The organism is Ruegeria sp. CDSC021, assembly GCF_059610845.1.
Map to the genome: position 1 here is coordinate 1 of NZ_JBXWOK010000002.1, position 56,047 is coordinate 56,047.

General features: G+C 57.5%; 53 protein-coding genes and 1 tRNA gene (1 of these 54 cut by a window edge). 14 read left to right on the top strand and 40 right to left on the bottom strand.

The genetic code is table 11. The features are described from left to right. Positions 1–148 precede the first annotated feature (148 nt). From AC2FGB_RS04870 to AC2FGB_RS04890, 5 genes are read right to left on the bottom strand one after another with little or no spacing between them, the layout of a single operon-like run. Positions 149–2,779, bottom strand: coding sequence for a phosphoenolpyruvate carboxylase (locus tag AC2FGB_RS04870; RefSeq protein ID WP_496693510.1), 2,631 nt, complete (start codon positions 2,777–2,779; stop codon positions 149–151). Continuing rightward, complete coding sequence (locus tag AC2FGB_RS04875) at positions 2,779–3,750, bottom strand: 2-hydroxyacid dehydrogenase (protein ID WP_496693511.1); 972 nt, start codon at positions 3,748–3,750, stop codon at positions 2,779–2,781. The genes AC2FGB_RS04870 and AC2FGB_RS04875 overlap by 1 nt, the downstream gene beginning before the upstream one ends. Next, a complete protein-coding gene (gene sucD / locus AC2FGB_RS04880) occupies positions 3,750–4,640 on the bottom strand; it encodes a succinate--CoA ligase subunit alpha (RefSeq protein ID WP_281972634.1) in 891 nt (296 codons plus the stop codon). Before sucD ends, AC2FGB_RS04875 begins: the two co-directional genes overlap by 1 nt. Continuing rightward, positions 4,640–5,836, bottom strand: coding sequence for a malate--CoA ligase subunit beta (locus AC2FGB_RS04885; RefSeq protein WP_496693512.1), 1,197 nt, complete (start codon positions 5,834–5,836; stop codon positions 4,640–4,642). The genes sucD and AC2FGB_RS04885 overlap by 1 nt, the downstream gene beginning before the upstream one ends. A gap of 16 nt (positions 5,837–5,852) precedes the next feature. Then, the gene (locus tag AC2FGB_RS04890; protein ID WP_496693513.1) at positions 5,853–7,094 is read right to left on the bottom strand and encodes a pyridoxal-phosphate-dependent aminotransferase family protein; all 1,242 of its coding nucleotides are present in this window, start codon (positions 7,092–7,094) and stop codon (positions 5,853–5,855) included. Between the two features lie 219 nt (positions 7,095–7,313). Here AC2FGB_RS04890 and AC2FGB_RS04895 point away from each other — a divergent pair, with 219 nt between their 5' ends. Further along, positions 7,314–7,943 carry a response regulator transcription factor gene (locus AC2FGB_RS04895; protein WP_496689141.1) on the top strand — a complete coding sequence of 210 codons (630 nt, stop codon included), beginning with the start codon at positions 7,314–7,316 and terminating at the stop codon, positions 7,941–7,943. Between the two features lie 61 nt (positions 7,944–8,004). Here AC2FGB_RS04895 and AC2FGB_RS04900 read toward each other — a convergent pair whose 3' ends face one another. From AC2FGB_RS04900 to AC2FGB_RS04915, 4 genes are all read right to left on the bottom strand, one after another. Continuing rightward, a complete protein-coding gene (locus AC2FGB_RS04900) occupies positions 8,005–8,250 on the bottom strand; it encodes a hypothetical protein (protein WP_496693514.1) in 246 nt (81 codons plus the stop codon). A gap of 156 nt (positions 8,251–8,406) precedes the next feature. Continuing rightward, the gene (locus AC2FGB_RS04905; protein ID WP_496791768.1) at positions 8,407–8,787 is read right to left on the bottom strand and encodes a hypothetical protein; all 381 of its coding nucleotides are present in this window, start codon (positions 8,785–8,787) and stop codon (positions 8,407–8,409) included. Beyond that, on the bottom strand, positions 8,765–10,885 hold the full coding sequence (locus AC2FGB_RS04910) for a CHASE2 domain-containing protein (protein WP_496689139.1): 2,121 nt from the start codon (positions 10,883–10,885) through the stop codon (positions 8,765–8,767). The genes AC2FGB_RS04905 and AC2FGB_RS04910 overlap by 23 nt, the downstream gene beginning before the upstream one ends. 181 nt (positions 10,886–11,066) lie before the next feature. Further along, positions 11,067–11,753, bottom strand: coding sequence for a FecR family protein (locus AC2FGB_RS04915; protein WP_281972630.1), 687 nt, complete (start codon positions 11,751–11,753; stop codon positions 11,067–11,069). 600 nt (positions 11,754–12,353) lie between these two features. Between AC2FGB_RS04915 and AC2FGB_RS04920 the strand changes: the two genes are divergently transcribed. Continuing rightward, positions 12,354–12,443, top strand: a tRNA-Ser gene (locus tag AC2FGB_RS04920). Positions 12,444–12,830: 387 nt separating this feature from the next. Here the strand turns inward: AC2FGB_RS04920 and AC2FGB_RS04925 are convergent. From AC2FGB_RS04925 to AC2FGB_RS05020, 20 genes are all read right to left on the bottom strand, one after another. Further along, entirely contained in the window at positions 12,831–13,733 is a 903-nt protein-coding gene (locus AC2FGB_RS04925) for an FAD:protein FMN transferase (protein ID WP_271948647.1), read from the bottom strand. After that, positions 13,730–14,245: a nitrous oxide reductase accessory protein NosL gene (locus AC2FGB_RS04930; protein ID WP_142635212.1), complete on the bottom strand. Its 516-nt coding sequence runs from the start codon at positions 14,243–14,245 to the stop codon at positions 13,730–13,732. Before AC2FGB_RS04930 ends, AC2FGB_RS04925 begins: the two co-directional genes overlap by 4 nt. Next, entirely contained in the window at positions 14,242–15,063 is an 822-nt protein-coding gene (locus tag AC2FGB_RS04935; protein ID WP_271948643.1) for an ABC transporter permease, read from the bottom strand. Before AC2FGB_RS04935 ends, AC2FGB_RS04930 begins: the two co-directional genes overlap by 4 nt. Then, positions 15,060–15,953 carry an ABC transporter ATP-binding protein gene (locus tag AC2FGB_RS04940; RefSeq protein WP_496693515.1) on the bottom strand — a complete coding sequence of 298 codons (894 nt, stop codon included), beginning with the start codon at positions 15,951–15,953 and terminating at the stop codon, positions 15,060–15,062. The genes AC2FGB_RS04935 and AC2FGB_RS04940 overlap by 4 nt, the downstream gene beginning before the upstream one ends. Next, the gene (locus AC2FGB_RS04945) at positions 15,943–17,199 is read right to left on the bottom strand and encodes a nitrous oxide reductase family maturation protein NosD (RefSeq protein ID WP_281995284.1); all 1,257 of its coding nucleotides are present in this window, start codon (positions 17,197–17,199) and stop codon (positions 15,943–15,945) included. The genes AC2FGB_RS04940 and AC2FGB_RS04945 overlap by 11 nt, the downstream gene beginning before the upstream one ends. Positions 17,200–17,202: 3 nt before the next feature. Next, positions 17,203–19,110 carry a TAT-dependent nitrous-oxide reductase gene (nosZ, locus tag AC2FGB_RS04950; protein ID WP_496693516.1) on the bottom strand — a complete coding sequence of 636 codons (1,908 nt, stop codon included), beginning with the start codon at positions 19,108–19,110 and terminating at the stop codon, positions 17,203–17,205. Between the two features lie 14 nt (positions 19,111–19,124). Next, positions 19,125–21,248 carry a 4Fe-4S binding protein gene (locus AC2FGB_RS04955; RefSeq protein WP_496693677.1) on the bottom strand — a complete coding sequence of 708 codons (2,124 nt, stop codon included), beginning with the start codon at positions 21,246–21,248 and terminating at the stop codon, positions 19,125–19,127. A gap of 44 nt (positions 21,249–21,292) precedes the next feature. After that, the gene (locus tag AC2FGB_RS04960; RefSeq protein WP_496693517.1) at positions 21,293–21,697 is read right to left on the bottom strand and encodes a hypothetical protein; all 405 of its coding nucleotides are present in this window, start codon (positions 21,695–21,697) and stop codon (positions 21,293–21,295) included. A 149-nt stretch (positions 21,698–21,846) separates the two neighbouring features. Next, positions 21,847–22,110 (bottom strand): hypothetical protein, encoded by a 264-nt coding sequence (locus tag AC2FGB_RS04965; protein ID WP_142635225.1) that lies wholly within the window; start codon positions 22,108–22,110, stop codon positions 21,847–21,849. Next, positions 22,067–23,620, bottom strand: a complete 1,554-nt coding sequence (locus AC2FGB_RS04970; protein ID WP_496693518.1) for a cytochrome D1 domain-containing protein — start codon at positions 23,618–23,620, stop codon at positions 22,067–22,069. Before AC2FGB_RS04970 ends, AC2FGB_RS04965 begins: the two co-directional genes overlap by 44 nt. Then, on the bottom strand, positions 23,595–24,809 hold the full coding sequence (nirJ, locus tag AC2FGB_RS04975) for a heme d1 biosynthesis radical SAM protein NirJ (RefSeq protein ID WP_496693519.1): 1,215 nt from the start codon (positions 24,807–24,809) through the stop codon (positions 23,595–23,597). The genes AC2FGB_RS04970 and nirJ overlap by 26 nt, the downstream gene beginning before the upstream one ends. Next, a complete protein-coding gene (ahbB, locus tag AC2FGB_RS04980) occupies positions 24,797–25,297 on the bottom strand; it encodes a siroheme decarboxylase subunit beta (RefSeq protein WP_496689127.1) in 501 nt (166 codons plus the stop codon). Before ahbB (AC2FGB_RS04980) ends, nirJ begins: the two co-directional genes overlap by 13 nt. Further along, positions 25,294–25,743, bottom strand: coding sequence for an Lrp/AsnC family transcriptional regulator (locus tag AC2FGB_RS04985; protein ID WP_142635234.1), 450 nt, complete (start codon positions 25,741–25,743; stop codon positions 25,294–25,296). Before AC2FGB_RS04985 ends, ahbB (AC2FGB_RS04980) begins: the two co-directional genes overlap by 4 nt. Beyond that, complete coding sequence (ahbB, locus tag AC2FGB_RS04990; RefSeq protein WP_496693520.1) at positions 25,740–26,729, bottom strand: siroheme decarboxylase subunit beta; 990 nt, start codon at positions 26,727–26,729, stop codon at positions 25,740–25,742. The genes AC2FGB_RS04985 and ahbB (AC2FGB_RS04990) overlap by 4 nt, the downstream gene beginning before the upstream one ends. Before the next feature lie 3 nt (positions 26,730–26,732). After that, on the bottom strand, positions 26,733–27,878 hold the full coding sequence (locus tag AC2FGB_RS04995; RefSeq protein ID WP_142635237.1) for a cytochrome D1 domain-containing protein: 1,146 nt from the start codon (positions 27,876–27,878) through the stop codon (positions 26,733–26,735). Then, positions 27,875–28,225: a c-type cytochrome gene (locus AC2FGB_RS05000; protein WP_271948625.1), complete on the bottom strand. Its 351-nt coding sequence runs from the start codon at positions 28,223–28,225 to the stop codon at positions 27,875–27,877. Before AC2FGB_RS05000 ends, AC2FGB_RS04995 begins: the two co-directional genes overlap by 4 nt. Beyond that, on the bottom strand, positions 28,218–28,979 hold the full coding sequence (cobA, locus tag AC2FGB_RS05005; protein WP_271948622.1) for a uroporphyrinogen-III C-methyltransferase: 762 nt from the start codon (positions 28,977–28,979) through the stop codon (positions 28,218–28,220). Before cobA ends, AC2FGB_RS05000 begins: the two co-directional genes overlap by 8 nt. Positions 28,980–29,168: 189 nt before the next feature. Then, positions 29,169–29,576 (bottom strand): cupredoxin domain-containing protein, encoded by a 408-nt coding sequence (locus AC2FGB_RS05010; protein ID WP_496693521.1) that lies wholly within the window; start codon positions 29,574–29,576, stop codon positions 29,169–29,171. 53 nt (positions 29,577–29,629) lie between these two features. Next, on the bottom strand, positions 29,630–31,414 hold the full coding sequence (locus AC2FGB_RS05015; RefSeq protein WP_496693522.1) for a NapC/NirT family cytochrome c: 1,785 nt from the start codon (positions 31,412–31,414) through the stop codon (positions 29,630–29,632). Between the two features lie 123 nt (positions 31,415–31,537). Continuing rightward, positions 31,538–33,214 (bottom strand): cytochrome D1 domain-containing protein, encoded by a 1,677-nt coding sequence (locus AC2FGB_RS05020; RefSeq protein WP_271948614.1) that lies wholly within the window; start codon positions 33,212–33,214, stop codon positions 31,538–31,540. Positions 33,215–33,446: 232 nt separating this feature from the next. Between AC2FGB_RS05020 and AC2FGB_RS05025 the strand changes: the two genes are divergently transcribed. The 7 genes from AC2FGB_RS05025 to AC2FGB_RS05055 all read left to right on the top strand — a co-directional run bounded on the left by AC2FGB_RS05025 (position 33,447) and on the right by AC2FGB_RS05055 (position 40,144). Beyond that, positions 33,447–34,628, top strand: a complete 1,182-nt coding sequence (locus AC2FGB_RS05025) for an NnrS family protein (RefSeq protein WP_496693523.1) — start codon at positions 33,447–33,449, stop codon at positions 34,626–34,628. A gap of 98 nt (positions 34,629–34,726) precedes the next feature. After that, positions 34,727–35,176 (top strand): c-type cytochrome, encoded by a 450-nt coding sequence (locus tag AC2FGB_RS05030; RefSeq protein WP_142635251.1) that lies wholly within the window; start codon positions 34,727–34,729, stop codon positions 35,174–35,176. Between the two features lie 15 nt (positions 35,177–35,191). After that, the gene (locus AC2FGB_RS05035) at positions 35,192–36,559 is read left to right on the top strand and encodes a cbb3-type cytochrome c oxidase subunit I (RefSeq protein ID WP_142635253.1); all 1,368 of its coding nucleotides are present in this window, start codon (positions 35,192–35,194) and stop codon (positions 36,557–36,559) included. After that, positions 36,559–37,374 carry a CbbQ/NirQ/NorQ/GpvN family protein gene (locus tag AC2FGB_RS05040; RefSeq protein ID WP_496693524.1) on the top strand — a complete coding sequence of 272 codons (816 nt, stop codon included), beginning with the start codon at positions 36,559–36,561 and terminating at the stop codon, positions 37,372–37,374. Before AC2FGB_RS05035 ends, AC2FGB_RS05040 begins: the two co-directional genes overlap by 1 nt. A 9-nt stretch (positions 37,375–37,383) precedes the next feature. Then, entirely contained in the window at positions 37,384–39,306 is a 1,923-nt protein-coding gene (locus tag AC2FGB_RS05045; protein ID WP_496693525.1) for a nitric oxide reductase activation protein NorD, read from the top strand. Next, positions 39,303–39,851, top strand: a complete 549-nt coding sequence (locus AC2FGB_RS05050) for a cytochrome c oxidase subunit 3 (protein ID WP_496693526.1) — start codon at positions 39,303–39,305, stop codon at positions 39,849–39,851. Before AC2FGB_RS05045 ends, AC2FGB_RS05050 begins: the two co-directional genes overlap by 4 nt. 5 nt (positions 39,852–39,856) lie before the next feature. Then, positions 39,857–40,144: a cytochrome C oxidase subunit IV family protein gene (locus AC2FGB_RS05055; protein WP_496693527.1), complete on the top strand. Its 288-nt coding sequence runs from the start codon at positions 39,857–39,859 to the stop codon at positions 40,142–40,144. 56 nt (positions 40,145–40,200) lie between these two features. Here AC2FGB_RS05055 and hemA read toward each other — a convergent pair whose 3' ends face one another. After that, the gene (gene hemA / locus AC2FGB_RS05060) at positions 40,201–41,424 is read right to left on the bottom strand and encodes a 5-aminolevulinate synthase (RefSeq protein WP_496693528.1); all 1,224 of its coding nucleotides are present in this window, start codon (positions 41,422–41,424) and stop codon (positions 40,201–40,203) included. 179 nt (positions 41,425–41,603) lie between these two features. On the opposite strand from hemA, the gene AC2FGB_RS05065 reads away from it, so the two are divergent. Next, positions 41,604–42,296 (top strand): Crp/Fnr family transcriptional regulator, encoded by a 693-nt coding sequence (locus AC2FGB_RS05065; RefSeq protein WP_142635263.1) that lies wholly within the window; start codon positions 41,604–41,606, stop codon positions 42,294–42,296. Between the two features lie 591 nt (positions 42,297–42,887). Here AC2FGB_RS05065 and AC2FGB_RS05070 read toward each other — a convergent pair. From AC2FGB_RS05070 to pgsA, 3 genes are read right to left on the bottom strand one after another with little or no spacing between them, the layout of a single operon-like run. Beyond that, a complete protein-coding gene (locus AC2FGB_RS05070; RefSeq protein ID WP_142635265.1) occupies positions 42,888–43,331 on the bottom strand; it encodes a molybdenum cofactor biosynthesis protein MoaE in 444 nt (147 codons plus the stop codon). Between the two features lie 4 nt (positions 43,332–43,335). Beyond that, complete coding sequence (moaD, locus tag AC2FGB_RS05075; protein WP_142635267.1) at positions 43,336–43,581, bottom strand: molybdopterin converting factor subunit 1; 246 nt, start codon at positions 43,579–43,581, stop codon at positions 43,336–43,338. A 3-nt stretch (positions 43,582–43,584) separates the two neighbouring features. Continuing rightward, positions 43,585–44,253, bottom strand: coding sequence for a CDP-diacylglycerol--glycerol-3-phosphate 3-phosphatidyltransferase (gene pgsA, locus AC2FGB_RS05080; protein WP_142635269.1), 669 nt, complete (start codon positions 44,251–44,253; stop codon positions 43,585–43,587). Between the two features lie 175 nt (positions 44,254–44,428). Between pgsA and AC2FGB_RS05085 the strand changes: the two genes are divergently transcribed. After that, complete coding sequence (locus AC2FGB_RS05085; RefSeq protein WP_281995276.1) at positions 44,429–45,313, top strand: DMT family transporter; 885 nt, start codon at positions 44,429–44,431, stop codon at positions 45,311–45,313. On the opposite strand, the gene uvrC is transcribed toward AC2FGB_RS05085, so the two are convergent. The 6 genes from uvrC to AC2FGB_RS05115 all read right to left on the bottom strand — a co-directional run bounded on the left by uvrC (position 45,310) and on the right by AC2FGB_RS05115 (position 52,009). Continuing rightward, positions 45,310–47,193: an excinuclease ABC subunit UvrC gene (uvrC, locus tag AC2FGB_RS05090; protein ID WP_496689107.1), complete on the bottom strand. Its 1,884-nt coding sequence runs from the start codon at positions 47,191–47,193 to the stop codon at positions 45,310–45,312. The genes AC2FGB_RS05085 and uvrC overlap by 4 nt on opposite strands. A 290-nt stretch (positions 47,194–47,483) precedes the next feature. Next, entirely contained in the window at positions 47,484–48,263 is a 780-nt protein-coding gene (locus AC2FGB_RS05095) for an SDR family oxidoreductase (RefSeq protein ID WP_271948592.1), read from the bottom strand. Positions 48,264–48,279: 16 nt separating this feature from the next. Then, complete coding sequence (locus AC2FGB_RS05100; RefSeq protein WP_142635277.1) at positions 48,280–49,242, bottom strand: calcium/sodium antiporter; 963 nt, start codon at positions 49,240–49,242, stop codon at positions 48,280–48,282. Positions 49,243–49,410: 168 nt separating this feature from the next. Continuing rightward, entirely contained in the window at positions 49,411–50,208 is a 798-nt protein-coding gene (locus AC2FGB_RS05105; RefSeq protein WP_496676722.1) for a S49 family peptidase, read from the bottom strand. Positions 50,209–50,321: 113 nt separating this feature from the next. After that, positions 50,322–51,083: an ABC transporter permease gene (locus AC2FGB_RS05110; protein ID WP_271948588.1), complete on the bottom strand. Its 762-nt coding sequence runs from the start codon at positions 51,081–51,083 to the stop codon at positions 50,322–50,324. Next, on the bottom strand, positions 51,080–52,009 hold the full coding sequence (locus AC2FGB_RS05115; protein ID WP_496689100.1) for an ABC transporter ATP-binding protein: 930 nt from the start codon (positions 52,007–52,009) through the stop codon (positions 51,080–51,082). Before AC2FGB_RS05115 ends, AC2FGB_RS05110 begins: the two co-directional genes overlap by 4 nt. A gap of 154 nt (positions 52,010–52,163) precedes the next feature. On the opposite strand from AC2FGB_RS05115, the gene AC2FGB_RS05120 reads away from it, so the two are divergent. Continuing rightward, entirely contained in the window at positions 52,164–53,258 is a 1,095-nt protein-coding gene (locus AC2FGB_RS05120) for a CaiB/BaiF CoA transferase family protein (RefSeq protein ID WP_496693529.1), read from the top strand. Here the strand turns inward: AC2FGB_RS05120 and hemE are convergent. Next, positions 53,255–54,289 carry a uroporphyrinogen decarboxylase gene (gene hemE, locus AC2FGB_RS05125; protein WP_496689096.1) on the bottom strand — a complete coding sequence of 345 codons (1,035 nt, stop codon included), beginning with the start codon at positions 54,287–54,289 and terminating at the stop codon, positions 53,255–53,257. The genes AC2FGB_RS05120 and hemE overlap by 4 nt on opposite strands. A 107-nt stretch (positions 54,290–54,396) precedes the next feature. On the opposite strand from hemE, the gene hemC reads away from it, so the two are divergent. Both hemC and AC2FGB_RS05135 read left to right on the top strand, forming a co-directional pair. Beyond that, positions 54,397–55,356 (top strand): hydroxymethylbilane synthase, encoded by a 960-nt coding sequence (hemC, locus tag AC2FGB_RS05130; RefSeq protein WP_271948580.1) that lies wholly within the window; start codon positions 54,397–54,399, stop codon positions 55,354–55,356. Positions 55,357–55,825: 469 nt separating this feature from the next. Beyond that, positions 55,826–56,047, top strand: partial view of a carboxymuconolactone decarboxylase family protein gene (locus tag AC2FGB_RS05135; RefSeq protein ID WP_496693530.1) — the 5' portion only. It continues 180 nt past the right edge of the window; 222 of the gene's 402 nt are visible here — the first part of the coding sequence; it begins with the start codon at positions 55,826–55,828; its stop codon lies beyond the right edge, outside the window.

Below are 56,047 nucleotides of genomic sequence, written 5' to 3' on the forward strand. Positions count from 1 at the left end.
CGGACGCGATCAATTCGATCTCGTCGCGCTGACGGCCCAGCTCGGACGTGATCGAGCCGAACAGCTCTGGGTCGCGCGCTGAGAGAGACTGGGTGAAAAAACCTTGTGTGCGTTGCGGGGCGTTCACTTTGAAACCTCCAAAAAAGGGTTAGCCGGTCCAGCCAAGGCCAGCGGAAATAGCGTTCATGGATTGCAGCAGGGGAACAGGAACCGATCCTGCCTGAGGTTCGGATCGAGCTTGTCGCAGCAATTCGACCTGCAGCGCGTGAATGCGGGCCAGTTCAGCCCGTTTGCGATCAAACCGCTCGCACAGGCGAGGGAAACGGTGTCCGATAGTTTGTCCTCCCGTCAGAAATTGCACTGCACTGCAGGCGCTATCGTATTCCGCTTTGATTGACTGAAAGACGATTTGTCGGGTGTTCTCATCGTGCACTAGTTCGCCGTATTGTGCGGCGATGCCCATATCCGCTTGATAGAGCGATTTCTCCATCTCATCGACGGCAAGGCGGAACAGCCGGGAGTGCTGAAACATATCCTGCAGCACTTCATCACCGCGCGCGCCACGAAATTTGCGGAAGCTGGCCATTGCGGCCCCGAAACCATACCAGCCCGTGATCAGGTGGCGGTTCTGCGACCAGGCAAAAACCCATGGAATGGCGCGCAGATCATCCAGACTGGCCGCGCCAAAGCGACGTGCCGGACGAGATCCTATTTTCAGGCGGGCTAATTCCTCGACCGGGCTGGCCTGCTGGAAATAGTCCAGAAAGCCTGGCATCTTCAAAAGCGAGACATAGGTTGTCTGTGACAGTTCCGACAGAGCATCCAGCGCGTCGTCGAACTCGGGCCGTGCCAGGGTTTCGCCGGGATTGGCGGTATGACGCAACGTGCTTGAGAGGAGCAGTTCCAGATGGGCCGCGGCTGTTCCGCGGTTGGCGTATCTGGTCGAAACAACTTCGCCCTGTTCAGTTACGCGCAAGCGCCCGGAAATTGTTCCGCTGGGCTGCGCAGCAATCGCCCGCCCAGTGGGAGCGCCGCCCCGACTGACTGAGCCGCCGCGTCCATGGAAAAACGTGACCTTGAAACCTTGCGAAGCCAGTGCCGTCACGATGCGACGTTGGGCGCGCTCCAGCTCCCATGTTGAGCAGAAATACCCGCCATCCTTGCCGCTGTCCGAATACCCCAGCATCACTTCGATTTCATTTCCATCGGTTTTGAGGCTGCGGCGGGCAAGCGGTACTGCCAAAACGTCCAGCAGGATCGCAGGGGCATTGCGAAGATCTGCAATCGTTTCGAATAATGGCACCACCGAGATATCCAGTGTCTCGGACCCGAAACCGGAATAGCGGGCCAGCAGGTACACACCGAGAATATCATCGGCAGACCGGGTCATGGACAGGATAAATGGCCCAATTGCCTTAGGGTCCGGCCCCGAGCGAACACTATGAACAAGCGATAAGAGCGCCAGCATTTCCTGCGCCTGATCGCTCAGCGCCTCGCGGTTTTGATAGGGCAGGTTTTGATCTGCCAGCTCTGATCGCAGACGGGTAGACCAGTCGGGCGTGCCATATTCCGGTGCATGTCCGGATTGTGACCAAAGTTCCGTCAGAACGTCATTCGTGACGGTTGAATTCTGACGAATATCCAGGGTTGTGGTTCGGAACCCGAAAACCATAGCGGCACGGCACAGCGGACGGATATGCCTCTGTGCCAGGACGTCGGCGTTGACCGCGCATAAAGCCGCATCAAGTGCCCCAAGATCGCTTACGAATTGTGAGATGTGATCATAGCCGCCATCGGTCAGCCGATAGCGAATGGCATTGAGAGCCTGCCGGAACGGTTCGTTTCGATTGCGATCGTCGTCCGGAGTCCGGTCGATAATTTCTTGTACACGTGCACGGTTTGACTCAGGAAGCGGCAATATGAGCGCGCTGATGCTCAACCGGCTTGCAGCTTGATCGATGGCCTGACGATAAAGATCCTGAACCGTTTCACGGCCGCGTTGCAGGGCCAGTGCGGTCATCTCGGTTGTGACATTCGGATTGCCATCTCGGTCGCCGCCAATCCAGCTGTGAAAGCGAATGTTGGGTGTTTTGGCTAGAGTCTGACCCAACACATGCAGGCAGGCCTGATCGAACCGATCCATGACCTGCGGGACGGCGTCAAAGATTGCATCCCGGAAGAATTGCAACCCCCACTCGATCTCGTCGCGCAGGCTTGGGCGCGACAGGCGAAGTTCGCCTGTCAGCCACAAAAGATCAATCTCGCCTTCCAGACCATTCAGCAATTCGGTGCGTTCGGTCGGGGTCCATCGTTGCACTTCAAGACTGACAAGATTGCGGTAGATCCGCCGGTGAATTTCCAAAACGGTGACCCGTTTGGCCTCGGTCGGGTGCGCGGTCAGGGTGGGACCGGCGCATAGGTCAGCCGTCAGTTTTTTTGTCTGGCTGTCCGTTAATTGCAGTTCAGACAACACCTCGGCAAACCCGCCTTCGACCGCTTCCGCGCCGCTTAGGGTCTCGGTCAGGCGCCGGTCCCGAACATGGGCGTTTTCATCAATGATGCGTAACAGTTGGAACCAGATCGATAGGGCTTGCAGATACGGCGTTGCCTCGAGCCCTGTAGGGATGGGTTGCAACGGCATGGCCTCGGCCCATGTCGCCACATGCGGCGCCCGCTTCGACAGAATATTCCGCCACAACGCCCGCAGTTCCGAGCGCAATTCCTCGGCATAGCCCGAAGGGTCCGGGATGGACGGAATATTGCGGGCCAGCGATTGCATCAGATCACCTGGTCCCGCGGGGTGCGACCTGCGAAGAAGTCGGCCAGATTGTCGAGTACGCGAAAGCCCATGGCCTCGCGCGATTCTTTTGTGGCGCTACCCAGATGGGGTAGCATCACCAGGTTGTCGCATTGCAACAGATCCGGGCTAATGCGAGGTTCGCCATCGAACACGTCCAAAGCAGCCCCACCGATCGTGTCGAACATCAGCGACTGCACAAGTGCGTGCTCATCCACGACCTCACCGCGCGCAGTGTTGATCAGGAAGGCGTTGGGCTTCATCAGATCCATTCTGCGCCCGTTGATCAGGTGCCGGTTTGCGGCCCCACCCGGGCAGTGCAGCGAGACGAAGTCGCAGTGCGGCAGCAGATCGTCTACGGTATCGACCTGAGTTGCGTTGAACTGTTTCAATACCTCGGACGAGACAGTGCTGCGGTTCTGGACAAGAATTTTCATGCCAAACCCATGGTGCGCGCGACGGGCCATTTCCTGACCGATGCGGCCAAAACCGATGATGCCCAGAGTCTTGCCGCTGACCTTGGTGCCGACCAGATGGGTCGGACGCCAGCCGGTCCAGCCGCCCGCGCGCAGCTCACGTTCGCCTTGGCCGGCGCGGCGGGCTACCATCAGCAGCAATGTCATGGCCAGATCAGCCGTGCATTCGGACAGGACATCAGGCGTATTGGTTACGGTCATACCAAGGCTGCGCGCAGCGGGTTCACAGATATGGCTGTAACCAACTCCATAATTGGCGAGGATTTTGGTTTGCGCCGCAGATACGTCCAGCGCCTCGGCGCTGAGCGTGTCGGTGACCGTAGGCAGAACCGCGTCATAGCGTTTCAACGCATCGCGGATCTCGGCAGGGGACAATGGTTTGTCCCCGATGTTGAGTACGGTGTTGTAGTTTTCGGCCAGTTGCGCCTCGACGGCGGCGGGCCAGCGACGGGTGACAAGGACCGAAGGTTTGACCATCACGCAGCCTCTCCCATGACGCGGGCGATGGTCTCGCCAATTACCGCAGGGTTTTCAGCAACAGTCACACCCGCCGCCGATAGGATTTCGACCTTTTCCGAGGCGCTTTCGCCAAATGCCGAGATGATAGCCCCGGCATGACCCATGGTCCTGCCTTTAGGTGCGGTCAGACCGGCGACATAGGCCACGACGGGTTTGGTGACGTGGTCTCGGATATACTCGGCCGCCTCGGCTTCCTGAGGGCCGCCGATTTCGCCGATCATGGCGATGACCTCGGTGTCCTCATCCTGTTCGAACCGCTCAAGGATATCGCGGAATGACGAGCCGTTGATCGGGTCGCCACCGATACCGACGCTGGTTGAGACGCCAATGCCACGCTCCTTCAGCTGCGCCGCGGCTTCATAGCCCAGCGTGCCCGAACGACCGATGATTCCGACATTGCCCGGCAGGTAGATATGGCCCGGCATAATCCCCAGCAGGGCCTTGCCAGGACTGATGGTTCCAGCACAGTTCGGGCCGGTCAGCACCATGCGATTGTCCTTGGGATAGCGATACATATAGCGTTTGACGCGGATCATGTCCTGCGCCGGGATGCCGTCGGTTATGCAAACGCAATAACGGATACCGGCATCTGCGGCCTCCATGATCGAATCCGCCGCAAACGGGGGCGGCACGAAGACAAGGCTGGCCTCTGCGCCGGTGGCCGTGACCGCCTGTTTGACAGTGTCGAAGACAGGCACGCCTTCTACGATTTCGCCGCCCTTGCCAGGGACGACACCGCCAACAACATTGGTGCCGTATTCCAACATATCCTTGGTGTGAAAGCGCGCCATACGTCCAGTGATGCCCTGAACAATAACGCGGGTGTCGCGGTCCAGAAGAATGCTCATTACACAGCCCTCATCTTGGTGTTTTGGGTCAAATCGTTTTGCCATGCACCAACGGCGCGTTCGGCAGCTTCCATCAATGTTGTTGCACGAATAATCGGCAGACCGGACTTGGCGAGTATTTTCTGACCTTCTTCAACATTCGTCCCGGCAAGGCGCACGATGACTGGGATGTCGATATCCAGTTCCTTCAGAGCCTGCACGACGCCTTCGGCAACCCAGTCGCAGCGGTTGATGCCGGCGAAAATGTTGACCAGAACCGCTTGGACGTTCTTGTCGGACAGTACCAATCGGAAAGCTTTGGCAACACGTTCTGGTGACGCGCCGCCTCCGATATCGAGGAAGTTTGCAGGCTCTCCCCCGGCCAGCTTGATCGTGTCCATCGTCGCCATGGCCAAACCGGCACCATTCACGATGCAGCCGATATTGCCGTCCAGCCCGACATAAGACAGGCCACGATCCGCCGCGCGGCTTTCACGGGGGTCTTCCTGGCTTTTGTCGCGAAGCTCCGCGACCTGCGGGTGGCGGAACAAGGCGTTGTCGTCAAAGCTCATCTTGGCGTCCAGCGCCAACACTCGATCGTCGCCGGTGATGACGAGCGGATTGATTTCAACCATAGTCGCGTCCAGCTTGTTGAAAGCGGCGTAACACCCTTGGAGGGTGCGGACCATGTTTTGGATCAGACGGGGCTCCAGTCCCAGATTGAAGGCAATCTCGCGCGCCTGAAACTCCTGCAGACCTACCGCAGGTTCGACGATGGAGCGGACAATGCTTTCAGGGCGTTTTGCGGAAATATCCTCGATCTCCATTCCGCCCTCGGACGAGGCGACGATCATCACGCGTTGGCTTGTGCGGTCGAGCACAAAACCCAGATAGATTTCCCGATCGATCGGAACGGCAGATTCGACGTAGACGCGATAGATGCCTTTGCCATCGGGTCCGGTCTGATGCGTCACCAGCTTGCGGCCAAACATCTCCTCACAGGCTGCGTATATTTCGCTTTCCGAATTGCACAGCTTTACGCCCCCAGCTTTGCCGCGGCCACCTGCGTGAACCTGAGCCTTTACAATCCACTTGTCGCCGCCCAGCTCACGTGCACGATAGGCAGCTTGCTCGGGGCTGTAGGCCAAGGCCCCCGAAGGGACTTCGACGCCGAAATTCGAAAGAAGTTCTTTCGCCTGATATTCGTGGATATCCATCTGCATTTCCTCCCGTTTATGCAGCGATAGATGTGCCGTAGCGGCTTTCCAGAAGCGCTTCGATCGCTTCGAGATTCACCGAACCACCCATCTCGCGGATTGCTTCGGCAAACAAATGCACGATGCGGCCGATCGACTGATGATTCAGTTGGTTCAGGATGCCGATGCGGACCTGAACAGGTGCGCTGAGGGTTGGCCAGATGCCAAAGCCCCGGGCCCGGCAATTCTGCACCAGCTCCATTTCGCGGCCTGCAAGTTCAGCGGGCAGGTTCAGCACCACAAGGCTGGACATGTCCGAGGTGACCTCGCAGCCCATCGCAATGACGGCATCGCGCAGCACGGCCTCGTGCGTTTTGTAGGCATGCGCGCGCTTCGCTAGCCCCTCCTGCAGGGTCAGGCGTAACGATTCATGAAAGGCCGCGACGGCATAGCCCGAATGTGTTCGGTGATATGTGCCTTTTTCAACATCCTGGCCATCGACGATGCCCCAGTGGCGGGCCTCGAAAATGGGATTGTGAACATAGCTGTAGGCACCCGTTGCTTTCAGGTTGTCGATATATGCGTCGGTAAAACTGACGGGAGCATAGGTAAGCGGCAAGCAGCACAGGCCCTTTTGCGGACAAGAGGCCCAGCCCGCGATGCCCGGATAATCATCAACCCGGAAATCTTCGACACCCAAAGACGAAACGGCGTCGATCAGACCCATTGCACCATGGTGCTCGCAGGCATCCGAGAAACCGCGCAAATCATTGATGCGTCCTGATCCCGTTTCCCAATGTGCCATAAACGCCCATTTGGGCTTGTGTTCAGCCAGTGCGGCTTCGACCATGTCACCGGTCACCGACTGACCATGCGGCACGTCGATGATCGTGACACTGGCGGCCTGCGGATCCAAGGGGTTGGCAGCATGTTCGTCCGGTGTCGCTGCCTTGATCCGAAGGGTCAGTGTATCGATGCCCGAAAAGGTCCCGTTGTTGAACGCAACAACCTTGTCACCGGGCATGACAGCCGAGAACATGGTGTCCAAAGCGCTCCAACCAGTGCCTGCGACCGCAAAGGTGTATATGTTCGTGGTGCCCCAGATTTCGCGCAGCATGTGCTTGCATTCGATCATGCCGCGCAAAACGTCGCCCTGCATGTGATCCGCAACTCCGGCGCTGGAAAAGGCTTGTAGAACGCGCGCGTCTGTATTGCCCGGCCCGGGGCCTGCGGCCAGCGTCTCGGGGATTTCGAGCGTTGGATAAATCTGGAAAGTCATTGCGATCCTCCTTGATCGTTGGGGTGGTCAACCACGCCCAGACATCTCGTTGTGGATCAGGAAAGCCTTGCTTGCGTCATCGCGCAACGTAACTTACTACTGCTTTAGGACTTCTAATGGGATGGGGAAAAACCTACCCGTATTGGCAAGAATACCGAAGTATACCAAGTTTTGCCCTATACGAATGGGTAGTTTCTTGAGGATTTGGATGTAAAATCAATGACAGAGCCTTCACAACTACCGATTGACGTCATGCTTGCCGACAACAATCCGCTGGTCTTATCGGCCATGTCGGAGATTTTTGAACGTGATCCGCGATTCTCTTTGGTTGCCACATCGGCGACAGCTGAAGGGTTCCTGGGCGCGGTCATGAGAGTTCCGGTCCAGGTGTGTGTGATTTCCTGGAGCTTGCCTGTTCTTGGCGCGGCCAAATTGATCGAGGTTTTGCGAGAACAGGAAGGCGCGCCCCGTTTTGTCATTTACGGCGATGATGTCGGAGATGTTCCGCGCCTTGCAATGCAGGCAGGAGCTGCGGGGTTCTCATCCCGGTCTGGTGAAGTTGAAGCGTTGCTGGAAACCTGCGCGGACGTGGCTGCTGGCAAGATGGTGTTTCCGTTCATCGATGTCCGCCAGATGCAACAGAATCCGATCCACAGCCTGTCGCGGAAAGAGCGCGCGATTCTGGAAGCTCTAGCCAAGGGCATGTCCAACCGCGAGTTGTCCAAAGAGCTTCAGATATCGACCAATACCGTGAAATTTCACCTGTCAAACATTTACGAAAAACTATCGGTTAAGAATAGGACGCAGGCCATCGCGTATTACTATTCGTCTAATGCGGCCTCACATTAGATAGATTTGCCCAAATGCTCCAATGGTGTGGTCATTCTGTTGGTCGCGTGATCGGCCTTTCTTAGGAACCCGTGGGGAATTGGGTGGCGGTTTCGTGAAAGCTCTGATCGACGGCGACGGTCGCAATGCAAACCTGAACCTGTTCTTCGATAGCTCTGCGCGCGAAAGAGGTCACGGCTGTGTCCGACGCGAAGGCATCGTAGATTACAGTTGGTTGAGCTTCGAAACTATATCGAGTTGGAAACAGAAACACGTCAATCTCATCATATAATTGCTGCTTTTTTCGCCATATAGCGGGCTGTCCCATCTGATCTCGTCTTTGGCGACGGCGGCTTTGATCGAGGTCAGGTCTTGCTCCAGTGGGCCGGTCCGGCCAGGATCATTTCGACTTCAACCCCGAGAGAGTGCAGAGATCCGGCTGTTTCAAGAAAATCGTACAGCCCTTTCTCGCGGGACAGGTTGCTTAGAAGCCCGACCCCGCAAATGCCCAGGAGACCGCAGGCTGGTCTGTGTTTGGGGGCGAAAAACGCGTTTTCGGTGACGTGCCATTTTTGATTGCTTCGGTAAGCGTGTGGGCGCCAAACAAGGTCAGAATAGTCGGAACATAGGCCATAATGGCGTCTGTTTCACGATGAGCACCCAACATGGTCAGCTCGGTGCAGTAAGGTGCTGATCCAGTTTCTTCAGGCCAGAAGTAAGGAGCCAAGTTCAGGATGGATGATTTGGCTTTAGCAATATGGTTCCCCAACTTCCGCGCCTGCTTCAGGGCGGTTCTATGGGGTTCACATGCTCGCTTGAAAGTTGCAATGGCTCTGGGTCCGCTAGGCCAGATTTTGTCCTTCACGGGCGTGATGACTGAACAACAGCTTGTTTGATTGGACATCGGACAGAAAATCCGCAGTGCGCCCAGACAGCGCGCGATAAAAGGACAGAAGACCGGGTTCGATTTCTTTGGCAATGTCGATGCAGTTTTGGCGCAGCTCATCGGTGCGCTCCAGCGGTTCACGCGCACGTATGGCCGACAAAAGTTGAGCATGCGCATCGCGTAAGTTCTGGAATGCCTCGCTGTCGAGCATGTCCTGATCGCCAATCAATATGTAAACGGGCTCCAGGTTCTTTTTTCCTTTCAGGTCCACAAACCCAGCTTCCAACATCGCCAACTCTTGTTTGCCTAGAATGTAAACTGAATTCGAAACCAGGATGTCATAGTCGACATGTCGGCAGCTTTGTTCGATCCTGGCGGCGACGTTCACCACATCTCCGATCACAGTATAATTGAACCGCCGCCGCGACCCGATATTGCCCACACAGGCCTGTCCTGTCGCGCAGCCAGTGGCCAGCGCAATGGGTGGCCGTTCGCGCATGATTTCGGACCTATTGAACTGTGCCAATGCACCGCGCATCATCAAGGCTGCCCGTGCAGCGCGACAGGGATGATTTTCGACCGGAAGCGGAGCGTTCCAGAACGCCATGACTGCGTCGCCGATGAATTTGTCGATTGTGCCTCGCTCGTGCAAAATCTGATCTCCGACCTGTGAAAACAGCTCATTCAGAATGGCGACGAGCTCCGTGGCCGAAACCGACTCGGATAACGGGGTAAATCCACGGATGTCGGCGAACATGACGGTGATCTCTTGTGTTTCTCCACCAAGGACCAACTGATGGTCCGAGCCTTCCATTTCATCCAAAATTTCAGGAGCGACATAGTGAGAAAAAATCTTTCGGATCGCTCTTTTCTCTCGCTCGGTCGAAATGAATAGATATCCGGCCAACAGCCCGAAATTCGCCATCCCACCAGCAAGTGGGAAGGTTGCGTCAAATAATACGAGTTGATTTTGAAAGGCCATCCAGCTGATCAGCACAACAACGGCTGCAGATACGCCACCCGCAATGAAGGATGCGACCGCACCAAAGCTGGACATGACGGCGACGACCACTAACCCCAGTAAGACGAATGAGACCAACTCAAGCGCAGCGGTCACATCGGATCGGCTGAGCATTTCGCCCGTTAGGACTTGTTCAAGTAACTGCGCGTGGATCGAGACGCCGGGCACGGATTCTCCGAGCGAGGTCTGGTGCATATCAAACAGACCCGCCGCAGAGGTGCCAACAAGAATAATCTGGTTTTCGATCCGGGACCGCAGCGCAGGATCATCCGGATTCGTCATAACGTCATTGGCAGAAACATACAGTTCAGGCCGGTCTCGCCTGTACCGGATCCAGACTTCGCCGTTCTGAGTTGTTGGCAATCGAAAATCGCCCAGTTCAAGCGCCAGCATGACACCGGATTCATCGGACGCGCCCTCGGCGAAAAGGACTGTTTCCCCCAAGGCCACCCTAAGGGCCTCAATTCCCAGGCTTGGCAGGGCGCCATCCGGTCCCCCCCAAAGTACCGGGACCCGGCGGACCACACCGGTCCCACCAAGTGGTGAGACATTCACGCCCCCAATGCCTGTTGCATCTGAATAAAGTGGCGGAGCAGGAGGAGTCCAATGCGGAACCTGGACTAGCCCTGAGGTCGGAGACTCACCGATCTCGATGATCCCCGCCTTGGATATGACGGGCTGACCATCATCGGCCACACGGGCCGCTACACCCAGAACAACCGGCCATTTGGCGATTTCGGCTCCGAAAAAAACATCGTTGTCCAGGTTTTGGGCGTCTTCATCGACCGAGAGCACCTCGGCCAACGCAGGGTCTTCCAATAATCGAGCAGGCGAATAGCGGTCGGGTTCGACAAACAGCATGTCAAAAGCGATGACCGCAGCTCCATTTTGGCCGAGGTTTTCAACCATCTGAGCCATAAGATTGCGCGGCCACGGCCATTGCCCCCAGTTGGCTAGTGACTGTTCGTCTATGTCGACAACACGGATAGGCAGGTCGGGGGTGTAATCGCGTGGGGCCATGCGCTGAAGGATGTCGAAATATATCAGCCGAGTCATGCGCACGGGAAACGGATCTATGACCCTGACAAAGCATCCAAACAGGATCAGGCACAAACCCACAAGGCGAAAACCCCTGCGGCGAGTGCTCCGTTCTTTCGACTTAACCGTCACGGTTGCCTCCGAAGACAGTGGTCGCTTTCACTGCCCGACATTACCGATTACCCATATCAGCCGATGCTCAGTTAACAGGTCTATTCGGTTTCGTATCCGGCGCTGCACCGCCTTCTATACTGGGCGCCTCGACGGGTGCAGATGCTACCGAAGCCTTCACCGCTTGCCGCTGCGGGGGCGCTGGGCGGGGCTCGGGAGCGTCGGATTTTTCGATGGGCTGCACTGGTGCAGATTCTCCGGCGCAGCCTTCGATATTCACGCGCAGCGGACTCAGAAGCCGTTCCTGAGACTGAATGAACGGAAATCCATTTTTAACTGCTTCGTCGTACTGTGCCTGATCGGCCGGGCGGCCCACCTTGCCTTTTTGACTGGTGGCAAACAGGCTGCATTGACGTCCAGTTGATCTGCAGCCGCCTTTCAGGCCGCACATCTGCACGGTGCCTTCCAGCACCAGCATCGAGCTTTGGGTGCCAGGCACAACCCACATGTCGAATATGGTCCCACGCACAGCCATTGTCGCAGTGGGGGTCTGGATGGAATAGGCACGTTTTCTGCTGTTGCCCGAGATGAAACGAAAGCTTCCACCCAAGGCCTGAACGGCAAAATTCTTGGCCTTCTTCTTGTTTCGCAACATGGTCACATCCAGCGCCATCTTTGCATTAGGCCCTATCGCGATCTTCGTTTCGTCAACAAAGATCAGCTGAACTACCCCTCTGCTGTCTGTGGATATGGAATCACCCGAGGCAACTTCCATGCCTTCAAGCAGTGGCCGGGAATTCCCGGCTCGGGTAATTTCTGCGCCTTGTTTGACGCTTACGACAGTACCAATGTTGGCCAGGATCTGCGACGGCAGTATCAAAACACAACAGGAAACACACAACACTCTTAACCAGACCAAACTAATTATCCCTTCCCCAAGGTTATTCCAGAGCGCAATGCGCCCGCTGCCCGGTCTGTGCCTCGTGGAATTTATTTCTTTGTATTATTTGTAAAAAATCTAAGCAAATATGCCTTAATGCCTATGTGTTTGGCAAGTTTTCTATGAAGCTGGAGAAAATTCCCACCTAATTGGACTGACCCGGCGCTTCGGAAACTCTCTGTTTGTACATTGCCGGTGTCTCGGACAGGGCCCTTTTCAATTCAGTGTTTCGTTGGGCCGTCGCTCGCTTTCCCAGCCGATGTCTCTTGGGTCTGATCGCCTTATGGAAGGCCCGGCAGACACGCATTGCGGGTGACGTTTCGCGGCTGCCTTTGATCAAGCCCGAAAGCCATAGACATCATGGATTTGACTTTTTGAAGATTTTTTCACGAGGTCCCTTGTATTTCTTGGCGCTTATCGAATACACCGGCCAGCGGAGACGTGGCCGAGTGGTCGAAGGCGCTCCCCTGCTAAGGGAGTAGGCCCGGAAGGGTCTCGAGGGTTCGAATCCCTTCGTCTCCGCCACCAAATCTTCATATGATGTTTTTTGTGATGGCTTACACGTTTTGAAGGCTTTACCCGCCACATCCGCCAAGAAATAACGTGATCGGAAGGTCGGGTGTTCCGTTTCCAGCACTCAATGACCCGGCCCTTCGAAATCCTCGCGGGACGCGGTAGGTTCGAAGCTTGCTCTCGTGATCGACCATTGGTGCCTGGATTGTCGGCAAATCCGCTAAAACCACCGAAATCGGTACCGTTGGTGTTGCAAGAGCCGGCACTACCGGGGTGTTTCTGAATTCGGATGACTGTTCGGTATGAGGCTGCTGGCGCTCGAAAGGTTGACCACCGGTAAAGTTGATTCAGCGGACAGGTCCAATTTGCCGATTTGACTGCCTTGGAACAGACTGCGGATTATCCGCTCAACTCCAAACTGGCCAATGGAAAACTCTGCAGAATTCTACCGGTCCATTCCTTTGGGACGGCGCAAAGAGCTGTGGACAGACCGTCAGCTAAGGCTGCATTGGGTGCGGAAACGGAAACAGTGTGGTTGCTTGGGCTTGGGCCGAATGGGTTCAGGATATGGCCGTGGTCGCCCGGCAAGAGTGTGCCTGCAACCGATGATGTGGCTACTGAGCGTTCTCGCAAAGTGATCTTCTTGAGGACTTGATTATTGTGACCAGCAAGGCCGACCCGCCAGTCTTGCCCGTCACCTCGCTGACCCATTGCCGCGATTTCTCCCATGTTAACCAGAACATCGCGTAAGCCAAAGGACCGTAACAGCGCCGCAATGCGATCGGTGATTGCGCCTTGTGCGATACCGTTCAATGTCAAGGCTGAGACACCGGGCTCCGGCAGCTGGATCGCATCAGCGTCATATCGGACTCGGTGCCAGCCGACAGTTTCTTGGGCGGCAGTCAATTCAGATGCGCTGGCGCGCGCGGCCATCGCCCTCCAGACGGGTTGTATTGTGGGGTCAAAAGCCCCGTCTGATGCACTGTGAAGGGTCGAACACAGGCTCAGTACATTCAACAGTTCGGGGGCTGGTTGCTGCAGCAATCCGCTTCGGTTCAGCTCTGAAATCTGTGATCGCGATCGGTACAGACTAAAGATATCTTCCAGCCGGTTCAGTTCAGCCTCGATTGATGACAGCAGGGGCGCCGCCTCTGCCTCAGAAAGGCCAACAAGGTCAAGGCTAGCCCTGGCCCCCAGCGCGATGCCACGCCAATGCGCGACTGGTGCGCCAGATGCGACCGCCGGTAGCGCGGCGCATGCCGCAGACATGATCAGAAAACGACGTCGGGACAAACGGCTCATGCTGGTGTCTCCAGTTTCAGGTCCAGATCGACGGGGCCAAGCACTTCGGCGTCGGGTATGTCAGTCAGGGGCAAAGCGGACCCTCCGTACAGGATGATGAAGCTGTCCGCGTCGGTCGGGTCTGCAAAGGGCACGACCTCGCGCGCGCCCATGCCGCCGGCGACATTGGCCCCGACGACGAAAGTCGCACCTTCGGCATTGATCCAGTTGGATTGACCTGGTTGATGCCAGCTTGGGGCGGTTCCCATATCGCTGACATAGATTGCAACAATGGCTGCCTCGCGTTCGGGGCTTTTGAGATAGGCAACCATGTCGCGAACCTGCGCAAAAAACAGTGGTGTGGGATAGCCGTCGAGGTGAATCTGTCCTTTGGGACCACCATGTTCAGCAATATTCATCTGGCAAAAAAAGCTGAGTGCGTCTGGCGTCAGATCGACCGGGTCAGGCGCGGCAATCTGTTCTTCCTTACAGGCAGTCAGGGCGAGTAGAGCAATCAGGAAAAGACGCTTCATGGCTCGACCCTTCGGAACGCGAGCCGGGCAAGTGCAAGGCCTAGCAGGGGCCAGATCAGCAAAGACAACGGGGCGGCCCAGACGGGCAGAGCCTGCGCTGCGCCGGTCATGCCGGATGCCATCGCGACGCCCTCGGTTGCGGCGATATTCCACAGACGGAAAGCGTCGGCCGGGTTGGCCACCATCACCCATGGAAAGACGGATTGAGTGAAGGTGCCGCCCTTGTCCATGACGACGGCCCCCAACAGGCCCAGATCATAGAGGACGACAAAAACCAGCCAGAGCCCGGCCGACAGACCTGCTGCCGCCGTGGCCCCCTTTGCCAGGGCGGACAGCAAGTATCCCAGTGCGAGAAACACGGCGCCCAGCACGATCGAAGTGAGGATAAGACGGACCAGAGCCAACAGGCTTTCTGGACCGGCGCCACCGAACCATGCTGCCACCGCGCCAGCTGTGCCAAAACCGATGGTCATCGCAAAGGCAAGCGCCGACAAATGGGCGGTGAATTTTCCCAACAGGATTTCTCCGCGCCCGGCGGGATAGGACAAGAGCAGCGATAAGCTGCCCCGATCCACATCGCCTGCGATGGCGTCAAAGGCAATCATCAATGCCAGTAGGGGGGCAAGATAGACCGACAGCGTCGTCATCGAGGCAACCGAGACAGTCAGCATATCAACGCCAAGCGTGCCTGTGGGTGCACTGCCTGCAAAGGTAAGTGCCAGCGCGAATAACACCATGATCAGTGTTGCCATCAGCAGCCAGCGGTTGCGGCGCAGGATCAACATTTCAGTGCGGGTGATGGCGAGGAAGCGGGTCATGGCCTCTTCTCCTGTGCATAGTAGCGATAGAGATCTTCCAGCTTGGGAGGTGTCACTTCCACATCTGCCACCGCATCGCCCAAGCCGGCGATCCGGCGCAGGGCCTCCATCTTGTCGTCGACGGTGCAGAGCAACTCAACGGACGCGCCATTGATCCGGCTGCCGCCCAGTTTGGCGGCCAAGGCGTCAGGGTTAGAGCTGGCGCGCACCTTCAGGCGGATTGGCAGACCCGCCAGCGCCGAAAGGTTGTTTAACGTGTCATCGGCCACCATCCGGCCCCCGCGCATGATTGCGATCCGGTCTGTGCGGGCCTCGACCTCAGTCAGGGCATGCGATGCGATCAGGACGGCGGTGCCTTTTGCGGCCAGTTCGTCGATGATGGCGTACAGATCCTGCCGAGAAATCGGGTCCAGTCCGCTCGTCGGCTCGTCCAGCAATGCCACTTTCGGCTGGCCCAGCAGCACTTGCGCCAATCCCAGACGTTGCCGCATCCCCTTGGAGTAGGTCCCGATCCGTCGGTCCAGCGCGTCGCTGAGGCCAACACGTTCCAGCAGGCCGGGCACATCGGCCTTGGATCCCGAGAGCTGCGCGAACAGAGTCAGCTGTTCCCGGCCCGTAAGCGCCGGGTGGAAGGACACCGCTTCGGGCAAATACGCCGTATCCCGTCGCGCCTGCGCACTGCCAGGAGTGGCGTTTCCGATCCGAATGGCTCCGCCCTCAATCGGGATCAGGCCAAGGATGGATTTGATCAGGGTCGATTTGCCGGCGCCGTTATGGCCCAGTAGCGCCACGCGCTGACCAGGGGCAAGAGACAGGGTGATGTCGTCAAGAACGCGGGTTTTGCCTCGGTCCTTACAGACGTTGTTTATCGTTAGGGCCTTATCCGTCATGAGGCACCTTTTTCATAGCTGAGGGTTCAGGGGCTCGCATCAATGGATTGCTGTCCATCACACCCCCCGGCAATAGTGCCGGGAAGGCTGATTGCGACCAGCGCACCAGCTGCACGGCAGGGGAGCCGAGCAGCAGCTTGGCTGCGGGTTGGGTCCACAGCACATGGTCCATCGAGTCATTGGGGCGATAAGGGGCATCAGCGACGCCGTTGCCATCCACATCATAGGCGGCGAAATCGGACCAGTAATTGCCGCGCCCGTCTTCAGACCACTCGACCCACTTGGTCGAAACGTATTTCACCTGAGTCCGGTTTCCGACAAAGGCGTTGCCGACGATACGGTTACGTTCTGACCCAGCAGTGAAGTGAATGCCGATGCCGCAACCCTCGAACCAGTTGTCGGTGAATTCGTTCTTGTTCGAGTTATACAGGAAGGTGCATTTCTCCTTTGCACCCTTAACGACGTTCCCGGAAATCACGCTCTTGTTGGCGTAGTTCAGCATCACACCATGTTCGCGATCATCAATCGACACATTGCCGGTGACTTTGACATTGGTCGTGAACATCACCGCATAGCCCAGATCATTGCCGATCGAGACGTTATCGCTGACCACCGAGTCGTCGGCATACATGTAGTGCACCGCGAACCGCAGGTCGCGGAACAGGTTTCCAGTAAAGGTGTTCTTCTTGGACGAGTTCACAAAGATCCCATCGCGCCCGTACCGGATATCATTGTCTTCGACCCGCGCACCCGGTGCGTTCCAGACATAGACGCCGTTGCCGCGGTCATTCATCCGCTTGTCCTGACGCCCTTCGATCCGGTTGCCGCGCACGACGCTGTCCTTGGCGCCGTGGATGTCGATGCCATAGAGATTGCCCAGCAACACATTGCCTTCGATCACCGGCGCATGGGCCGTTTTGACCAGCTGAATGCCACTGTCGATCCCATCATGGCTCGAGCCCGAACCAATCACTGTCAGACCGCGTACGGTCACGCCCGGTCCGGTCACGGTGATGACGCTGCCGACGCCTTGTCCGTCAATGGTGGCCTGCCCCTGCCCGTCAATAATGACGGGCCGGTCCAGAACCAATGTCTCAGAGTAGACACCGGGGCTCAGGCGAAGGGTGTCTCCATCCGCCGCCTGCGCCAGTGTTTCATTGATGGCCCCCGCCCGGTTGGGCACATCCCAATCCGCCGCCCAAAGGGGCGAGCCGAGCAGGAGCGGTATGAGCAGGGGCCAACGCATGAGTTATGCCCCCGCCGGTTCGACCAGCATCCGGCCGCGCATTTCCATGTGCAGCGCGTGACAGAACCACTGACAATAGAACCAGTGCACGCCCGGGCGGTCGGCGGTGAAGGTGACCGATGCGGTTGCCATCGGAGCCACTTCCATCGCGATGCCGTAGTTGCCCAGGCAGAAGCCGTGGGTCACATCGTCCACGTCATCCAGGTTGGTGATGTAAACCGTCACCTCGTCGCCCTGTTTGACGGTGAACTTCTCAAGGCTGAAGGTCGGGGCCTGCGAAGTCATGTAGACCCGCACCTTGTTGCCGTCCCGGATTGGTTCCTCAGCACCATCTTCCAGATCGATGCCATCGGCCTCAGCCTGTTTGCGGGCGTCCTCCCAGGTGATGTCGTTACGGTCCCAGACGTTGACCGGGTTGACGATGTCAGCGCGCACCATGATCGAGTCATGCGGCTCGGCAAAGGTCGGCCCGTCGTGAACCACCTTCATCTCGTTGGTTGAGATATCGATCAGCTGCTCGTTCTCAGGCTTAAGCGGACCCGTGTTCAAGAACCTGTCTTTCGAGAACTTGTTCATCGAAATCAGCCACTTACCATCAGCCTCCTTGGTTTCACCCATGGTGGTCGAGTTATGGCCCGGCTGATAATGCACATCGACTTTCGAGATGATCGGGTCAACATCGGCGCCGCCGTAAGCCTCGATTGCCTTGTCGAGGTTCCACTTCACGATCTGACTGTCCAGGAATAGCGTGGTGAACGCGTTGCCCTGGCCGTCATAAGCAGTGTGAAGCGGGCCAAGACCCAGCTGCGGCTCACCCACGATGCAGGACCGTGGATCGGCATCACTTTCGAACAGAGCGTCCAGTTTGGTGACGTCCATGATCGATACGGTCGGAGACAGCTTACCGTTGATGCAGACATGCTTGCCGTCAGGCGCAGTGTTGATGCCGTGCGGCGAGTTCGGGATCGGGATGTAACGGGTGTACTTCTTGTTCTGACCCTTACGGCCGTCCAGAACCTTGACGCCTTTCAGCTCCTGATAGTCACCTGCTTCGATACCTGCTTCGATTTCGGCGAGGTTGAAGACAACAACATGGTCCATCTCGTTCTCGGTCATCTCGGCCAGGTTCATACCCATTTCCGAGTTGTACGAGGTCGAATAGGCGTATTTGCCCTGATAGTCGCAGTCGGTGTTGTCGAGGTTACCCGACACGATCACCTGCCATGCCACTTCCATAGTGTCGCCGTCCAGCGCGGTGAAGATGTTCACGTATTGCGACGGATCGTCCAGCACAGTGCCGTCATTGACCAATGGAGTTTCATCTTCGCCATTGGCAAAAACATAACCAGTGCGCGGGAATTTCTGCGGACGCAGACCATGGATCGCCTTGGCGTTCGGGATTTCGGTGATCTTGTCGCACTTCATTACGTCGCAGCGTACGCGAGCAACGCGCGTGTTGGCCTTGTCGTTCATGAACAGGTAACGGCCATCGTAGGTGCCGTCGGTGAACGACATATGCGGGTGGTGCAGGTCACCGTTATCGTAGGTTTTCATGCCGCGCTTGGCGAGGAATTCCTTAGTTTCCGGCAGCAGGCCATCGGTCATGATCTTTAGCGATTCATTGGTCTGACCCCAACCGGTGGCCGAACAGCGGTTGAACACCGGCACCCGCATCAGCTCGCGCATGGACGGGAAGCCCAGAATGCGCAGCTCACCGGTCTGACCCGAGGACCAGAAGCCGTAGTATTCGTCCAACTCACCAGGTTCGAGATTGGCTTTGGCCGCGGCGCTGGCCTGTTTTGCGGTCATCAGGGTTGATCCCAGACCGGTTCCGGCCAGCACGGCACCGGTGGCGGTTGCCCCCAGCATACCGCGGCGTGTGACGGTTAGTTTGTTGTCATGTTCCGACATGATCGTTCCTCCTTTTAGGAAACGGTTTTCGGTTTGGCGTTTGGATGGTTCGCCGGTGGTTGTCCGAGTGGGGTCTTGAGATCGACCGACCCAGTCTTGGCCCGCCGTTTCAGTTGACGGATAACGACGGGACATTTGTCCTCGGACTGGTAGAGCACCTGACAATGCAAGCAGGTGACGCACTCGTTCGGATTGATCTCACCTGTGGGGTGGATCGCCTGAACGGGGCATTCATTGGCACAGGTCTGACAGGGGGTGCCGCAGTCCTTGTAACGGCGTAGCCAGTCGAACATGCGCATGCGGGCCGGGATCGCCAGTGCTCCGCCCAACGGGCAGAGATAGCGGCAGTAGAACCGCTCAACGAACAGGCCGATCCCCAACAGGGCCAGCGCAAAAACCACAAACGGCCAGTCGCGCATGAATTTCAGAATGATCGCGGTCTTGAAAGGCTCGATCTCGGCATACTTCTCGGCCAGCGGGATGGAGACAAAGCTGAGGCCGAAGAGACCCAAGAAGATCATGTATTTCGCGGGCCACAGCCGTTCATTCAGGCCCCAGGGCAGGGTCCATTGCGGCACGCGAAAAGCCCGCGCGATCTTGTTGGTCAGTTCTTGCAGCGCGCCAAATGGGCACAGCCAGCCGCAATAGGCACCGCGTCCCCAGAACAACAGGGCGGCTGCCACGGCGAACCATTGGATGAACACCAGCGGGTCCAGTAGGAAGGCATCCCATGAGAAACCTGTGCGCAAACTGCCCGCCAGCGCCATCAGGTTCACCACGCTCAACTGGGCATTCGCGTACCAGCCGATGAAGAACAGGGTCATTGTCAAATAGCCGATGCGGAACCAGTAAAAGACCCGCGCGTTCATCGTGGCATGGAACTGGAAAAAGAAGGTCGCCGTCAGTATCAGCAGCATGACGCCCAGACCGGCAATCTCGACTGTGCGATCCTTCCAGATACGTTTCCAAAGAGCGGCTTTGGCAGCAGCTTCACCTGTGGCGTCATCCACAACGGTGGGGGCTACGACTGGCAACAGGTACTGCTCAGGCAGTTTGTAGCCCAAATCGAAGGTCAGGAATGTCTTTTCAACCGCACCGACGGCGCGTTGCACCAACAGTTGCAGGCGGAAGGGTTCGGCCGGATCAAACTCTGCCTCAGCGGGGATTTTGAAGATATCCAGCTCCGTGAAACTGGGCGCATCGGCGGCCGCAACTCTGCCCAGACGCTCTTGCTGTTTATCAAAGAAGCGTACCGAATTATCACCTTGAATCAGCTGAATACGGTCGAAAATTCCGCCACGTACATAGCCTGACCCCTTGAAGCTATAGGCGCCACGACCCAGCACCAGGATGGCTTGCTCGCCCTCGCCCAGCCACTCGGTCAGGTTTTGATACTCGGCCTCGCCCAGCAGCGACTTGCCGATCGACGGGACTGAAACCAACGCCAGATGCATATCGATGAAGGTGTCGTCGGGCGCGCCCCGTTCACGGCGCCTGATGGCGCGCTGGTCGCCGGTGGCCTCGAACGCAGCGTTGACCTGACCGACATCCAGTGTCAGGCGTCGGACCGAGCCGTCACCCGAAAGCGTTGTCCAGTCATAAGTGGTGTCTTGTGCCATATCGACTTCGCGCTTCGGCCCGTCGGCCTGCAGCGGTGACAAGCCACCCAGCCCCAGCGCCCGCGCTACCTTGATGCCGCCACGCACGAGACTATCGTCGATCACCATGATTGTGACAGTCGCGCCCGAGATAATGTCGAGGTCATGGCCCTCACCGCCTGTTTCAGCCTCAACCCTAAGGTCCAGTCCGGCATAGCCTTCGGTCAGTTCGACCATACGCGTGTTCGGAATCCCGATCAGTACGATGGGTTCCGAATGCTTGACCAGCTTAACGCCAGTAAGCACCGCATCATTGTCGATCGCTGCAACGACGTGAATGGGTTTGCCGGAATAGCCTGTGGTGCCCACGAAATCCGAGGTCAGAAAGGCCCAGGCAATCGTTTTGCCCCCTTTCAGGATCGGCGCAACCGGAATGTCTTTTCTGATCGGGCCAAATGCCTCGGCGCCGGGGATCAGGTCCGCGGGCTCAAGTTCTGGCAGAAAGCTGGCAAGGCTGTCGGCATGTGCGCTGATCGCCATCAGGCAGGACAGAAAAAAGGCCAGCAGGAAATGGATTGCGCGACTTACGACCACGGCACACCTCCGATGATTGGGGTGGACGCCATGGACGCGCGCGGGGCGCGTTCGGTTTTAGATTCTGGTGCAGGGGGAGGACCCCGGGTTTCTGGCCACAGCCGGTCAGAGCCATTTAGCTCGAAGGACCTGTTGTTTTGGCAAGAAAAGAATTGAACCCTTCCCCGTTGCGTCACTTCCAGCGGCATGGGCAGAGGTGCGGTACCGGTCACGGCGCACAGCGCGCAATCGGCGCATTTGGGGCAAGGTGCGGTCGGGTCTGCATCGCCTTTTTCAAGATCAACCTCGACCCAGACCGCGCCGCCCTCCGAGCAGATCTCAACCCACATGCTTTGCCCGGGACTCGCCAGCGCCGGGCTAAGCAGCTGCAAAAGCAGAAGGATTATACCTGCCACCGCACAAGCTGCGCGGGACGCGCAAACAGCTGAAATGTGCAAAGGATTTTGGGCGGGCATGGAGAATCCAACTCGGTGATCTTTCCCAAGTCCTAAGAGATTCCCGAAAGCAGATACTTGACTTCGGTTAGGCCTTTGGAGAATCCGACCTAGCCGTCTGCTTCGTCCATCAAACTGCGTACCCAGCGCCCTGCAAACCAGCAGGCAGGTACACCCAATGGGATTGACCACAGGATGGCGGTGACAGGCTCAATCACTCCGAATCCGGCGCTGTTGGCGATCAGGCCAGCCAGAAAAAGGTTTATGGCCACGGTCAGCGCAGACGCTGGATACAGCAATATGGCCAGTTTCCACACCGGCCATTTGCCCTCAGTGGCTGGTTCCTTCCGAGAAGGTGATTTTGTTCCAGACATTGTACTTTCCCGAAGGTTTGCGCATCGGCAGACGGCGGAACTCTTCCAGTGTTTTTGCATCATAGATGATCACCGCGCCGTCATCTTCCCAGATCGAAACCAACGCATGGCTTCCGTCCTTGGTGAATTCCACATGGGCCACGGTTTTGCCCGGCGCTGGGCGCAGGGTCCGTACGATCTCAAGGGTTTGCTTGTCGATCACATGCATCACATCCTTGTTGGGCCCAAAGAAAACATCGGCCCAGACATATGGCGAGTTTTCATGGCTGCGCATGAAAAACCCCGGCCCTTCGGTCTTGATCCGCTTGACCGTTTCCCATGTCTCCATGTCGATCACCGAGACGGTGCCATCAGTCAGGTGCGGTGTTGCCATCACAGTTGTATCGCCGCGCCGCCAGGTAATCCCGGAACCCAGATGCGGCATGCCGGGCAGATCCAGGTCAGCCACTTTTTGGCCAATGACCAGATCAATCACCTGACCGCCGTTCCCGTCGCGAGATGCGCCCATGACGTATTCATAAGTCTGGTCGAAAAAGAAATCGTCCAGATAGTCGGGCGTAGTGATCTTGCGTACTGGGAAAGGGTTAGGGTTCTTGAACTGCCCTTCGATACGAAAATCGTGTCCCAACCCGGATTGGGGTGGATTGGCGCCATAGAAGACCTCCCAAATCTCTGGCACATCCTTCAAGGCCAGCACAAAGCTTTCCCGTGGCGGAGCTTGATAAACGGCTGAAACGCGGCTGGGATTACCTTTCCTGCTTTTAATCTCGATGACTTTTGCCACCGAAAGATCCCGGGTGGACAAAAGGGTCAGGCTGTTGGGTAGGTAATTCGCCACCGCCAGCCATTTGCCATCGCCTGACATGGCAATGTTGCGGCTGTTTAGTCCCGCCCGCACGCGACCCACCTGTTGCAACGCCCAGATGTCATATTTCTGGACCCAGCCATCGCGGGACATGATGAACACGTAACGTCCATCGGGGCTGAACTTTGGGCCGCCATGAACGGCAAAAGGAGTTTCAAATCTGTCCAAAACCTCAAATGTGTCACCGTCCAGAACGCTGACATTGTGGTCTCCGGTTTCCACCACCAACGTGATGTTCATCGGATCACTGGACCAGACGGGCGCATCGATCTCGATATAGTCTGCGTCCAGCGTTCGGCTGGCCATGATGTCCGCCTCGGCCCAGTCCGGGGCGGTCTCGAGCGGGGATTTCAGCCAACCTGCCAACTCCTCGATCTGCAGGGCGTTCAGATAATGCGCAAAGGCTGGCATCTGGGTGGCGGTGCGCCCTTCGGCGATCACGGCGGCGACCCGCGGGCCGCGCATGCGTTTTAGCGTTTCGGGTATCAAGGCCGGACCAACACCGCCCAGCCGGGTGTCACCGTGGCAGGACGCACAATGTTCGGCATAGTCGGACTGGGCGTCGGCCCATGCGGCGCTGGTCAGCAGAAGCGCGCACAGTGTTCCAAGCGTCCGAGCCCTAAAAGAACTGATGCGCCGGATCATGGCTTTTCCCCCGGAAAGGTGTGACCTGCAGGCGTTTGCCCACTTTTTCCACGCCAATTTCATCGTTTGACAGGTAACAGGCCGGGTCCTCGGCCCAGGGATCGCCCGTCAGTTGCAGGGCCCGGATGCGCGTGTTGCCACCGCAAACATCCCTGAGCTGACAAACTCCACAGCGCCCTTTCAGCGGACGTGGGCGAGTGCGCAGCATGGCCAGCATCTTGTCGTCCCCGGTCCACAACTCGGAAAACGGCGTCGTTTTCACATTCCCGACCGTGTAATCTGACCAGTAGGTGTCGGGATGGACCCGACCAAGATTGTCGATATTGGCCACCCCCAACCCGCTGGAGTTCCCGCCCCAGGCCGCCAAATGCGCACGTATATGCGAGGTCTTTTCGGCATCAAAATGCGTCCTGACCCAGTTCAGAAAATATCCGGCGTCGGCATCGTTATTGCCGGTGACGATATCCAGCGGGCGCCCGCCCGAGGCTGCCTCCCACGCACGGTCCAATAACAGATCCAGACCTTTGCGCGTGCGCAGATGCTCGGCATCCTCGCCCCTGTTCTTGTCGCCGCGACCGGCGTAAACCAGATGAGACAGGTAGAATTTGTCGACCCCCTCATCATCACACAACTGCAGGAGATCGGGCAGATGGTGCTGTGTGCCCTCGGTCAAACAAAATCGCAAACCGACCTTGATGCCGCGTTTCTTGCACTCGCGCACGCCGCGCAGGGCATCTGAAAAGGCGCCCTCGACACCTCGGAACCAGTCGTTTGTGGCCCCGATCCCGTCAAGTGATATGCCGACATAGTTAAAGCCGACATCAGCGATCATATCAGCGGTTTCATCGTAAATCCGCGTGCCATTCGTCGACAACGCCAGCATCGGCACCAACTTGCGCGCCTGGTTGGCGATATCAAAGAAATCGAACCGATCCAGCGGTTCCCCCCCCGAGAGGATCAGGGCCGGGACGCGAAATTGGCCGAGATCCTCAAGGGTTACCATGGCTTGCTCGTGGCTGAGCTCACCCGGGAACGCGACATCCGCCGAAACAGTATAGCAATGGCGGCATTTCAGGTTGCAGCGCCGGGTCAGATTCCAGATGACCACCGGCTTAACCGGGCCGGGGCGGCGCTTGCGCACGGGGGTCGGGGTGACCAGTTGCTGCATGTATTCAGTCAGGCGGAACATGGCGTTTGGCCTTTCGGTTTCAGGCGCAGCCCGGTCTTTTTCAGGATGCGCGTTGAATACAGGATGTCCTTGCCCCGGCAGGCACTGCCCAGAATACCGGCAATCTCGGCCCGTTTTTCTTCGACTTCACCCCTGTCTTTGCCATGGACCATGGCGAACAGGTTGTAAGGCCAGTCGGGCAGGGCACGTGGACGTTCATAGCAATGGGTGACAAAAGGCAGACCGCCAATATGTGCCCCCAAATCAGCGATTTGACTGTCATCGACGTCCCAGACTGTCATGCCGTTCGAAGTCATGCCCAGTTTGTAGTGGTTCGGGGCTGCGGCGATACGACGTATAACGCCGCGCGCCTTAAGTTCTGCGAGGCGATACAGCAGCGCTTGTTCGTCCATCCCAAGGCTTTCAGCGACCCGAGCGTAGGGCGAAGGCACCAGGGGCAATCCGCCCTGCAGAACCTCGATAATCAGTCTGTCTTTTGCGTCGATCATGCCGCCACCCGGAAGCCGATGAAGAATTCCTGCAACTTGGGAAATCTGAGAACTTCGATCCCCGTCTCTTGTTCGATCGCATCGGCGCAGGCCTCAATCCCTTGGGGCGTTTCGGTGGCCAACACGAACCACATGTTCAGCCGGTGCGTACGTTCATAATTATGGGCAACTTCGGGATGCGCATTGACTTTGGTCAGGACGGATTCAAATGCCTCTGTCGGTATGGCCATGGCACATAGGCAAAAAGCCCCGCCCATCGCGGCCGCGTCAAAGAACGGGCCAAAGCGCGTGATGACCCGGTCATCCTTCATCCGTGATAAGCGAACCAACAGATCCTGTTCCGAAATCCCCAGTTCTTGGGCCACCATCGCATAGGGTTGTGAGGTCAGAGGTAAGTCGTCCTGCATTCGGTTCAGGATTGCCCGATCAGTTTCGTCCAGGGTCATGCCGCCGTCTCCTTGGGTTGGATCAGCGCGCCGGTCTGTTTGAAACAGCGCGTCGAAAACAACACCTTGTGCTGCGCGCCAAACAGCTCAGGCAATGCCGCAGCCCCGGCCAGGACGTTTCGCGCTTCGCTGCGCGAGCGGGCGTGGATCATGGAATACAGGCGGTAGGGCCAGATGTTTTCAACGGGTCGACGCTCATAACACAGTGTCACGCCAGGGTATTTTGCCAGCGCAGGTCCGGCACGATCGACCTGATCAGTTGGCATATCCCAGACCACCATCGCATTGGCCGACCAGCCCAGTGCCCGGTGTCTTACGATCACGCCAAGTCGCGAGACGATTCCAGCCTCATGTAAGATCCGGATCCGCGTCATGGCGTCCTCTGGTTTACGGTCCAAAGAGGTGGCCAGTGCTGCGTAAGGTTCGCAAACCAGCGGTAAGCCGGAACTAAGCGCCTGCATCAACGAGCGATCACCCTTTTGCAAAACGGAACAGTCCACCTTGCGCGGTGCCGGTACGTTGCGTTGCTTGCCTGTCATTCGAAAGCCCAAATCAACATTGAACGGCCGAACCAGACGCAAGTCCAAAACCTGCAAACCGGTTTGCAGGCCAATCCGGGCCAGAGTGGCGTCCACATGCGCACGATCAGGGCCGGTCGCTACAAACCAGAGGTTCCATTTGTCCTCGCGTTGATAATTGTGGTTCACACCGGGCTCTGCGTCGATCAGGGCGGCAATGTCCTCCAGATGCTCCTCGGGTGTGGCCACCGCGGCCAGAGTACTGGCCGTCACCGCGCCCGGAGTGATAGTGGCCCCGACCCGGGTGATCCGGCCGGTCGAACGCATTCGCGCCAGACGGTTCAGCACTTCAGCTTCGTCCAGCCCCAGCGCCTTGGCCACTGGCTGAAACGGGCGGTCGATAATCGGAAATTCGCGCTGAAAATCGTCCAGCAGGCGACGGTCGATCGGGTCAGTGATATGTTGCATGGGTTACAACCCTGTCCTGTGCGCGCGGGCGGTGAAAAAGATACCCGAGGGGCTGTCCGCCGCGATCTCGCGCAGCTTTTCAAAGCTATGCGTGTCGTAGACCACGACCTTGTTGGCGTCGCGGACACTGATCCAGACCTCATGCCCGCGTGCCGTGAACTCCATATGCAGGACGGCAGGGCCCGGAGAGAATTCGTGGATGACCTGTTTGCTGACGCTGTCGATGACCTGAATTGTATCGTTCAATGGATGGGCAAAATTCACCCAGACCTGTCGCCCGTCCGGGCGCGCCATGGCAAAGACCGGCTGACCATGGGTTTGGGTGCGGCCTGTTTCTGTCAAGGTTTCGGCGTCAATCCACAGAACCTCATGGTGGCCGACCGCGGGCAGGACAAATTCGCGATCCGTCAGTGCCCAGCCCTCAAGATGAGGCATCTTGTATACCGGCATCTCTTCCTGTCCGCGCCCATAGCCCGGCAGCACGCGGATCGGTTTTGGATTGTCTGCCCATAGGTCCAGTGCGGTCAGCCCGTCCTCACCAAACAGACCGGTGATATAAGTGCGACCATTGGCGGTGATCAGCGCGTCATAGGGGTTCTTACCCATATCGGTGATCTTTGTGATCTCGGGCGCGCCATTTGCGAAATCAGCAATCCAGGTCTCGCCCGTGTCCCACATGGAAAACACGAACCGACGGCCCGGCGCATCGACAAGACCTATGGTTTTGCTGTCGGTGGGGATGTCGGCAACCAGTTCCAGCGTATCCGCGTCGAACACGCGTACGCCACCCGGCTCATAGTTTGACACCGCAACCAGTTGGCCGTCATCCGAAATCGCGCCGCCAATGGCATTGCCAGCCTGCACGACCCGATTTGCAATCTGACGGGTCACTATATCAACCTTGGTCAGCCCGCCATCGCGGCCAAAAACATAGGCAAAGCGTTCGTCGGGTGAATAGACTAGGGAGGCGTGGGACAGATCGCCCAACCCTTCGATCCGTGCCAATGCGGCCCGGTCCGACTGGTCCACCAATAAGACCGACCCTTTTGCCCGTTCGATCACAAGGCCCAGATCTCCGGTGGCGGTGGGGTCTGCATTGGCAGGTGTCATCATCATTAGGGCAACGATGCCAAGGGCAAGTTGTTTCATTTTGCCTCCTGTTCCAGCAGGTATCGGGCGATCCATTCGGCCTCTTCTTCGCTGATCAGGGGGCGCCAGGGGGGCATAGCCGTGTCGGGGATGCCGTCCAGTATGACCCCCGTCAGGACGTCCGCCTCGTAATGTTCCAGAGTTTCCGGTCGCAGATCAGGACCAAGCCCGCCTTTCAGGGACAATCCGTGGCACGAGCCGCAATCCTGGTGGACCAACCGTTTCAGGGCGGTTGGGTCGATGGCGTCAGCGGCCAGAGCGGAAGTGGCAACCAGAACGACGGCAGTCAGAACAGTATGCGCGGCCCAGCCCGGCTGCTTGCGGTCCATATGCGCCAGGCTACCCATGCGCCCGCTCCAAAATCTCGGTCAGGGCCTGATTGGCATAAAGCGAAACGACCTTTCCGATAATGAATAAGGTAGGAGCCTTCAGATCCGCCTTGCGCGCATCCGCGGCAATCTGGTCCAGTCGGGATACAAGGCGGCGTTCAGAGGCACTGGTGGCCTGCCCAACAGCCAGGACCGGGGTGGATCCGGGTAGGTTCTCGGTCATCAAGCCGATGGCGATCTGGCCGATATTGGCCACGCCCATATAGACGACCAGCGTCGTATCCGGGTCCGCCAGTCGTTTCCAATCCAGATCAAGAACTTTGTCGGACTGCCTGTGCCCGGTGACATATTGAACCGAGGTCGCCAGTCCGCGATGGGTCAGGGGCACGCCGGTCGAACAGGATGCGCCTTGTGCCGCCGTGATGCCCGGTGCGTATTCGACCGTAACACCGTGTGCCATCAGAAAAGCGGCCTCTTCCGAGCCGCGACCAAAGATCATCGGATCCCCGCCTTTCAGCCGGGCCACAACGTGACCTGCGCGTGCGTGTTCCAGCAGGATTTCGTTGATGCGATCCTGAGGAACAGTGTGGCACTTGGGGGCCTTGCCGACGGCGATCAGCCGCGCGCCCTCGGTGTGCATGGCCAGAATTTCATCCGAAACAAGGCGGTCATAGACCACCACGTCCGCCTCCTGCAGCATACGCAGGGCGCGCATGGTGATCAGTTCGGGATCACCAGGGCCGGCACCAATCAGAAAAACCTTACCGCTCATGTGCAAACTCGCTTGTTCTGAATGTCTTCGGAACCCGGTGTTTTGGTCGTTTCCATGCGCGAATATGGGACGTTGCTGGGGGAACCGGGCGTGTCATGGAAACAAGTTGGCGCACAGGTAAACCGACCTCCTTGACTTAAGTTAAGGAGCACGGGAATTGCGCCCGCGCATCTTTCAGCCTGCCGCTTATCAGGGCTCTACGGTGACCATTCCGAACATGTTCTGTGTCTCCCAATGTGGTCCGCACAGGTAATCCTGGGCGCCGGGAACAAGAAATGTCAGATCAACAAATTCCTCGGGGAACAGGCGGTCACTCTCGGCTTTGCTGCCATCTTTCAGCAGGACGCTATGGCTGGTGCGTTTGTCTACGTTCACCCAACGCACTGTGGTCCCCGCTTTGACCGTCAGTTGGGCTGGGCAGAAATTGTATTTGTACATCAGCACAACCTCTGCATCTTCCACATCTGAAGACGGCTGACCGAACAGATCCACGTAGCGGGTTTCTGCCTCAGCGCAGATCTCAGCTGTGTCTTCGTCAGCGGCCACCGCAGGTGACGCCAAAGCCAGAAATGCAGGAAGAAGTAGGCGGATCTGCATCGTCCAAGTCTCCATACCAAATACATTGGGGCCGGTTTACCCGGCCCCATCAGTCATTGTCCGACCACGTTGATATTGGCACTGTCGTCGTCCAGCGCGAAGCTTGTGTTCAGCGTCACGTGGTGGAATCGTGCCGCGGCAAAGTCATCGTGGATTGCAAAGCCGACCGTATAGGTCTTGCCCGGTTCCAATGGCACATCACCTGGTGCGCCCGAGTTTAAGGGCCGCGAGAACGTGACGGTCCAAATACCACCCGACAAGTTGGCCGAGGCGGCGATTTCGCCATCATTGACTATGCGTTGTTCCAGTAGATAGCCGTTGCTGGCGCTGCCATCGGCATAGACGCGCATCAGATCCAGATAGGTGCCGTCATCCAGATATTGCGCGATCTGCGCTTCGGCCTGCAATTTGTCCCAGCCACCCAGAGCTTTCCCACGCCGGCCTTTGACTTCGACCTCGGTGCGGCTTTCGCTGATATATTTGGTCACAGTGTCCTGAGCGGCCAGGCGGCCTGCAACATCGCCATTGGCGACAATCGCATCTGCACCCGGATCAAACGGCATATAGGTGTTGTCCGCGTGGCACGAGGCCCAGCAGCCCACCTGATCCCCCATTTCGATCCCGGTTCCGGTGATCATCATGGCGACCTTGATCTGGTTGTCCGGGTCCATCTTCCCGCCATCCACAAATGGTGCAGGATTGTGACCTGCATCCGGCCATTGCAGGCGGACATAGAGGTTTTCGGCATTATGGGCCGCCTGAACAGTTGCGTCGATCACACCACGTTTTCCAGGGATCGGGGTTGGTTCCAGCTCGCCGCCTGCGACGATCTTGTTTCCAATCATGTCCAATTCCTTGGCATGACAAGTCGAACATTGGTCGCCACCTTTTGTCAGTGGCCGGGCGCCGCCGTGGAACTTGCCATTCTGAACCCATTCAAACGAAGCCTGACCGGGATAAAACAGCTTCAGATCCGCGCTTGCGATGCTGGTCCAGTCGATATCGCCTCCGACATCGCTGCCACCGCCTGCCGGGGCTGTGGATTCTTCACCGCTTAATTTGGCGCGTTCTTCGGCGAGTGCAGCGTCCACAGCGGCTGCGATCCGGGCTTGCACCGCCTCTTGTTGTGCTGTCTTGGCCGATTTTTCGGCTTCGGCCTCAGCCGCCTCCTTGGCTTCTACACGGTCGAGACTGGCCAGGTATTCTGGCGGAATTGCACGGATGAAATCAGGATTCGGGGCTTCAATCTGTTCCAGATATTCATCTGTGGCCCTGTCGCGGATGTTCGAATGCGCAATCCCTTTGTGGCAGTCGATACAGGTCTGGCCTGTCTCCATTGCGTTCAAATGTTGCTGGCGCGCGCGGGGGCGCTGGAACTCGGGCATCATCGATTCAAAGTCGTGGCAGTTGCGGCACTCGCGCGAATCTGTAGCCTTCATCCTTTCCCATTCATTCATCGCCAGATGGATACGCTTAGCTTCGAACTTCTCGGGTGTACTGATCGAGCCAACCACCTTGCCATACAGTTCTTTGGACGCCTTGATCTTGCGGATCATCTTGTGGGTCCAGTCCTTGGGTACGTGACAGTCGGAACAGACCGCCCCGACCCCCGATCGGTTCACATCGTGGATGGTCCCGGTGTATTCTTCATAGACGAAATCGCGCATCTCATGGCACGAGATACAGAACTCTTTGGTGTTGGTGGCTTCCATGGCGGTGTTGAACCCACCCCAAAAGACGATCCCGGCGGCAAATGCAGCGGCAATACCGGCCACAGGCATTCCCCACAGGAAATACCGACGCCAGATCGGTGGTTTCTTATCTGGATCGGAGGTCATGTCCGGGCTCCGTTTTGGCTGTGTTGTCTGGCGCGGCGTGTCAGGCCTGCGCATTCGGCTGATGGATGAAACAAGGACAGGGCGGGCGAGGGGCCCGCCCTGCTCCGAGTTGATCGAAACCCGTCAGGTGACGTGGTTCGACCGGTTGTAGACGTTGAACTTGCCGGTCGGGGCGTACAGCCCTTCGATGCGACCGATCTCTTCCAATGTCTTGGCGTCAAAGATCACGATCTGACCGTTGGGTTCTTTTGAATCCGACAGGTTCCACTTGGACACCCAGACCTCGGTTCCATCCGCGTTGAATTCAAAGTGAACAGCGGCGCTGCCTTCGTCTTCGGTGATCTGGATGGTTTTCACGATCTCGCCGGTCTCTTTCGAGATGACCTGCACAGATTGCTGCACTTCCGGTTCCGGGTGTTTGGTCTGGTCAGCCCAGATATAGTCCGATTCCGGATGTGTACGGACGAACAGGCCCGGGCCGTCTGTTTCCACTTCGTAGCAGATCTTCCAGGCATCATCGGGGCGGTTCTCGGGGTCGTTGCCCCAGACCGTCACTGTGCCGACACCAAGGTGGGTTGTGCCAGCTACCGGCCCGCAATTCGGGTCAATCCAGTTAGCGCCCGGACCGGGATGCGGCAACGCGGCCGTGTCGATCATCGCCTCAAGCTTGTGGGTCTCGGTATCTACAACCACCATCTTGTTCGATGCGTTTGCAGCGATCTGGAAATACCGGCCCGTCGGATCGAAGAACCCGTCATGCAGGAACTTGGCGCTGTCGATTTTGTCGATCCGCAGATTGTCTAGATCAGTATAATCTACTTGCCACAGTTGCCCCAGCTCTTTGACGGCAACGATCCAGGTTGGCTCATTCGGAGTTGTGTAGATAGCGGCCACGCGAGCCTCTTCCACATAGTCCCCGTCCACGTTCACGCCGCGGGTCGATACAACCTTGACCGGCTCCATCGTCTGGGCGTCAACGATTGCAAAGTGCGGCGGCCAGTAGCCCCCGCCGATGACATATTTACCGTCACCGGAAACGGCTACGTCGCGCGCGTCATACGCGATCTTGACTTCGGAAACCAACATCTTGTCCGGCGTCTGCCAGAGGTCGATCTTGGTCATCTTGCCGTCGCGGCCCATGGTGTACCAGAAGCGACCGGGCTGTTCCGGCTCTTCCAGCGAATGGTGTTCGGATGCTTTCAGAACGTGCACCGCATAGCCGGTCGGAATATGTGTCAGCACCTCTTTGGTGTCGCCATCGATAACAGCGACTTTGCCGACGTCGCGCTCGATAACAACAAAGAAGTTTTCCCAGTTGCGACCATGCATCGGCTCGGTTGGGTAGTCCTCTTCTTCAACATATACCTTGCGGGTCGCCATCATCTGGTCCAGCGACATTTCAGGTGGTTTGGGCGGCTCCATCATGATGTAAGTCGCCATGTCTTTGATTTCCTGCTCGGACATGATGTCCGAGAAGTTGTTCATCCCGCCTTCGGTGCCCCAGGCGATGATCTTCTCAAGCCGCTCTTGCCCAAGCGCAAGTGTGCCGCCTTCGGTCACGGCGCCGTCAGCTGCGGTTTTCTTCCAATGCGGTTCAAGATTCTTGCCAGTGGCGCCTTTACGCAAGACACCGTGGCACCCCGCGCATTGTTCAAAGTAAAGTTGTTTGGACGCTTCAAACGCTTCTTCGTTCAAAGTTGGCTCTTCGGCGAAAGCTGGTGCAGCGACACTGCCCAGCAACATCGCCAAACCGACCCCGAAGACGCGGCCCGTTTTGGTATAGCTGATTCCAAGTGACATGATCACTCTCCATTTGCTGGTGAGGCGGTCCAAGCGTGGGGCATCGCGCAAGGGTGCTCCTTGACGAAAGTCAACACCAGCCGCGCAATTCAGGTGGCGGGCAGGGAAAAACGTCAATTTTCCGGCTGGGAAAATCTGTATCTTTGGCACACTTTTTCGGCCGGTTTGATTTTTGTTAAGTCGCGCAGCCGGGCGGCTTGCTAGGGCTTGGAAAACACCAAGGAGAGCAGCCATGCCCGCAATCATCACCCGCGTGTTTGGTGAAGGGTTTCGTGTATTCTTTCTGTCCGCCGGCCTCTATGGCCTCTTTGTCGGAGTGGTTTGGGGGCTGTGGCTGACGGTGCCATATGCAGTGCCGGATTATGGCATGGCCCCGCCCATGTGGCACGCGCATGAGATGATCTTCGGCTATGCAACAGCCGCGCTGGGCGGGTTCTTTCTGACCGCAGTGCCAAATTGGACCGGCGCACCAGATGCGCGTGCGCAGTTCATAACGTTGGCCGCCGGATTGTGGTTGGCTGGTCGGATGGCGATGTGGTTTTCGGGGATGCTGCCTGCGGCGCTTGTGGCGGTGGTCGACCTGGCCTTTGTACCGATTCTGGCGGTCAAGATTGCAACCCAGCTCATCCGGAAGCCGAAACCTCAGAACATGCTCTTTCTGCTGTTGCTCAGCTTTATCTGGATTGCTGATCTGTTCACGCATCTTGAATGGACCGGGATGACGGATGACACATTGCATACCGGGCTGCGCGCGGGGTTGCTGGCGCTCTGCGCGATGATTGCCATTCTTGGCGGACGGATCACCCCGGCCTTTACCCGAAACGCCATGAGACGCGCGGGCGTTCCCGAGGCGAACTGGCCAATATCTGTGCCAATTCTGGACAAATCAGCGATGGCGGTTGCCCTGACCCTGCCACCAATCGTTCTGGTGCTGGGGTCAGGTGCTGTGGCTGGATCGATAGCGCTGGTTCTAGGGGTGGCACAGGTTTCGCGCATGGCCCGCTGGCGCGCGGGCTGGGCTGCGCGGGAGCCGATCTTATTGGCACTGTATCTTGGGCTTGCAATGCTGGCGCTGGGACTGATCCTCTGGGGGCTGTCAGTGCTGGGTTTCGGAAACGAGATCGCTGCCCTTCACATCCTGGGCATCGGATGCGTCGGGGGCATGACCCTGGCGGTCATGAGCCGCGCCGCGCTTGGCCACAGTGGTCGCGCGCTGGTGGCACCCGGCCCAATGGCGGTGGCCTATGGTCTGATGGCGGTGGCGGCCCTGTCGCGGTGGATTGGTGCAGATCTGAATGCAGGTTACATGGTTGCGATGCTGCTGTCGGACGGGTTGTGGGTCAGCGCCTTTGCGCTTTTCCTGATCGCGATGTGGCCGGCGCTGACGGGTCCGAAGGTGCAACGGTCAGCGTGATTTCATTTCCTTTTGCAAGTCTTGACTTTCGTTAAGGATATACCATGCCCATCCCGTCATTTTGGCCAGACTAGCTAATCTGCGCAAAGGAGAGCGCAATGCGAGAAGTCATGACCAAGAGCATGGCACGCAATATATTCTATGGCGGGTCACTGTTCTTTATCCTCATCTTTCTGGCTCTGTCGGCCCATTCTCACTGGTATATCGTGAACTCTGAGAACGCAGCAAAGCTCGATGAAAGTGTTATCAGGGGCAAGCACGTCTGGGAAAAACACGCCTGCATCAACTGTCATACCATCCTTGGCGAAGGTGCATACTTTGCACCCGAGGTTGGCAATGTGATGACACGTTGGGGCGTGCTGGACGACCCGGAATCGGCCTTTGAAGCCCTCAAAGGCTGGATGGAGGCGCAGCCGACAGACATTCCCGGTCGTCGTCAGATGCCCAATTTCAACCTCAGCGACGAAGACATCCGTGATCTGACCAACTTTTTGATCTGGACGGACAATATCGACGCTCAGGACTGGCCGCCCAACGAGGCGGGCTGAGAAGGGAACGGAGCAATGAAATACGAATCCCAAAAAATCGCCTATGCCTACTTTGCGGTGGCAATGGCCCTATTCGCGATACAGGTTCTGGGCGGCCTTCTGGCCGGCTTTATCTATGTATCACCCAATTTCCTGAGCGAGCTTTTGCCGTTCAACATCGTGCGGATGCTGCACACCAACTCGCTGATCGTGTGGCTGATCCTCGGGTTCTTTGGTGCGGCCTATTTTCTGATCCCGGAAGAGGCCGAGCGTGAGATCCATTCGCCCATGCTGGCCTATCTGCAGCTGATCATTCTGGTGGTCGGTACACTGGGCGTGGTCTTGACCTATACGTTCAACCTGTTTGAAGGCAACTGGCTGCTGGGTAAAGAAGGGCGCGAGTTCCTTGAGCAACCGAAATGGGTCAAGGCCGGCATCGTCGTGGCCGCACTGATCTTCCTGTACAACGTGTCGATGACCGTTCTGAAGGGCAAGAAGACCGCGATCACCAACATCTTGTTGCTAGGTCTTTGGGGTTTGGCGCTGCTGTTCCTGTTTGCCTTCTACAACCCGGGAAACCTGTCCTTGGACAAGCAATACTGGTGGTATGTTGTCCACCTGTGGGTCGAAGGTGTCTGGGAACTGATCATGGCCTCGATCCTGGCCTATCTGATGCTGAAGCTGACTGGGGTAGACCGTGAGGTTGTCGAGAAATGGCTCTATGTCATTGTCGCCGCCGCGTTGTTTTCGGGTATCCTTGGTACAGGTCACCATTACTATTGGATAGGCACACCAGGGTACTGGCAGTGGATCGGCTCGATCTTCTCAAGCCTCGAAGTGATCCCCTTCTTTGCGATGATGGCCTTTGCCTTTGTGATGGTCTGGAAGGGCCGTCGGGACCACCCGAACAAAGCGGCGCTGCTGTGGTCGCTGGGCTGTGCCACATTGGCCTTCTTCGGTGCCGGTGTCTGGGGCTTCCTGCACACTCTGCACGGGGTGAACTACTATACCCACGGTACGCAGATCACTGCGGCTCACGGACACCTGGCGTTCTATGGTGCGTATGTCTGCCTCAACCTGGCAATCTTCAGCTATGCAATGCCGATCCTGAAGAACCGCGATCCTTATAATCAGGTTCTGAACATGGGCAGCTTCTGGCTGATGTCCAGCGGTATGGTTTTCATGACCTTTGTGCTGACCTTTGCTGGAACAGTGCAGACGCACATGCAGCGGGTGGTCGGAGACTACTTCATGGATGTGCAGGATCAGGTCGCAATCTTCTATTGGATGCGCCTTGGCTCTGGCATCGTCGTGGTCTTGGGTGCGCTGCTGTTCATCTACTCGATCTGGGTTCCCCGGAAAGAGATCATTGAATCCGGCGCGGCCGAAACCCCAGCGGAGTGATGGATATGGATGGCTCCATGAAACTGAGAACGGGGGCGGCTGACGCCCCCTTCTACCTGCCACAGGGTGATGAATGTGATGTGTTCGCTGCTGCCTATACCAACAACCTGCCGGTCCTGCTGAAAGGCCCGACAGGTTGCGGCAAGACCCGGTTTGTGGCGCATATGGCCGCCAGCCTTGGCCGCCCGCTTTACACAGTGGCCTGTCACGATGACCTTGCCGCTTCGGACCTGATCGGGCGCTACCTGCTGAAAGGCGGGGAAACGATCTGGGTCGATGGGCCACTGACCCGCGCGGTGCGCGAAGGCGCGATCTGCTATCTGGATGAAGTGGTCGAGGCGCGCAAGGACGTGACCGTCGTGCTGCACCCGCTGACTGACGACAGGCGCATTCTGCCGATCGACCGCACCGGTGAGGAGCTTGTGGCCGCGCCCGGTTTCATGCTGGTCGCCTCATATAACCCGGGATATCAGAATATCCTGAAAACCTTGAAACCCTCGACCCGGCAGCGGTTCATCTCACTGGAGTTCGACTTTCCGTCGCCCGAGATGGAGGCAAAGGTCGTCGCTAACGAAAGCGGGCTGGCGCTGGAACGCTGCAAGCCGCTGATCCGCTTGGCAGGTAAACTGCGCGGGCTCAGGGGGCAGGATCTTGAAGAGGGCGTTTCCACCCGTCTGGTCGTCTATGCCGCCACGCTGATCGCGCAGGGCATGTCCACCGACCGCGCGATCCTTGCCGCCATGATAGAACCTCTGACAGATGACGAGGACATCAAACGCGGGCTCCTCGATCTTGTCACGGCTGTCTTTGGGTGAGGCCGGCCGATGGTCAGGATCGATTTTGAGCCATGGGAACCCGAAGAAACGATCGGGAAACTGTGGCACTCCCTTGCCAGCCGTCTCGATGCACCCCAGGTGCATGTTGGAGCCGCGGTCGACCTTTCTGAGGTCGCGGGGCGGCTGGCAGTCCTTTTTCGCGGGCTTGGGGGCAGCCCGGGCGTTGAATTGCGCCCGGTCTCGCCCGAGGTTTCACACTATCGCCTAAGCTGGCGCCGTCGGTTGGGTACCGAAGTTGAACTGATGCCGCGCGCTTCGTTCGATGGCGAAGTGCTGCGCCTCCCGGACCGTCTGGCGGTGTTTCCCGCGCGCGAGGCGAACGGAGCGCTGTATGTTTGGCTGGCCGCCGCAGCGGCCCATGCGGGAACCCGGATCGTCGAAGGTGATCCGTTGCGCGCCGATCTGCACGCGCTGAGCGCCGCACAAACGATGGTTAATGCAACCTTGGACAACGCCCCCGGCTTGCGACCGCTTTACACCGAGCTTTGCAAAGGTGTTCTGCATGACCGCAACAAATCCGGCCTCCCGCCTGTGGAAACAGCGGTTGAAGAACTGATCCGCCATCGGCTGGGCGACCCTGCGCCTTTATCCCCGAAGGCCAGGCAATTCATGTCATTTGACGATGACCCGACTGCCCCACGCGGATATCAACATTTCCGCCCTGTCCCTCTTTGGCCGGAATTACGCGCTGTTGGTTTTTCAGAGCATAACAATGCCGAAAACCCCGATACCGAAGGCCCGCCCGAGGAATCGGGTGAGAAAACCCACCGTGCCCGGCGGCGCAAATCCGACCAGGCTGAACGCAGTGACAGTTTTATCCTTCATAAATTCGAGGCGATCCTCAGCTGGGCCGAGTTTCTGAACATCAACCGTCGCATTGATGACGATGATCCCGACAATGCCAAAAAGGCCGCCGATGATCAGGATGAGATCGGTTTGGGCCAGATTTCCAAGGCGCCACCGACCAAGCTGAAATTGCATCTGGACCTGGCACCCGAGGATGTGAATCGCGAACGTCTGTCGGGCCGTATTCTCTATCCGGAATGGGACGTGCGCACCGGGCAATACCTGCCCGATCACGTCAACGTTCTAACCTCGGACGCCGATATTCGTGATGATGCCGCCGAGTTTGGAAAAGACCCAGCCACCGCCCGCCGTATCCGCGCCGTCAAACGCCAGTTCGAAGCGCTGCGCCCGGGCCGCGTGATGACCCGAGGCCATCTGGACGGCGATCAACTGGACATAGAAGCCGCCGTTCGGGCGCAGGTTGACCGCTGTGCAAACGGTGAAGGTACCGAACGCATCTGGCAACAATCCCGCCCCGAGGCACGCGATCTGGCGGTATCTATCCTGCTGGATGTCAGCCGCTCGACCGAAAGTGCCGTGACTGGCCGCGCCGTGATCGACATCGAACGCGAGGCGCTGGCAGCGCTGGCCTGGGGCCTGAACGCCTGTGGTGACGATTTCGCCATTCACGCCTTCAGTTCACTGAAACGACAGCGGGTCTATGTGCAACGCTGCAAACGGTTTGATGAGGTGATGGGCAGCCAGGTTGAACAGCGCATCGCATCGTTACGCCCGGGGCACTATACAAGGCTGGGTGCCGCGATCCGCCATTGCTCGGCCGATCTGGCCACCCAAACGCGTAAGCGCCGGTTGTTACTGGTGATCACCGATGGCAAACCCAATGATCTTGACCACTACGAAGGCCGCCACGGAATCGAAGACACCCACATGGCCGTGCGCGAGGCGCGCCGAGCCGGGCAATCGGTCTTTGGCGTCACCATCGACAAGACAGGTAAAAGCTGGTTCCCGCGGATGTTCGGGCAGGGCGGCTTTGCCGTCATCCCGGACCCGCATCGCCTGACTATGGCGCTGCCGCAAATCTACCGCCAACTGGTTGGCGCATGAGCGAAGCGTCCCTTATCGACGAGTTGCCCGGCGAATTACTGATGTGGGTTCTGATCATTTCGGAACTGCTGGTCTTTGGTGCGGGCCTGATCGCTTTCATGGGCGTGCGCCTGACCGATCCGGCGGGCTTTGCCGAGGCGCAATCGCATCTGCACCGCACCGGAGCCGCGCTGAACACTGCGGTTCTGGTCACCTCTGGCTATCTGGCCGCGCAAGCCTTGCATTGGCGGCAGATTGCGCGTCGGACTGCTGCCCGCCTGGCGCTAATCGCAGCCGCCGCGCTGGGCGTTGTATTCCTGATCATCAAAGGCGTGGAATACGCGGACAAGGCTGCACAAGGAATTACCTACGAGACCCATCCGTTCTTCCTGTTCTACTATCTGCTCACCGGCTTCCACGCGGCACATGTGTTGGCTGGGGTTGTTATCCTGCTGCTGGTCGCCTGGCGGGACAATCCCCGCATCATCGAGGCCGGCGCCCAGTTTTGGCACATGGTCGATCTCGTCTGGATCATGCTGTTCCCCGTGATCTACTTGTTGGGATGACGGGCATGACCCAAACCTCATCGGATCCAAAAAGCTCCCGCTGGATGCTCCCAAACCCGCTCACCCGCGCATGGCTCAGCCTGTTGGTTCTGAGCACCGCTTCGGCCCTGCTGACGATACTCCCCCTGTCCTCACCGGTGTTGAGCGCAGGCATTTTGATCCTGGCCCTGTCCAAAGCCCGCATTATCCTTGCACGATATCTGGACCTGACGCACAGCCCGGCCTGGCTGAGCGGTTTCACCATGGTACTGACCGGATTTGCGATGGTGATCTTCGGCCTCTCACTGTTTTGACATGAAAAAAGCCGCCCCCGTGGGGCGGCAGTTCTCCAAGTGCGGGGACGCCTCAGTTATTGTGCGGCCATCGGCATTCGCGCGATCTGACACCGTTGCCACAGGGCCGATAAGGCACCGACCAGATGGTCGATATCTTCGTTCGTATGAACCGGAGAGGGGGTAATTCTCAGGCGTTCGGTGCCTTTGGGAACGGTCGGATAGTTGATCGGCTGAATATAGATCCCGAATTCTTCCAGCAGCGTATCCGAGATGAATTTGCATTTCACCGGGTCACCTACCATCACCGGGATGATGTGGCTGGGATTGGGCAAATGCGGGATGCCTTCGGCGTCCAGTTTGGCGCGCACCTGCGCAACGCGGGTTTTCTGCAGATCGCGCTCGGTATTGGATTGCTTGAGGTGTCGGATCGATGCGGCAGCGCCAGCTGCTATTGCGGGTGGGAGGGCGGTGGTAAATATGAACCCGCTGGCAAAGCTGCGGACAAAGTCACACAAGGCAGCGGATGCCGCGATGTAACCACCAACCACGCCGAAGGCCTTGCCCAGCGTCCCTTCTATGACGGTCAGGCGATCCATCAACCCTTCGCGTTCGGCGATGCCACCACCGCGCGAGCCATAAAGGCCAACGGCGTGGACCTCGTCCAGATAGGTCATCGCACCATATCTATCCGCCAGGTCGCAAATCTCTTTGATCGGAGCGATATCCCCATCCATCGAATAGACAGATTCGAAGGCGATCATCTTGGGCGCATCTGAATCGGCTGCGGCCAGCTTTGCCTCGAGGTCCGCCAGATCATTGTGCTTCCAGATCACTTTTTGTGCCCGCGAATGGCGGATGCCTTCAATCATGGAGGCATGGTTCAAAGCGTCCGAGAATACGATCAGACTTGGGATCTTCGCAGCCAGCGTCCCAAGTGCCGCCCAGTTCGACACATAGCCAGAGGTGAACAGAAGGGCGGCTTCTTTCCCGTGGAGGTCGGCCAGTTCCTGTTCCAGCAAAACGTGGTCATGTGTCGTGCCCGAGATATTGCGTGTGCCCCCTGCGCCCGCGCCGCAACGGTCGAGTGCATCGTGCATTGCCCCGACTACGTCAGGATGCTGGCCCATTCCCAGATAGTCGTTGGAACACCAAATTCGTACGTCGCGCTGTAAAGCGCCGTCCGTCTGGCGAGCATTCGGGAACGCGCCACAGCGGCGCTGTAGATCAATGAAGATGCGGTAGTTGCCTTCGTCGCGCAGATGCTCAAGGCTTTCGCCAAAAAAACGCTCGTAGTCCATCTCGAACACTCCTGGGAATACTGGCTTTCCAGCAAGACTATGTGCCGGACCCGCTACGCAACATGACAAATGTCAAGCCGCAGAAAGGAAAGGCTGGCTTGGAAGCCGAAGGTTTGGCATAGCCTTGAGAGGACGGACGTACTGATCGGGTACGCAACTAGAAAAGAGGGGAAAGCTTCGTGGCGCATGAGGCACTAAAAGCGATCGCCAAGCAGTCACTATTGCTCAAAAGCTTTCCCGAGCATCATATCGACACGCTGTTAAGCCACGCGATTTGGCGGAAATATGATCGCGGAGAGACGATTTTTCTACAGGAAGAAAAAGCCCAGGCCATTCATGTGGTTCTGTCGGGCTGGGTAAAGCTGTTTCGCATGTCCCCTACCGGTGCCGAAGCAGTTGTCAGCGTTTTCACCCGCGGCGAAAGCTTTGGCGAGGCGGTCGCCTTGCGTAACGTTCCCTATCCGGTTTCGGCCGAGGCAGTTTCGGCCTGTGAGATCATGCACATTCCAAGTCCGGTCCTTTTGTCCCTTATGCGAGAGGACCCGGAAATTGGGGTGTCAATTCTGGCAGCTACCTTTACCCATCTGCATTCTCTGGTCGCCCAGCTTGAGCAGCTTAAGGCCCAGACCGGCGCACAGCGGGTGGCAGAATTTCTTCTGACTCTCTGCGAAGCCGAGATGGGGGACTGTGTTGTCGAGCTGCCCTATGACAAGATGTTGATTGCCGGGCGCCTGGGCATGAAGCCCGAAAGCCTGAGCCGCGCCTTTTCCCGGCTAAAGCCGTTTGGCGTTAAAATTGACCGGACACATGCCCTGCTCTCGGACATTCAAGTACTGCGAGACTATGCAGAAAGTGACCCCTCCGAAAAGTGACCGAATTTATTGGCCGGTGTTTGCCGGGTGCGCCAAAGAGCCCCGAGAACGTGCTTCTTTATTCAGGCTAGGACATGCGCATCGATCCCGTGAACACGATTCCCTGTTTCCGGATAAGGGCCTTGTGCAACGTCAGGTAATCCAGAACTTCAAAACAAGCTGGTTTTGGTGCTTGCTGGGTCCATGCAGCTGACGTGATATGCCGTCAAGTTCCAGTCGGCATCTTCCGTCTGTTCTTAGGGTCGAAATCGAATGGGAAACTCTAACCTTTAGGGGCTTCTACGATGTCAAAAATCCGTTCAACGACTATCTAATTGGAACCGGCATTCTGACAGAGTTGATTACCGCTTTCCTGTCGATAGTCATTTTTTTTTGCGGCTTCGGCGGAGGAAGATTGTCTCAACATCTTTGCCCACATGCGGGATGTTTTGCTTACGGTTCTAGAGTTGACCGAAGCTGAGCGGCTGCCTGAAACCAACACCTTTATCCAGCATAGTTTTGGCGGATCCAAATTTGCAGCACGCGATGATAAGCATGTGAGCACCGGATACGAACAGCATGTTGCAAAGGCTTATATGCAGGGACCCGTGTTTACCACCGGGTCAGTGCATCTTCGTCTTCGTCCTTGGCCGAAACCCACTCCGCACCAGCGGTGGTGATTTCTTTCTTCCAGAAGGGGGCGCGGGATTTTAGGTAGTCCATCAGATATTCGGCCGCCTCGAACGCATCCTTGCGATGCGGTGCGGCAGTGGCCACCATCATGATCCGATCCCCCGGAGCGAGCCTGCCATGCCGATGGATCACCAGCACATTGCCCAGCGACCAGCGGTCTATTGCTTCTTGCGCAATCTGGGTCAAGGCCCGTTCAGTCATGCCCGGATAATGCTCAATCTCCATCACGTCCAAATCGCCCGTGGCCAGATCACGCACAACACCGGTAAAGGTCACGATTGCGCCATTTGCAGCATCGCCCGCCGCAAAGTCATTTGCCTCGGTACCTAGGTCAAACGGGTCTTCCTGCACCACGATGCGCATGACCTCAGCCACCTGTCATTGGTGGGAAAAAGGCAACCTCACGAACGCCCGCCAACGGGGCGTCAAAATCCGACAATTCCTGATCCAGCGCAACACGTAAGGCCGACAGATCCGCAAAGGCCGCTGCATAGCGATCCTCGCGCGCGCTAAGTTCTGCGACCAGATCGGATACGGTGGCCGCCTCGGTTTCAACCCGTTCTTTCGGCAGTCCGATCCGTTCGCGGACCCATGCGAAATACAGCACATCCATCCCTTAGTTCTCCTTCAGGTGTGGCATGGCTTTACGTAGGTAGTCATAGCCGGTGATCAATGTCAGCGCTGCTGCGATCCACAGCAGCCACAGGCCGATCCGACTGGACCAGAACATCCCTTCAAGATGCCAGCGCAGGCCGTTCAGGTCGTCTTCCTGCCCGGTCAGAATCTGGTCGATCAGCGTTGGGTCCATGCCGAAGCTGGCCATCACAAAGTAATGCTCGAAGATGCCCTGTGAAAACAAGACGGCTATCGCCACCATCTGAGCCGTGGTTTTCCATTTGGCAAGTTTGGTAACTTTCAGCGTTCCAGCCGTATCACCCAGATATTCGCGCAGGCCTGACACAAAGACCTCTCGAAACAGGATCACAGTGGCAGGCAGGACCAGCCACGGCGTCCAGTGTTCGGCCGAATACCCGACCAAGATCATCAGCGCGATCACCACCATCGCCTTATCGGCAATCGGGTCCAGCATGGCGCCAATTTTTGTTTCCTGCTTCCACGCTCGTGCCAGATAGCCATCGAACCAGTCGGTTAAGGCGGCTGTCAGAAACAGGATCAACGCGAACCAGTCGGCATAGGGCCGGGTGAAATACAAAAACATCACGGCCAGCCCCGGGGCTGCCAGCAGACGCAGGACGGTCAGAATATTGGGCAGGTTCCACTTCATGCAGCGGACCCTACATCGCTAAAATCCAACAGAAAAGATAGACAGTCAAAAAACCGTACTTGTCCCCTGAACTTGGTCAAAGCGCCGCAGGCAGCGCGTGGTGCGTCCATGCCCCTTGGAGTTTGTTCTATTTGCGGTCAGGTTCACCGCACGTATCCGGGACAGAAGGCACCTCATGACAGCTCATATACAAACCGATGCCCGGTCAAATCTGACCGGCAGCCTGTGGATGATCGCCGCAATGGCGGGGTTTGCGCTGGAAGACGCGCTGTTGAAAGCGGCTTCGGGTGCCGTACCGATCTGGCAGGTGATGGTTCTGTTCGGGGTGGGTGGGGCGCTGGTCTTTGCGGCGGTTGCACTGGCGCGCGGCACGCAACTTTTTCAGCCGGATGTCCTGTCGCGCCCGATGAAAGTGCGCGTGCTCTTCGAGGTATTCGGACGGTTATTCTATGTCTTAGCCATTGTGCTGACGCCTTTGTCTTCAGCTACTGTGATTTTGCAGGCCACTCCGTTGGTCGTTGTCGCTGGCGCTGCGCTGATCTTTGGTGAAACAGTTGGCTGGCGACGGTGGAGCGCGATTCTGATCGGTCTGATTGGCGTTGTAGTCATCCTGCAACCGACCGGAGACAGCTTTTCGGCGCTGTCCATTCTGGCGGTGCTGGGCATGTTGGGCTTTGCCGGTCGCGATCTGGCCAGCCGCGCGGCCCCGGCGACACTGGGGACCGAGGTTTTGGGCTTTTACGGCTTCCTCAGCATCATCGTTGCCGGTTTGGCCTATCGCCTGTGGGAGGACGTGCCAATCGTCCCGCTCGATCTGTACAACGGTCTGTTTCTGACCGGTGCGGTGCTTATGGGTGTGATGGCCTATGCCTCGCTTATGAAGGCGATGCGGATTGGAGAGGTCTCGGCCGTGACGCCGTTCCGCTATACGCGTCTGCTGTTCGGTATCGGTCTGGGCGTGTTCCTGTTCGGCGAGCAACTAGACCAGACCATGTGGATCGGCAGCGCGCTGATTGTGGCCTCGGGGCTGTACATCCTGTGGCGCGGGCGGCGGGCCTAGCCCTTGTCGTGGAAGAAATCATAGACTTTTTGCGCCAAGCCGGCCGAAATCCCCTCGACCGCTTTCAGATCGGCCAGGTTGGCCCGGCCAACTGCTTTGGCGCTGCCGAAATGAGCCAACAGGGCACGTTTGCGCGCGGCCCCTACGCCGGGGATTTCATCCAGCGGTGTGGCCCCCACGGCCTTGGCACGCTTGGCTCGATGTGTGCCGATGGCAAACCGGTGGGCCTCGTCTCTTAGGCGCTGAATGAAATAGAGCACCGGGTCGTTGCGTTTCAGCGCAAAGGGCCTTTGGCCGGTGCGGTGAAATTCTTCCTTACCATGGTCGCGGTCAACGCCTTTGGCGACACCGATCATGGGGATCTCCTCGACCCCGTGCTGCGCCATAATCTCATGGACGGCGCTCACTTGCCCGGCGCCACCGTCAATCAGCAGCAGATCGGGCCACATTCCCTTGTCACGGTCGGGGTCTTCTTTTTGCAGGCGGGTAAAGCGGCGGGTCAGCACCTCTTTCATCATGCCAAAGTCGTCACCGGGGGTCAGGTCATCTCCACGAATGTTGAACTTGCGATAGGCATTTTTCATGAAACCTTCGGGGCCGGCCACGATCATGCCGCCCACGGCATTTGTTCCTTGAATATGGGAGTTGTCGTAGACTTCGATCCGGTTTGGCGGGGCATCCAGATTAAATGCCTCGGCGATCCCGCGCAACAGTTTGGCCTGCGTGGCACTTTCCGACATCCGCCGGGCCAGGGATTCACGCGCGTTGCGTATGGCCCCTGCGACAAGTTCTTGTTTCTCACCACGCTGGGGCACAAGGATTTCTACCTTGCGACCGGCTTTTTCGGTCAGCGCCTCTTGCATCAGATCGGCGTTTTCAATGGCATCTGACAGGATCAACTGACGGGGTGGTTCCTTGTTGTCGTAGAACTGACCCAGAAACGCCTCCATCACCTCGGCGGCTGACACATCTGCCCCGACGCGGGGATAGAAGTCCTTGTTGCCCCAGTTCTGGTTGGCGCGGATGAAGAACACCTGAACGCAAGCCTGCCCACTGTCCATATACAGGCCGATCACATCCGCCTCGGCCACACCGCGCGGGTTAATGCCTTGCGAGGTCTGCACCTGCGTCAGCGCCCGGATACGATCGCGCAGGCCAGCGGCGCGTTCAAACTCCATCGCCTCAGACGCGGCCATCATCTGTTCGGCCAGCTCCTCTTGCACTTTGGTCGACCGGCCTGACAGGAATCGTTCCGCATCCTTGACGCTTTCACGGTAATCCCGATCCGAGATCAACCCGACACAAGGCCCAGAACACCGCTTGATCTGATAGAGCAGGCAGGGACGGGTGCGGCTTTCGAACATCGAGTCAGAACAGTTGCGCAGCAGGAAGGCCTTTTGCAGCTGGTTCAGGGTTCGGTTCACGGCACCCGCGCTGGCGAAGGGGCCGAAATACGCGCCCTTTTCCTTTTTTGCTCCCCGGTGCTTTTTGATCTGTGGAAAGACATGGTCCTTTGCCACCAGAATATTGGGAAAGCTTTTGTCGTCGCGCAGCAGCACGTTGTATTTCGGTTTGAGCTGCTTGATCAGGTTCTGTTCAAGCAGCAGCGCCTCGGTCTCGGTCCGGGTCGTCAGGAACATCATCGAGGCCGTGGCCGCAATCATCCGCTCGATCCGGCCAGAGTGTCCCGGTCTTGTATAGTTCGACACCCGTGCCTTCAGATTGCGCGCCTTGCCGACGTAAAGAACTCGGCTGTCCGCATCCAGCATCCTGTACACGCCAGGTGAACTGTCGAGCGTTTTCGCATATCGCTGGATGCAGGCGTATCCTGTCGACTGGGCGTCATTCTGAGAGCTGTTGGTGTCGTCTTGAGAGGTCATGGCCAAAATATGTGATTCTTTGACCATGGCTGCAATCTTGAGCGCTTCAGATCAAGGGAAAACAAATCCACGTATTCTGTGGATAACTGTGCAGATAACTTTTGTTGGGCTTGAATTTTCCCTTGTTTCATTAAGGATTCCTTGATTTGCTTAAAAAATAGGCACATATGTAATCTATTGAATTTAAACAGTAAAAATTTCTACACATGGCAAGTGTATGAAAAAAAAGACATTTTTGTAACGGATTGATAACAGAAATGAGAGCGGTGCAAAACTTCCAGCACCAAACGTTATTCCACGCCCAGAACATCCGGTGTCTGCCATCCCAAATGCTGTCCGCCATCCACGCAGAGAATCTGGCCGGTGACCGCATGAGCATCCAGGAAATACCCAAGTGCAGCGGTGATGTCAGAGGGGTTTGACCCACGTTCCAGAATGGTGTTGGCGCGCTGTGCTTTGAAGTGATCTTCGGATTGCCTGTGACCCTGCATCGTCGGTCCCGGTCCGATGGCATTGACGCGGATCGCCGGGGTTAGCGCCTGAGCTGCAGTACGGGTCAACGCCCATAGCCCCATTTTGGCGACGGTGTAGGACATGAATTCGGGCGTCAATTTGCGGACCCGCATGTCGACCATATTAACAATCAGGCCCGTTGCCAGCGGCTCGCCCGCATCATCGGTTTCTGGTTCCAGACCCTGTTCAGCCATCGCCTGAGTCAAAACGAATGGCGCCCGCAGGTTGCTGTTCATGTGGCGGTCCCAGCTTTGCCGTGTGGCCGTGTGGATGTTGTCGTATTCAAATATCGAAGCGTTGTTGACCAGGCAGGTAATGGGTCCGCCCAGTGCCTCGGATGCGCGTGGCAGCAGGGCAGCCACGCTTGCTTCTTCTAACAGGTCGGCCTGCAGAGCTACCGCATTGCGGCCCAGGGCCCTGATTTCAGCGACAACCTTAGATGCCTCTTGTTCAGAGGAGGCGTAATGGACTGCCACGTCGTAGCCACGCCCGGCCAGATAAAGGGCCATTGCCCTACCAAGGCGAATTCCGGCACCGGTAACTAGGGCTCGGGTCATGCGGCCTCTCTTTGTGTCACACCAACAAGGAAATAACGTAAACCGCGTAAAGGCTTGTCAACAGAATTCCCCATCCGCGGGTGATATCCCGTTTGAAAAATACAAAGGGGACCAAAAGGAGTGATGCGCCCAGCATGACCCAAAGATCAAATCGCAGGAATTCTGGATCAACAGGAATGCGCCCAAACAGGGTTGCAATGCCGACAATGGCCAACAGATTGAACATGTTGGACCCGATAACATTGCCCAATGCGACATCGGCTTGTCGGCGCAGTGCAGCCATAACAGTGGTCGCCAGTTCCGGCAGGGAAGTTCCCACCGCTATAAGTGTCAGTCCGATTACAGTCTCGCTGACGCCGTAAGTGCGGGCAATGATTGTAGCGTTGTCGACCAGAAGATGTGCGCCCATCGGCAGGCCTATCAGTCCGAGCACCAGGTAGACTGAAATCTTCCAATAGGGCATGTCTGGATCGGCTTCTTCCAGGCCATCAAAATCGTCATCCTCGGCGCAGGCTTTGCCACAGGCCTTGCGATGGGCATGGGCTTCTCTGAAGGCGGTCCATAGAACAAAGCTGAGAGCAGCCAGCAAAATCGCGCCGCTGAACAGGTTGAACACGCCGCAGAAGGCAAGGCCGATGAACAGAACAGTTGCCAGCAACATGAACACATAGTTCTTGCGGCTGTCACATTCGCTGGTGTGCAGCGTGGCAAGCAGCGCAGGCAGGCCCAGCACCAGCAGGATATTGGCCGTGTTCGACCCCACAACGTTACCCAGGGCGATGCCCGGTGCGTTTTCCTTAATTGCACTGATTGCAATCAGAAGTTCTGGCGCCGAGGTGCCGAATGCCACGATCGTCAAACTAACGATCAACGCCGGTACTCCAATCCGCAGGCTGAGGTTCACGGCACCGCGTACCAGCGCATCACCCGCCAGCAACAGGATCAACAAACCGAGACCGGATAACAGCCATGCCGTCATGCGCGGCCTCCTTTTTCGCAGGCACAGGGACCTTTACCGATCCTGAACCGATGACAGCGCGGGCATCTTGCGGATTGTAGTTTTTTCTGCCCCGGGAACCGCAGTTTGCCGAACATTGCCAGGACGCCCATGGCAATCAAAAAGAGGGTCACGATCTTGATAATCACGTTACAAACCGAAACGTGCGTATGCGGCACGCTCCTCAAGTCCGGCAACCGCGTCCTGTGCCAAGGAGGCGCCGAACCGTGACCAGAATGGCTTGCGCAGCCCGTAACGGCGGAATTTTACTTTATCGCCAAACCGGTCCTGCATTTTGGGTTTGAGATGACCGATGCCGTCGATCAGGCCAAGTTCATGCGCGCGGCGTGCCAGCCAGACTTCGCCAGTGAACAGATCAGCACCCGTTTCAAGCTTTGCCCCGCGTCGTGCTTTGACATGAGCAGTGAAGTTCTCGTGGATATCGCGTAACAGGCCTTCAAGCCTTGCGACATCTTCAGGTTTTTCCGGGGCAAAGGGATCCAACATGGATTTCGAATGGCCCGCCGTGTGCACTCGCCGTTCGAAACCCTGCCTCTCAAGGAAAAGATGTGCGCCGAACCCCGAAGAGATCACGCCAATCGAACCCAGTACCGAACTGTCATCGGCGTAAATCTCATCAGCTGCCGCTGCCAACCAATAGCCACCCGAAGCTGCCACATCCTCGACAAATGCGAAGACGGGAACATCCAGTTCTTTCGACAGACGCTGAATGCGCGCACCGATCAATGAACTTTGGACCGGGGATCCGCCGGGCGAGTTGACCTCAAGCGCGACGGCGGCAGGTTTGCCTTTGCGAAATGCTTTTTCGAGAACCGGCGCCAGAGTTGTGTCAGACATCGACCCGCGCCCGGACATGCCGATTGCACCCGATAAGCGCACGACCGAAACGGTTGGCTGTTTTTTGAGAAACGGCAGGCTGACCTTCATGGGTGCCGATGTAGAGTGCGCCCACGCGGTAAACAAGGGAGCGGCTGACCGTTATCGGTCGCGTGGACGTATTTACTGAAGGTGATGGGCAAAAATGCAACGCCGTCCATGGCCTAACTCCGGATGCGCCAGCCAGTTTTGAAGATCCATCCGATGATGCCCAGACACACGCCGGTAAACGCCAGTATGGCCAAAAGGCTGAACATGATCGGCACATCGGCCAGGCCGTAAAACGACCAGCGAAAGCCCGAGATCAGATAGACGACCGGGTTGAACAGGGTGATGGTCTGCCACAGCGGGGGCAGCATCGAAATCGAATAAAAGGTACCGCCCAGAAAGATCAGCGGTGTCACCACGAGTTGCGGAACCAAAGACATCTGCTCGAAATTGCTGGCCCAGATGCCGATGATGAAGCCCAGCAAGGAAAAGCTGAGGCAGGTCAGGACTAGAAATGTCACCATGGCAAGCGGGTGTTCAATACGCAAATCCACAAAGAATGCAGAGGTCACAAGGATCACGACACCCACAAACAGCGATTTTGTCGCCGCCGCTCCGACGTAGCCGATGACGATCTCGATGAAATTCACCGGCGCCGAAAGAAGCTCATATATCGTTCCCAGAAACTTTGGGAAATAGATCCCGAAAGAGGCGTTCGAGATCGACAGCGTCACAACAGATAACATGACCAGCCCCGGAACGATGAATGCGCCATAGGAGACGCCTTCGACCTCTTGGATGCGGCTGCCGATCGCCGTGCCAAAGACAACGAAATACAGCGATGTCGACAGGACCGGAGATATGAAGCTTTGCGCAAGGGTGCGGAAGAACCGGGCCATTTCGAACCGGTAGATGGCAGTAATGGCGGACCAGTTCATGTGGCTTCTCCCGACACCATATTGACAAAGATCTCTTCAAGGCTGGACTGACGCGTTTGTACATCGCGTAAAATCAGTCCGGCCTCGGCCACATCGTTCAACAGGGTGGTGATGCCAGTGCGGTCGGCATTTGTGTCGTAGGTATAAACCAACGTGTCACCCTTGCCGTTGAGTTTGAGGTTATGCGCTGACAGGCTGTCGGGGACGGTTTCAATGGGCTCGGTCAGCATGACTTCGATCTGCTTCTTCCCCATCTGAGACATCAACGTGTCTTTGTCCTGGACCAGCAGCAGCTCACCCTTGTCGATGACGCCGACACGGTCGGCAATGGCCTCGGCCTCTTCGATATAGTGGGTGGTTAGAATGATGGTGACACCGGCCTGCTTCAACTCGGCCACGATTTCCCACATGTCTTTGCGCAGTTCGACATCAACACCTGCGGTCGGCTCGTCCAGAAACAGAACACGCGGCTCGTGTGCCAGCGCTTTTGCGATCAGAACCCGACGTTTCATACCGCCCGATAGTTCTTTGATCGCGTTTTTGCGTTTTTCCCACAAAGACAATTTGCGCAGAATTTCTTCGATACGTGCGTTGTTCTGCCCAAGCCCGAACAGCCCGCGCGACAATCGCACAGTGTTCCAGACCTTTTCAAAGGGTTCGAGCGCGATCTCCTGCGGAACCAAACCGATCATCCGGCGGGCTGCGCGAAAATCAGTCTGGATATCGTGGCCGCCGACGGTCACGCTTCCTGAGGTTGGCGTCGTTATTCCACACACCGTCGAAATCAGCGTGGTCTTGCCTGCACCGTTGGGACCCAGCAGAGCCAGGATTTCTCCCTGCTCGATGTCCAGAGACACGCCCTTTAGCGCCTCAAAACCTCCGGCATAGGACTTTCGCAAATCCCTGATGGACAGAATTGTTGTCATGCGCCTCCCCCGTTCTGGCGGCGACACTACCCTGCGAGTTAGCCACAGAACAGGCCCAATTCACACATTTTGCTCAGCTTTCCAATTGGCCTTTCCAGTCCGGGCTTGCATTTCCTGGCTGGCCCCGAAACCCTGCGCGGGCAGGAGGACTGGTATGTTAAGTGGAATTCGGATCATCGAAATCGAGGGCCTGGGCCCCGGTCCCTTTGCCGCCATGCTGTTGGCCGATCTCGGTGCAGATGTGATCACCGTCCACCGCACGGGGCAGGCCGCGACTCCGGGCATGCCCGAACAGTCAGTTCTGGATCGGGGTAAGCGCTCGATCAGCCTGAACCTCAAAGACCCGGCCGATCTGGATGTGGCCCGGCGCCTGATCGCCACGGCTGATGCACTGATCGAAGGGTTTCGACCCGGTGTGATGGAAAAGCTGGGCCTTGGCCCTGATATCTGTCGCGATCTGAACCCAAAGCTGATTTATGGCCGTATGACGGGTTGGGGACAGGACGGCCCCTTGTCCAAGAATGCCGGGCACGATCTGAACTATATCGCACTGTCCGGGGCGCTTTGGTATGCGTCGCAACCGGACCAACCGCCGCAAACCCCGGCCACTTTGGTGGGTGATATCGGTGGCGGTGCCATGTATCTGGTCGCGGGCATTCTGGCCGGATTGCTGAATGCGGCACGCACAGGAAAGGGCACGGTCGTGGACGCCGCTATTTATGACGGCTCGGCCCATATGATGAACCTGCTGATGAGCCTGCGCCAAACCGGAAACCTGTCAGATACTCGCGGACACAGCCTTCTGGACGGTCCCCATTGGAGCCGAACCTATGCCTGCTCTGATGGTGGATTTGTGGCGGTGCAGTGCCTGGAGCCGAAATTCTATGCCGAGTTCCTGCAGATATTGGACCTGTCTGGCGATCCCGAATTTCGGCAGCAATATGATGCTTCCACCTGGCCCGCGCTGACCCGGCGGCTGGCTGAAATCTTTGCTGGCAAACCACGTGATCATTGGGCGGCGCTGTTTGCAGCAAGTGACGCCTGTGTTGCACCGGTGCTCAACCCGTCCGAAGCGCAGAACCATGCCATGAACACAGCACGCCAGATCTGGCTTGCCCCCGACGGTATGCTACAGGCCGCCGCCGCGCCGCGGTTTTCCGAGCGGGAGTGGAAGCTCAGACCCAGCCCGCGCCGCGGAGATCATACACAAGACATACTGGCCGAGCTGGACGCCCGACCCAAAGCCTAGCGGTTGCGCACTGCGTCGATCATACGCTGAACGTTGTCGGGATCGGCATCGGGCGTGATGCCATGACCCAGATTGAAGATATGCGGCCCTTTGGAGAATACATCGACAATCCGCCGGGTCTCGTCCACCAGCGCTTGACCGCCGGTCACCATATGCGACGACGCCAGATTGCCTTGTACGCAACCATCCACCTGGACATGCTCGGCGCCCCATTCCGGCGAGACCGAATTGTCCAGCGCGACGCAATCAACCCCCGTGGTTTTGGCGAACCCGATATAGCCATCTCCGGCCTCTCGCGGGAATCCGATCACCGGGATGCCGGGGTGGCGTTCCTTGATGGCCTGGGTGATTACGCGGCACGGCTCGACCGCATATTTGCGGAACGCCTCACCCTTCAGCGATCCGGCCCAGCTGTCGAATATCTTGACTACCTCGGCGCCTGCCTCGATCTGGGCTGAAAGATATTCGATCGTGGCCAGCGTGATCCGGTCCAGCAGCGCTTCGAACAGCGCAGTATTCCCCTCGCGCAGCGCATGGGCGGGGCCTTGATCCGGGGTGCCGCGTCCGGCGATCATGTAGGTCGCCACTGTCCACGGCGCGCCAGCAAAACCGATCAAGGTTGTCTCGGACGGCAACTCCTGTGACAGGATGCGCACTGTCTCATAGACTGGCGAGAGTGTTTCGTGGATATCCTCGACCGATTTCAGCGCATCAAACTCGGATTGCTGCGTGATGGTCGACAAACGCGGGCCTTCACCGGTGACAAACCAAAGATCCGCACCCAGCGCCTGTGGTACCAGCAGGATATCCGCAAACAGGATAGCTGCATCGAACCCATAGCGACGGATCGGCTGCAATGTGACCTCGGCCGCAAGCTCGGGATTGTAGCACAGAGACAGGAAATCCCCGGCCTGCGCGCGCGTTGCACGATATTCTGGCAGATACCGTCCGGCCTGGCGCATCATCCAGATTGGAGGCACATCCTGCACCTGTCCTGCCAATGCCCGCAGCAGTTTCTTTGTTTCGGCCATCTGTGCCCCCAATCGTCTGGTTTGTGGCAACGGGTCTTCCTTCGGCGGCAATTTGTCAAGCTCTGCCCCCATTGTCAGGGCAATGTGACGCGACTAAAGCTGTGTCCATGACATTGACCCTGCCTTCACCCGCCTCACCGCTGAAAATCGGCACCCGTGGTTCGCCCCTGGCGCTGGCGCAAGCCTATGAAACCCGGCAGCGGTTAGGCACAGCCTTTGATCTGCCCGAAGATGCATTCGAAATCGTGGTGATCAAGACTACCGGCGACAATCGCGCGATGATCGACGCTGACCGCCCGCTGAAAGAGATCGGCAACAAAGGCCTGTTCACTAAGGAAATCGAAGAAGCGATGCTGCGAGGTGATATCGACATCGCTGTGCATTCGACCAAGGACATGCCGGTCGAACAGCCCGCGGGTCTTGTGTTGGACACGTTCCTGCCGCGCGAAGATGTGCGCGACGCTTTTATTTCGCCCAGCCTGAACTCTATTCATGACCTGCCCAATGGCGCGGTGGTTGGCACCTCGTCTTTGCGCCGCCGGGCTCAGCTGTTGAACCGGCGCCCTGACCTGAATGTGGTCGAGTTCCGTGGCAACGTGCAAACGCGCCTGAAGAAACTGACCGATGGCGTAGCGGATTGCACGTTTCTGGCGATGGCAGGTATCCGGCGCCTGAATATGGACGACGTTCCCGCAACTGCTATCTCGCCCGAGGATATGCTGCCCGCTATTGCACAAGGTACAATCGGTATCGAACGCCGCAGTGACGATCCCCGTGCTGCAGGGATGTTGGAGGCAATTCATCATAGCGAAACCGGGTATCGACTTTTGGCCGAGCGCGCCTTGCTGGCCGCGCTTGACGGGTCCTGCGAGACTCCGATTGCCGGGCTGGCTGATATCAGCGGTGGCATTCTGCGCCTGCGCGGAGAAGTCCTGCGCCCGGACGGGTCTGATTCTATCGCCGAAGACGCCACTGGCGTGATTGGTGATGGTGCAGAAATGGCGCGCGCGATGGCCGAAAAACTACTGACAAAGGCCGGCCCCGGGTTCTTTGATTGGAAGAATTGAAGATAAATTTATTTAATGTGAACTAGTTCACTGTCGCGCTCTCAAAGATCAGGCATTAAGGATGCACACCGATTGAGAAATCGGGTTGGTCTCGAAGAAGTCGAAAGTTTTTGTTAGTCTGTCCATTTTTAAGTGGTATTCGAGGGGGCGAGACCAAACCCCGACATTCAGTCAGTAAGGGCCGCTGTCTCATTAAGACGGCGGCCCGTTTACTTTTGGGTGTCTCAAATAGCCGCGACGTCTTGAACCGCTTGCACAATCGCAGCCCGCTGGTGAAGCGATGTCAGTACATATAATTGCCTGTCTTCAAGACTGGATGCGCGGGGCAGTGGAATGATCCTCGTGCCAAGGGGCTAGAAAATCCGTCGCATTTTCTTATCCGGTGTAAAGTGCAAGCGTTGATAGTACCTGTAAGAGGCGTAGAGTGCTTCAGCACACCGCTTCATTGTGACGATTACCGGAGACCAAGATGGCCGAGACTTTCGACGAAGATCTGTTCCTCAGAGGGCTGGAGCAACGCAAAAGCACCCTGGGCGCGGAATATGTTGAGGAAAACCTGGCCGCCGCCGACGATTTTACCCGGCCGTTTCAAGAGGCAATGACCGCTTGGTGCTGGGGTTTCGGCTGGGGCGACGATGTGATTGACGCCAAGACCCGGTCAATGATGAACCTGTCCATGATCGGCGCGCTG

What these genes read in the sequence shown, in the direction of transcription:
- AC2FGB_RS04870 (WP_496693510.1), bottom strand. Translation starts at nt 2,779, where the DNA reads ATGCAATCGCTGGCCCGCAATATTCCGTCCATCCCGGACCCTTCGGGC.
- AC2FGB_RS04875 (WP_496693511.1), bottom strand. Translation starts at nt 3,750, where the DNA reads ATGGTCAAACCTTCGGTCCTTGTCACCCGTCGCTGGCCCGCCGCCGTC.
- sucD (WP_281972634.1), bottom strand. Translation starts at nt 4,640, where the DNA reads ATGAGCATTCTTCTGGACCGCGACACCCGCGTTATTGTTCAGGGCATC.
- AC2FGB_RS04885 (WP_496693512.1), bottom strand. Translation starts at nt 5,836, where the DNA reads ATGGATATCCACGAATATCAGGCGAAAGAACTTCTTTCGAATTTCGGC.
- AC2FGB_RS04890 (WP_496693513.1), bottom strand. Translation starts at nt 7,094, where the DNA reads ATGACTTTCCAGATTTATCCAACGCTCGAAATCCCCGAGACGCTGGCC.
- AC2FGB_RS04895 (WP_496689141.1), top strand. Translation starts at nt 7,314, where the DNA reads ATGACAGAGCCTTCACAACTACCGATTGACGTCATGCTTGCCGACAAC.
- AC2FGB_RS04900 (WP_496693514.1), bottom strand. Translation starts at nt 8,250, where the DNA reads ATGGGACAGCCCGCTATATGGCGAAAAAAGCAGCAATTATATGATGAG.
- AC2FGB_RS04910 (WP_496689139.1), bottom strand. Translation starts at nt 10,885, where the DNA reads ATGACTCGGCTGATATATTTCGACATCCTTCAGCGCATGGCCCCACGC.
- AC2FGB_RS04915 (WP_281972630.1), bottom strand. Translation starts at nt 11,753, where the DNA reads ATGGAAGTTGCCTCGGGTGATTCCATATCCACAGACAGCAGAGGGGTA.
- AC2FGB_RS04925 (WP_271948647.1), bottom strand. Translation starts at nt 13,733, where the DNA reads ATGAGCCGTTTGTCCCGACGTCGTTTTCTGATCATGTCTGCGGCATGC.
- AC2FGB_RS04930 (WP_142635212.1), bottom strand. Translation starts at nt 14,245, where the DNA reads ATGAAGCGTCTTTTCCTGATTGCTCTACTCGCCCTGACTGCCTGTAAG.
- AC2FGB_RS04935 (WP_271948643.1), bottom strand. Translation starts at nt 15,063, where the DNA reads ATGACCCGCTTCCTCGCCATCACCCGCACTGAAATGTTGATCCTGCGC.
- AC2FGB_RS04940 (WP_496693515.1), bottom strand. Translation starts at nt 15,953, where the DNA reads ATGACGGATAAGGCCCTAACGATAAACAACGTCTGTAAGGACCGAGGC.
- AC2FGB_RS04945 (WP_281995284.1), bottom strand. Translation starts at nt 17,199, where the DNA reads ATGCGTTGGCCCCTGCTCATACCGCTCCTGCTCGGCTCGCCCCTTTGG.
- nosZ (WP_496693516.1), bottom strand. Translation starts at nt 19,110, where the DNA reads ATGTCGGAACATGACAACAAACTAACCGTCACACGCCGCGGTATGCTG.
- AC2FGB_RS04955 (WP_496693677.1), bottom strand. Translation starts at nt 21,248, where the DNA reads ATGGCGATCAGCGCACATGCCGACAGCCTTGCCAGCTTTCTGCCAGAA.
- AC2FGB_RS04965 (WP_142635225.1), bottom strand. Translation starts at nt 22,110, where the DNA reads ATGTCTGGAACAAAATCACCTTCTCGGAAGGAACCAGCCACTGAGGGC.
- AC2FGB_RS04970 (WP_496693518.1), bottom strand. Translation starts at nt 23,620, where the DNA reads ATGATCCGGCGCATCAGTTCTTTTAGGGCTCGGACGCTTGGAACACTG.
- nirJ (WP_496693519.1), bottom strand. Translation starts at nt 24,809, where the DNA reads ATGTTCCGCCTGACTGAATACATGCAGCAACTGGTCACCCCGACCCCC.
- ahbB (WP_496689127.1), bottom strand. Translation starts at nt 25,297, where the DNA reads ATGATCGACGCAAAAGACAGACTGATTATCGAGGTTCTGCAGGGCGGA.
- AC2FGB_RS04985 (WP_142635234.1), bottom strand. Translation starts at nt 25,743, where the DNA reads ATGACCCTGGACGAAACTGATCGGGCAATCCTGAACCGAATGCAGGAC.
- ahbB (WP_496693520.1), bottom strand. Translation starts at nt 26,729, where the DNA reads ATGCAACATATCACTGACCCGATCGACCGTCGCCTGCTGGACGATTTT.
- AC2FGB_RS04995 (WP_142635237.1), bottom strand. Translation starts at nt 27,878, where the DNA reads ATGAAACAACTTGCCCTTGGCATCGTTGCCCTAATGATGATGACACCT.
- AC2FGB_RS05000 (WP_271948625.1), bottom strand. Translation starts at nt 28,225, where the DNA reads ATGGGTAGCCTGGCGCATATGGACCGCAAGCAGCCGGGCTGGGCCGCG.
- cobA (WP_271948622.1), bottom strand. Translation starts at nt 28,979, where the DNA reads ATGAGCGGTAAGGTTTTTCTGATTGGTGCCGGCCCTGGTGATCCCGAA.
- AC2FGB_RS05010 (WP_496693521.1), bottom strand. Translation starts at nt 29,576, where the DNA reads ATGCAGATCCGCCTACTTCTTCCTGCATTTCTGGCTTTGGCGTCACCT.
- AC2FGB_RS05015 (WP_496693522.1), bottom strand. Translation starts at nt 31,414, where the DNA reads ATGACCTCCGATCCAGATAAGAAACCACCGATCTGGCGTCGGTATTTC.
- AC2FGB_RS05020 (WP_271948614.1), bottom strand. Translation starts at nt 33,214, where the DNA reads ATGTCACTTGGAATCAGCTATACCAAAACGGGCCGCGTCTTCGGGGTC.
- AC2FGB_RS05025 (WP_496693523.1), top strand. Translation starts at nt 33,447, where the DNA reads ATGCCCGCAATCATCACCCGCGTGTTTGGTGAAGGGTTTCGTGTATTC.
- AC2FGB_RS05030 (WP_142635251.1), top strand. Translation starts at nt 34,727, where the DNA reads ATGCGAGAAGTCATGACCAAGAGCATGGCACGCAATATATTCTATGGC.
- AC2FGB_RS05035 (WP_142635253.1), top strand. Translation starts at nt 35,192, where the DNA reads ATGAAATACGAATCCCAAAAAATCGCCTATGCCTACTTTGCGGTGGCA.
- AC2FGB_RS05040 (WP_496693524.1), top strand. Translation starts at nt 36,559, where the DNA reads ATGGATATGGATGGCTCCATGAAACTGAGAACGGGGGCGGCTGACGCC.
- AC2FGB_RS05045 (WP_496693525.1), top strand. Translation starts at nt 37,384, where the DNA reads ATGGTCAGGATCGATTTTGAGCCATGGGAACCCGAAGAAACGATCGGG.
- AC2FGB_RS05050 (WP_496693526.1), top strand. Translation starts at nt 39,303, where the DNA reads ATGAGCGAAGCGTCCCTTATCGACGAGTTGCCCGGCGAATTACTGATG.
- AC2FGB_RS05055 (WP_496693527.1), top strand. Translation starts at nt 39,857, where the DNA reads ATGACCCAAACCTCATCGGATCCAAAAAGCTCCCGCTGGATGCTCCCA.
- hemA (WP_496693528.1), bottom strand. Translation starts at nt 41,424, where the DNA reads ATGGACTACGAGCGTTTTTTTGGCGAAAGCCTTGAGCATCTGCGCGAC.
- AC2FGB_RS05070 (WP_142635265.1), bottom strand. Translation starts at nt 43,331, where the DNA reads ATGCGCATCGTGGTGCAGGAAGACCCGTTTGACCTAGGTACCGAGGCA.
- moaD (WP_142635267.1), bottom strand. Translation starts at nt 43,581, where the DNA reads ATGGATGTGCTGTATTTCGCATGGGTCCGCGAACGGATCGGACTGCCG.
- pgsA (WP_142635269.1), bottom strand. Translation starts at nt 44,253, where the DNA reads ATGAAGTGGAACCTGCCCAATATTCTGACCGTCCTGCGTCTGCTGGCA.
- AC2FGB_RS05085 (WP_281995276.1), top strand. Translation starts at nt 44,429, where the DNA reads ATGACAGCTCATATACAAACCGATGCCCGGTCAAATCTGACCGGCAGC.
- uvrC (WP_496689107.1), bottom strand. Translation starts at nt 47,193, where the DNA reads ATGACCTCTCAAGACGACACCAACAGCTCTCAGAATGACGCCCAGTCG.
- AC2FGB_RS05095 (WP_271948592.1), bottom strand. Translation starts at nt 48,263, where the DNA reads ATGACCCGAGCCCTAGTTACCGGTGCCGGAATTCGCCTTGGTAGGGCA.
- AC2FGB_RS05100 (WP_142635277.1), bottom strand. Translation starts at nt 49,242, where the DNA reads ATGACGGCATGGCTGTTATCCGGTCTCGGTTTGTTGATCCTGTTGCTG.
- AC2FGB_RS05105 (WP_496676722.1), bottom strand. Translation starts at nt 50,208, where the DNA reads ATGAAGGTCAGCCTGCCGTTTCTCAAAAAACAGCCAACCGTTTCGGTC.
- AC2FGB_RS05110 (WP_271948588.1), bottom strand. Translation starts at nt 51,083, where the DNA reads ATGAACTGGTCCGCCATTACTGCCATCTACCGGTTCGAAATGGCCCGG.
- AC2FGB_RS05115 (WP_496689100.1), bottom strand. Translation starts at nt 52,009, where the DNA reads ATGACAACAATTCTGTCCATCAGGGATTTGCGAAAGTCCTATGCCGGA.
- AC2FGB_RS05120 (WP_496693529.1), top strand. Translation starts at nt 52,164, where the DNA reads ATGTTAAGTGGAATTCGGATCATCGAAATCGAGGGCCTGGGCCCCGGT.
- hemE (WP_496689096.1), bottom strand. Translation starts at nt 54,289, where the DNA reads ATGGCCGAAACAAAGAAACTGCTGCGGGCATTGGCAGGACAGGTGCAG.
- hemC (WP_271948580.1), top strand. Translation starts at nt 54,397, where the DNA reads ATGACATTGACCCTGCCTTCACCCGCCTCACCGCTGAAAATCGGCACC.